Origin of the sequence: Streptomyces sp. CBMA123 (assembly GCF_014596465.1) — a bacterium.
Lineage (GTDB): Bacteria > Actinomycetota > Actinomycetes > Streptomycetales > Streptomycetaceae > Kitasatospora.
Genome location: NZ_MECK01000168.1, coordinates 1 through 56,968 on the forward strand (window position 1 = coordinate 1; position 56,968 = coordinate 56,968).

General features: G+C 72.4%; 48 protein-coding genes, 2 pseudogenes and 1 riboswitch (1 of these 51 cut by a window edge). Of the genes and pseudogenes, 32 read left to right on the forward strand and 18 right to left on the reverse strand.

Features of this window, described 5'->3' with window-relative positions; translation table 11 throughout:
- The 4 genes and pseudogenes from BG452_RS19855 to BG452_RS19870 all read left to right on the forward strand — a co-directional run.
- Nucleotides 1-507, forward strand: a pseudogene (locus tag BG452_RS19855) (hypothetical protein); the annotation flags it as partial.
- A 2-nt stretch (nt 508-509) separates the two neighbouring features.
- The gene (gene hpnH / locus BG452_RS19860) at nt 510-1,538 is read left to right on the forward strand and encodes an adenosyl-hopene transferase HpnH (protein WP_188305677.1); all 1,029 of its coding nucleotides are present in this window, start codon (nt 510-512) and stop codon (nt 1,536-1,538) included.
- Nucleotides 1,539-1,699: 161 nt separating this feature from the next.
- Nucleotides 1,700-3,610, forward strand: a complete 1,911-nt coding sequence (gene dxs, locus BG452_RS19865) for a 1-deoxy-D-xylulose-5-phosphate synthase (RefSeq protein WP_188305678.1) — start codon at nt 1,700-1,702, stop codon at nt 3,608-3,610.
- The gene (locus BG452_RS19870) at nt 3,600-5,000 is read left to right on the forward strand and encodes an aspartate aminotransferase family protein (RefSeq protein ID WP_188305679.1); all 1,401 of its coding nucleotides are present in this window, start codon (nt 3,600-3,602) and stop codon (nt 4,998-5,000) included. Before dxs ends, BG452_RS19870 begins: the two co-directional genes overlap by 11 nt.
- Nucleotides 5,001-5,058: 58 nt before the next feature.
- Here the strand turns inward: BG452_RS19870 and BG452_RS19875 are convergent, their stop codons facing one another.
- Nucleotides 5,059-5,334, reverse strand: a complete 276-nt coding sequence (locus BG452_RS19875) for a DUF6343 family protein (RefSeq protein ID WP_188305680.1) — start codon at nt 5,332-5,334, stop codon at nt 5,059-5,061.
- A 77-nt stretch (nt 5,335-5,411) separates the two neighbouring features.
- Between BG452_RS19875 and BG452_RS19880 the strand changes: the two genes are divergently transcribed.
- Nucleotides 5,412-5,630, forward strand: a complete 219-nt coding sequence (locus tag BG452_RS19880) for an I78 family peptidase inhibitor (protein WP_188305681.1) — start codon at nt 5,412-5,414, stop codon at nt 5,628-5,630.
- 76 nt (nt 5,631-5,706) lie between these two features.
- Here BG452_RS19880 and BG452_RS47725 read toward each other — a convergent pair whose 3' ends face one another.
- Together BG452_RS47725 and fabG are read right to left on the reverse strand one after the other, a co-directional pair.
- Nucleotides 5,707-6,570, reverse strand: a complete 864-nt coding sequence (locus BG452_RS47725; RefSeq protein ID WP_317621141.1) for a phosphatase PAP2 family protein — start codon at nt 6,568-6,570, stop codon at nt 5,707-5,709.
- Between the two features lie 231 nt (nt 6,571-6,801).
- On the reverse strand, nt 6,802-7,569 hold the full coding sequence (gene fabG / locus BG452_RS19890; protein ID WP_188305682.1) for a 3-oxoacyl-ACP reductase FabG: 768 nt from the start codon (nt 7,567-7,569) through the stop codon (nt 6,802-6,804).
- A gap of 403 nt (nt 7,570-7,972) precedes the next feature.
- On the opposite strand from fabG, the gene BG452_RS45800 reads away from it, so the two are divergent.
- A complete protein-coding gene (locus BG452_RS45800) occupies nt 7,973-8,839 on the forward strand; it encodes a MarR family transcriptional regulator (protein ID WP_317621142.1) in 867 nt (288 codons plus the stop codon).
- 214 nt (nt 8,840-9,053) lie between these two features.
- Here BG452_RS45800 and BG452_RS19905 read toward each other — a convergent pair whose 3' ends face one another.
- Nucleotides 9,054-9,917, reverse strand: coding sequence for an aldo/keto reductase (locus BG452_RS19905; RefSeq protein ID WP_188305683.1), 864 nt, complete (start codon nt 9,915-9,917; stop codon nt 9,054-9,056).
- 535 nt (nt 9,918-10,452) lie between these two features.
- Between BG452_RS19905 and BG452_RS19910 the strand changes: the two genes are divergently transcribed.
- The 12 genes from BG452_RS19910 (at nt 10,453) to BG452_RS19965 (ending at nt 22,562) form a co-directional block, all read left to right on the forward strand.
- Nucleotides 10,453-12,231 (forward strand): ABC transporter transmembrane domain-containing protein, encoded by a 1,779-nt coding sequence (locus BG452_RS19910; RefSeq protein ID WP_188305684.1) that lies wholly within the window; start codon nt 10,453-10,455, stop codon nt 12,229-12,231.
- Between the two features lie 43 nt (nt 12,232-12,274).
- Entirely contained in the window at nt 12,275-14,047 is a 1,773-nt protein-coding gene (locus BG452_RS19915) for an ABC transporter ATP-binding protein (protein ID WP_188305685.1), read from the forward strand.
- Nucleotides 14,048-14,198: 151 nt separating this feature from the next.
- Complete coding sequence (locus tag BG452_RS19920; RefSeq protein WP_188305686.1) at nt 14,199-14,444, forward strand: lipopolysaccharide assembly protein LapA domain-containing protein; 246 nt, start codon at nt 14,199-14,201, stop codon at nt 14,442-14,444.
- Between the two features lie 47 nt (nt 14,445-14,491).
- Complete coding sequence (locus BG452_RS19925; protein ID WP_188305718.1) at nt 14,492-15,220, forward strand: amino acid ABC transporter ATP-binding protein; 729 nt, start codon at nt 14,492-14,494, stop codon at nt 15,218-15,220.
- A gap of 19 nt (nt 15,221-15,239) precedes the next feature.
- Nucleotides 15,240-16,151, forward strand: a complete 912-nt coding sequence (locus tag BG452_RS19930) for a glutamate ABC transporter substrate-binding protein (protein WP_188305687.1) — start codon at nt 15,240-15,242, stop codon at nt 16,149-16,151.
- A 12-nt stretch (nt 16,152-16,163) separates the two neighbouring features.
- Nucleotides 16,164-16,808 (forward strand): amino acid ABC transporter permease, encoded by a 645-nt coding sequence (locus tag BG452_RS19935; RefSeq protein ID WP_188305688.1) that lies wholly within the window; start codon nt 16,164-16,166, stop codon nt 16,806-16,808.
- Entirely contained in the window at nt 16,805-17,674 is an 870-nt protein-coding gene (locus BG452_RS19940; protein WP_188305689.1) for an amino acid ABC transporter permease, read from the forward strand. The genes BG452_RS19935 and BG452_RS19940 overlap by 4 nt, the downstream gene beginning before the upstream one ends.
- Before the next feature lie 193 nt (nt 17,675-17,867).
- Entirely contained in the window at nt 17,868-18,773 is a 906-nt protein-coding gene (locus BG452_RS19945) for a LysR family transcriptional regulator (RefSeq protein ID WP_188305719.1), read from the forward strand.
- Between the two features lie 89 nt (nt 18,774-18,862).
- Complete coding sequence (locus BG452_RS19950; protein WP_188305690.1) at nt 18,863-19,444, forward strand: cysteine dioxygenase family protein; 582 nt, start codon at nt 18,863-18,865, stop codon at nt 19,442-19,444.
- A 14-nt stretch (nt 19,445-19,458) separates the two neighbouring features.
- Nucleotides 19,459-20,526, forward strand: coding sequence for a YeiH family protein (locus BG452_RS19955; RefSeq protein ID WP_188305720.1), 1,068 nt, complete (start codon nt 19,459-19,461; stop codon nt 20,524-20,526).
- 170 nt (nt 20,527-20,696) lie between these two features.
- Nucleotides 20,697-21,407, forward strand: a complete 711-nt coding sequence (locus BG452_RS19960) for a spermidine synthase (RefSeq protein ID WP_188305691.1) — start codon at nt 20,697-20,699, stop codon at nt 21,405-21,407.
- 66 nt (nt 21,408-21,473) lie between these two features.
- Nucleotides 21,474-22,562 carry a TetR/AcrR family transcriptional regulator C-terminal domain-containing protein gene (locus tag BG452_RS19965; RefSeq protein WP_317621143.1) on the forward strand — a complete coding sequence of 363 codons (1,089 nt, stop codon included), beginning with the start codon at nt 21,474-21,476 and terminating at the stop codon, nt 22,560-22,562.
- Nucleotides 22,563-22,671: 109 nt separating this feature from the next.
- Here BG452_RS19965 and BG452_RS19970 read toward each other — a convergent pair whose 3' ends face one another.
- The 3 genes from BG452_RS19970 to BG452_RS19980 all read right to left on the reverse strand — a co-directional run bounded on the left by BG452_RS19970 (nt 22,672) and on the right by BG452_RS19980 (nt 26,161).
- The gene (locus BG452_RS19970) at nt 22,672-24,492 is read right to left on the reverse strand and encodes a hypothetical protein (RefSeq protein ID WP_188305692.1); all 1,821 of its coding nucleotides are present in this window, start codon (nt 24,490-24,492) and stop codon (nt 22,672-22,674) included.
- A gap of 139 nt (nt 24,493-24,631) precedes the next feature.
- The gene (locus BG452_RS19975; RefSeq protein WP_223242472.1) at nt 24,632-25,552 is read right to left on the reverse strand and encodes a TetR/AcrR family transcriptional regulator; all 921 of its coding nucleotides are present in this window, start codon (nt 25,550-25,552) and stop codon (nt 24,632-24,634) included.
- Between the two features lie 90 nt (nt 25,553-25,642).
- Nucleotides 25,643-26,161 carry an NUDIX hydrolase gene (locus tag BG452_RS19980; protein WP_188305693.1) on the reverse strand — a complete coding sequence of 173 codons (519 nt, stop codon included), beginning with the start codon at nt 26,159-26,161 and terminating at the stop codon, nt 25,643-25,645.
- Nucleotides 26,162-26,246: 85 nt separating this feature from the next.
- Here BG452_RS19980 and BG452_RS19985 point away from each other — a divergent pair, with 85 nt between their 5' ends.
- Nucleotides 26,247-27,470, forward strand: coding sequence for a serine hydrolase domain-containing protein (locus tag BG452_RS19985; RefSeq protein ID WP_188305694.1), 1,224 nt, complete (start codon nt 26,247-26,249; stop codon nt 27,468-27,470).
- A 15-nt stretch (nt 27,471-27,485) separates the two neighbouring features.
- Here the strand turns inward: BG452_RS19985 and BG452_RS19990 are convergent, their stop codons facing one another.
- From BG452_RS19990 to BG452_RS20000, 3 genes are all read right to left on the reverse strand, one after another.
- Complete coding sequence (locus BG452_RS19990; protein WP_188305695.1) at nt 27,486-27,809, reverse strand: nuclear transport factor 2 family protein; 324 nt, start codon at nt 27,807-27,809, stop codon at nt 27,486-27,488.
- Nucleotides 27,810-28,023: 214 nt separating this feature from the next.
- Entirely contained in the window at nt 28,024-29,547 is a 1,524-nt protein-coding gene (locus BG452_RS19995; protein ID WP_188305696.1) for an aldehyde dehydrogenase family protein, read from the reverse strand.
- Nucleotides 29,548-29,997: 450 nt separating this feature from the next.
- Nucleotides 29,998-30,945, reverse strand: coding sequence for a terpene synthase family protein (locus BG452_RS20000; protein ID WP_188305697.1), 948 nt, complete (start codon nt 30,943-30,945; stop codon nt 29,998-30,000).
- A gap of 335 nt (nt 30,946-31,280) precedes the next feature.
- Here BG452_RS20000 and BG452_RS20005 point away from each other — a divergent pair, with 335 nt between their 5' ends.
- Nucleotides 31,281-34,280 carry an ATP-binding protein gene (locus BG452_RS20005; protein ID WP_188305698.1) on the forward strand — a complete coding sequence of 1,000 codons (3,000 nt, stop codon included), beginning with the start codon at nt 31,281-31,283 and terminating at the stop codon, nt 34,278-34,280.
- 285 nt (nt 34,281-34,565) lie between these two features.
- Nucleotides 34,566-35,642 (forward strand): aldose epimerase family protein, encoded by a 1,077-nt coding sequence (locus tag BG452_RS20010; RefSeq protein WP_188305699.1) that lies wholly within the window; start codon nt 34,566-34,568, stop codon nt 35,640-35,642.
- Between the two features lie 12 nt (nt 35,643-35,654).
- On the opposite strand, the gene BG452_RS20015 is transcribed toward BG452_RS20010, so the two are convergent.
- Nucleotides 35,655-36,197: a GNAT family N-acetyltransferase gene (locus tag BG452_RS20015; protein ID WP_188305700.1), complete on the reverse strand. Its 543-nt coding sequence runs from the start codon at nt 36,195-36,197 to the stop codon at nt 35,655-35,657.
- 310 nt (nt 36,198-36,507) lie between these two features.
- On the opposite strand from BG452_RS20015, the gene BG452_RS20020 reads away from it, so the two are divergent.
- The 5 genes from BG452_RS20020 to BG452_RS20040 all read left to right on the forward strand — a co-directional run bounded on the left by BG452_RS20020 (nt 36,508) and on the right by BG452_RS20040 (nt 42,691).
- Nucleotides 36,508-37,788, forward strand: coding sequence for an extracellular solute-binding protein (locus BG452_RS20020; RefSeq protein WP_188305701.1), 1,281 nt, complete (start codon nt 36,508-36,510; stop codon nt 37,786-37,788).
- A gap of 79 nt (nt 37,789-37,867) precedes the next feature.
- Complete coding sequence (locus BG452_RS20025; RefSeq protein WP_188305702.1) at nt 37,868-38,869, forward strand: carbohydrate ABC transporter permease; 1,002 nt, start codon at nt 37,868-37,870, stop codon at nt 38,867-38,869.
- Between the two features lie 70 nt (nt 38,870-38,939).
- Entirely contained in the window at nt 38,940-39,857 is a 918-nt protein-coding gene (locus BG452_RS20030) for a sugar ABC transporter permease (protein WP_188305703.1), read from the forward strand.
- Nucleotides 39,858-39,930: 73 nt separating this feature from the next.
- Complete coding sequence (locus tag BG452_RS20035; RefSeq protein WP_188305704.1) at nt 39,931-41,646, forward strand: glycoside hydrolase family 13 protein; 1,716 nt, start codon at nt 39,931-39,933, stop codon at nt 41,644-41,646.
- Nucleotides 41,647-41,671: 25 nt separating this feature from the next.
- Entirely contained in the window at nt 41,672-42,691 is a 1,020-nt protein-coding gene (locus tag BG452_RS20040) for a LacI family DNA-binding transcriptional regulator (RefSeq protein ID WP_188305705.1), read from the forward strand.
- Nucleotides 42,692-43,105: 414 nt separating this feature from the next.
- Here the strand turns inward: BG452_RS20040 and BG452_RS20045 are convergent, their stop codons facing one another.
- Both BG452_RS20045 and BG452_RS20050 read right to left on the reverse strand, forming a co-directional pair.
- The gene (locus tag BG452_RS20045; protein ID WP_188305706.1) at nt 43,106-44,431 is read right to left on the reverse strand and encodes a transglycosylase family protein; all 1,326 of its coding nucleotides are present in this window, start codon (nt 44,429-44,431) and stop codon (nt 43,106-43,108) included.
- A 7-nt stretch (nt 44,432-44,438) separates the two neighbouring features.
- Nucleotides 44,439-44,601: riboswitch (cyclic di-AMP (ydaO/yuaA leader) on the reverse strand.
- 494 nt (nt 44,602-45,095) lie between these two features.
- A complete protein-coding gene (locus BG452_RS20050; protein ID WP_223242473.1) occupies nt 45,096-46,043 on the reverse strand; it encodes a hypothetical protein in 948 nt (315 codons plus the stop codon).
- 555 nt (nt 46,044-46,598) lie between these two features.
- Between BG452_RS20050 and BG452_RS20055 the strand changes: the two genes are divergently transcribed.
- Nucleotides 46,599-46,862, forward strand: coding sequence for a DUF397 domain-containing protein (locus BG452_RS20055; RefSeq protein WP_188305707.1), 264 nt, complete (start codon nt 46,599-46,601; stop codon nt 46,860-46,862).
- Between the two features lie 434 nt (nt 46,863-47,296).
- On the opposite strand, the pseudogene BG452_RS20060 reads toward BG452_RS20055, so the two are convergent.
- Nucleotides 47,297-47,767, reverse strand: a pseudogene (locus BG452_RS20060) (ATP-binding protein); the annotation flags it as partial.
- Between the two features lie 418 nt (nt 47,768-48,185).
- Between BG452_RS20060 and BG452_RS20065 the strand changes: the two are divergent.
- Nucleotides 48,186-49,052, forward strand: coding sequence for a helix-turn-helix domain-containing protein (locus tag BG452_RS20065; protein ID WP_188305708.1), 867 nt, complete (start codon nt 48,186-48,188; stop codon nt 49,050-49,052).
- A gap of 93 nt (nt 49,053-49,145) precedes the next feature.
- Here the strand turns inward: BG452_RS20065 and BG452_RS20070 are convergent, their stop codons facing one another.
- Both BG452_RS20070 and BG452_RS20075 read right to left on the reverse strand, forming a co-directional pair.
- A complete protein-coding gene (locus BG452_RS20070) occupies nt 49,146-49,751 on the reverse strand; it encodes a TetR/AcrR family transcriptional regulator (protein WP_223242474.1) in 606 nt (201 codons plus the stop codon).
- 227 nt (nt 49,752-49,978) lie between these two features.
- Entirely contained in the window at nt 49,979-51,493 is a 1,515-nt protein-coding gene (locus BG452_RS20075) for an MFS transporter (protein ID WP_188305710.1), read from the reverse strand.
- Nucleotides 51,494-51,580: 87 nt separating this feature from the next.
- Between BG452_RS20075 and BG452_RS20080 the strand changes: the two genes are divergently transcribed.
- Nucleotides 51,581-52,027 (forward strand): MarR family winged helix-turn-helix transcriptional regulator, encoded by a 447-nt coding sequence (locus BG452_RS20080; protein ID WP_188305711.1) that lies wholly within the window; start codon nt 51,581-51,583, stop codon nt 52,025-52,027.
- A 40-nt stretch (nt 52,028-52,067) separates the two neighbouring features.
- Here BG452_RS20080 and BG452_RS20085 read toward each other — a convergent pair whose 3' ends face one another.
- Both BG452_RS20085 and BG452_RS20090 read right to left on the reverse strand, forming a co-directional pair.
- Entirely contained in the window at nt 52,068-53,015 is a 948-nt protein-coding gene (locus tag BG452_RS20085) for a M56 family metallopeptidase (RefSeq protein WP_188305712.1), read from the reverse strand.
- Nucleotides 53,016-53,234: 219 nt separating this feature from the next.
- Nucleotides 53,235-53,798 (reverse strand): DUF5134 domain-containing protein, encoded by a 564-nt coding sequence (locus BG452_RS20090; protein WP_188305713.1) that lies wholly within the window; start codon nt 53,796-53,798, stop codon nt 53,235-53,237.
- 847 nt (nt 53,799-54,645) lie between these two features.
- Here BG452_RS20090 and BG452_RS20095 point away from each other — a divergent pair.
- The 3 genes in view from BG452_RS20095 to BG452_RS20105 are tightly spaced (each overlapping or abutting the next) and all read left to right on the forward strand, a layout consistent with a single transcriptional unit that may run on beyond the window.
- Nucleotides 54,646-56,046 carry a DUF6421 family protein gene (locus tag BG452_RS20095; RefSeq protein ID WP_188305714.1) on the forward strand — a complete coding sequence of 467 codons (1,401 nt, stop codon included), beginning with the start codon at nt 54,646-54,648 and terminating at the stop codon, nt 56,044-56,046.
- A complete protein-coding gene (locus BG452_RS20100) occupies nt 56,043-56,801 on the forward strand; it encodes an SDR family NAD(P)-dependent oxidoreductase (protein ID WP_188305715.1) in 759 nt (252 codons plus the stop codon). The genes BG452_RS20095 and BG452_RS20100 overlap by 4 nt, the downstream gene beginning before the upstream one ends.
- Nucleotides 56,798-56,968, forward strand: the start of a protein-coding gene (locus BG452_RS20105) for a threonine aldolase family protein (RefSeq protein WP_188305723.1). The gene runs 906 nt beyond the window's last position; the window shows 171 of its 1,077 coding nt (coding positions 1-171); the start codon lies at nt 56,798-56,800; the stop codon falls past the right edge of the window. Before BG452_RS20100 ends, BG452_RS20105 begins: the two co-directional genes overlap by 4 nt.

A 56,968-nucleotide genomic window follows, 5' to 3' on the forward strand; every position in this document is an offset into this window, starting at 1 on the left:
GCGGTCGTGGTGGCCGGCTTCGGCGCCGCCGTCGGACCGGGTGTGGCCCCGGGCGACGTGGTGGCCGCGGACGGCGTGCGCGACGCCGAGGGCCACCTCTACCCGGTCGACTCCGGGCCGGACCTGGCCCGGGCGCTCAAGGAGCAGGGCCTGACCGCGCACACCGGGGTGCACCACACCGCCGACCACGTGGTGCGCGGCATCGAGCGGCGCGCCCTGCACCTGCAGGGGGCGCTCGCCGTCGACATGGAGGCCGCCGCCGTGCTGGCCGCGCTGCGGGAGGTGCGCCCGGTGCTGCCCGTCGCCGTGCTGCGGGTGGTGGTGGACACCCCCGAGCACGAGCTGCTGCGGCCGGGCACGCTGCCGGCCGGGGTGCGCGCCTGGCGGACCCTGCGGGCGACGGTGCCCGCCCTGGTCGACTGGTACCGACAGGAGCCCGGCCCCCGCCCCCGCTCCGCAGACCTGAACCACCCCACATCCTCGACGCTCCCCCAGGAGGCGAGCTAGCCATGGCCATGCCGTTGCGCCAGACCGTGCGGGTCGGCACTTACCTGATGCAGCAGAAGCTGTTCAAGCGACGGGACAAGTTCCCGCTGATCGTCGAGCTGGAACCGCTGTTCGCCTGCAACCTCGCCTGCGAGGGCTGCGGCAAGATCCAGCACCCGGCTGGCGTCCTCAAGCAGCGGATGCCCGTCGCCCAGGCGGTCGGCGCGGTCCTGGAGTCGGGTGCCCCGATGGTCTCGATCGCCGGTGGCGAGCCGCTGATGCACCCGCAGATCGACGAGATCGTCCGGCAGCTGGTGGAGCGCCGCAAGTACGTCTTCCTCTGCACCAACGCGCTGCTGATGCGCAAGAAGATGGACAAGTTCAAGCCCTCGCCGTACTTCACCTTCGCCGTGCACATCGACGGGCTGCGCGAGCGGCACGACGAGTCGGTGGCCAAGGAGGGCACCTTCGACGAGGCGGTGGCGGCGATCAAGGAGGCGAAGCGCCGCGGCTTCCGGGTCACCACCAACAGCACCTTCTTCAACACCGACACCCCGCAGACCGTCATCGACGTGATGGACTACCTCAACGACGAGCTGCAGGTCGACGAGATGATGATCTCCCCGGCCTATGCCTACGAGAAGGCCCCCGACCAGGAGCACTTCCTCGGCGTCGAGCAGACCCGCGAGCTCTTCCGCAAAGCCTTCGCCGGCGGCAACCGCAAGCGCTGGCGCCTCAACCACAGCCCGCTCTTCCTGGACTTCCTGGAGGGCAAGGCCGACTTCGAGTGCACCCCCTGGGGCATCCCCAACTACTCGCTGTTCGGCTGGCAGCGGCCCTGCTACCTGATGGCCGACGGCTACGTGCCGACCTACCGCGAGCTGGTCGAGAAGACCGACTGGAGCAAGTACGGGCGCGGCAAGGACCCGCGCTGCGAGAACTGCATGGCCCACTGCGGCTACGAGCCGACCGCCGTCCTCGCCACCATGGGCTCGCTCCAGCAGTCGCTGCGCGCCATCACCGAGACCGTCAGCTCCAAGCGCGTGCGCTGAGCCCGGGCCGGGCACCGCCCGCCCCGAAGCCGTCCTGCCCAGAGTTCCCGCCCTGGGTCCCCGCCCAGAGTTCCCGTCCGGTCCGGGCCGTCGTGCCCGGGCCGGCCCCGCCCCGCCGGGCGGAGGCACCACCGCACCGCTCCGAGTCGTGAGGTGTACCCATGGCACTGCTCTCCCGCGTCACGTCCCCGGCCGAGCTGCGCAAGCTCCCCGCCGCCGAACTGCCGCTGCTCGCCGACGAGATCCGCGACTTCCTGATCGACGCCGTCACCCGCACCGGCGGCCACCTCGGGCCCAACCTCGGCGTGGTGGAGCTCACCATCGCGCTGCACCGGGTCTTCGACTCGCCGTACGACCGGATCGTCTTCGACACCGGCCACCAGAGCTACGTCCACAAGCTGCTCACCGGCCGGCAGGACTTCTCCAAGCTGCGGATGAAGGGCGGCCTGTCCGGCTACCCCTCGCGGGCCGAGTCCGAGCACGACCTGGTCGAGAACTCGCACGCCTCCACCGCGCTCTCCTACGCCGACGGGCTCGCCAAGGCCGCCCAGCTGCTCGGTCAGCACGACCGGCACACCGTCGCGGTGATCGGCGACGGCGCGCTCACCGGCGGGCTCGCCTGGGAGGCGCTCAACAACATCGCCGAGGCCCGTGAGCGGCCGCTGGTCATCGTCGTCAACGACAACGAGCGCTCCTACGCCAAGACCATCGGCGGCCTCGCCAACCACCTGGCCACCCTGCGCACCACCCAGGGCTACGAGCGCTTCCTCGCACTCGGCAAGGAGGCGCTGCAGCGCACCCCGCTGGTCGGCCAGCCGATCTTCGACGCGCTGCACGGCGCCAAGAAGGGCTTCAAGGACGCCTTCGCGCCGCAGGGCATGTTCGAGGACCTAGGGCTCAAGTACCTCGGGCCGATCGACGGCCACGACCTGGGCGCGGTCGAGCAGGCGCTGCGCCAGGCCCGGAACTTCGGCGGCCCGGTCATCGTGCACTGCCTGACCGTCAAGGGGCGCGGCTACCGGCCCGCCGAGCAGGACGAGGCGGACCGCTTCCACGCCGTCAACCCGATCGACCCGTACACCTGCCTGCCGATCTCGCCCAGCGCCGGGGTCTCCTGGACCTCGGTGTTCGGCGAGGAACTGCTCGCGCTCGGCGGCGAGCGGACCGACCTGGTGGCGATCACCGCGGCGATGCTCCAGCCGGTCGGGCTGGCGCCCTTCGCCAAGGCGTACCCGGACCGGACCTTCGACGTCGGGATCGCCGAGCAGCACGCCGTCACCAGCGCGGCGGGCCTGGCCACCGGCGGGCTGCACCCCGTGGTGGCGGTGTACGCGACGTTCCTGAACCGGGCCTTCGACCAGGTCCTGATGGACGTCGCCCTGCACAGGCTGGGCGTCACCTTCGTGCTCGACCGGGCCGGGGTGACCGGCTCCGACGGCGCCTCGCACAACGGCATGTGGGACCTGTCGATCCTCCAGGTCGTCCCCGGGCTGCGGCTCGCCGCGCCGCGCGACGCCGAACAGCTGCGGGCCCAGCTGCGCGAGGCTGTCGAGGTCGAGGACGCGCCGACCGTGGTGCGCTTCCCCAAGGGCAACGTCGGGCCGGTGGTCAAGGCGGTCGAACGGATCGGCGGCACGGACGTGCTGCTGCGCACCGGACCGGCACCGGAGATCCTGCTGGTCGCCGTCGGCGCCACCGCCGCCGCCTGCCTGGACGCCGCCCGGCTGCTGCTCGCCGAGGGCTTCACCGCGACCGTGGTCGACCCGCGCTGGGTCAAGCCCGTCGATCCGGCGCTGGCCGAACTCGCCGCCGCCCACCGGCTGGTGGTCACCGTCGAGGACAACGGCCGTACCGGCGGCGTGGGTTCGGCTGTCGCCCAGGCGCTGCGCGACGCCGACGTGGACGTCCCGGTCCGGGTGCTCGGCCTGCCGCAGGAGTTCCTCGGCCACGCCGCCCGCGGCGAGATCCTGGAGGAGGCCGGCCTGACCGGCACCGGGGTCGCGGCCCAGACCGCCGTCTTCGCCAAGAGCCTGCTACCGACCCGAGGAGCGAACCCGCGCCATGCCAGCTGACCCCGACCGCCCCGCCTTCGACCTCGCCGCCCTCCTCGCCGAACGCGGCGGTGAGCGTTACGAGTTGCACAGCCGCTACCTCAACCCGCAGCTGCCGCGGATGCTCCACGCCATCGGCTTCGACAAGTACTACGAGCGCGCGGAGGGCCAGTACTTCTACGACGCCGAGGGCAACGAGTACCTCGACATGCTGGCCGGCTTCGGCATCTTCGCGCTCGGCCGGCACCACCCGGCGGTGCGCTCGGCGGTCCAGCAGGTGATGGACCTGGACCTCCCGGACCTGGTCCGCTTCGACTGCTCGCCGCTGCCCGGGCTGCTCGCCGAGCGGCTGCTGTCGTACGCGCCCGGGCTGGACCGGGTGTTCTTCGGCAACAGCGGCACCGAGGCGGTGGAGACCGCGCTGAAGTTCGCCCGCTACGCCACCGGCCGCAAGCGCGTCCTCTACGCCGACCACGCCTTCCACGGGCTGACCACCGGCTCGCTGTCGGTCAACGGGGAGAACGGCTTCCGCAAGGGCTTCGACCCGCTGCTGCCGGACACCGCCATCCCGCTGGGCGACATCGAAGCGCTGGCCAAGGAGTTGAAGCGCGGCGACGTCGCCGCGCTGATCGTCGAGCCGATCCAGGGCAAGGGCGTCCAGGCGCCGCCGCCCGGCTGGCTGCGGGCCGCCCAGGCGCTGCTGCACGAGCACAAGGCGCTGCTGATCTGCGACGAGGTGCAGACCGGGATCGGGCGCACCGGCGAGTTCTTCGCCTACCAGCACGAGGACGGCGTGCTGCCCGACCTGGTGTGCGCGGCCAAGGCGCTCTCCGGCGGGTACGTGCCGATCGGGGCGACGCTCGGCAAGAGCTGGATCTTTGAGAAGGTGTACTCCTCGATGGACCGGGTGCTGGTGCACTCGGCCAGCTTCGGGTCCAACGCCCAGGCGATGGCGGCCGGGCTGGCGACCCTGGAGGTGATGCGCGAGGAGAAGGTGGTGGAGAACGCCCGGCAGGTCGGCGACCGGTTCCGCGAGCGGCTGACGGCGTTGGTCGACCGGTACGAGCTGCTCGCCGAGGTGCGCGGCCGCGGGCTGATGATCGGCATCGAGTTCGGCCGGCCCAAGTCGCTGAAGCTACGCACCGGTTGGACGGCCCTGCAGGCGGCGCGCAAGGGGCTGTTCGCGCAGATGGTGGTCGTCCCGCTGCTGCAGCGGCACCGGATCCTGACCCAGGTGTCCGGGGACCACCTGGAGGTGATCAAGCTGATCCCGCCGCTGATCATCACCGATCGGGACGTGGACCGGTTCGTCGACGCGTTCACCGAGATCATGGACGAAGCGCACCGGGGGAACGGCCTGATGTGGGACTTCGGGCGGACGCTGGTGAAGCAGGCGGTCGGAAACCGGTAACGCCGTGTGGAGTGGGAAGTCGGACGGGCCGACTTCCCACTCCGTGGGAGACACCGCGTCAGAGCTCGGTCCGGCGGCGCCGGACGACCACCACGAGATCGACGACGGCGAACAGGGTGAGCAGCCCGAGGGCGATCGCGAAGCCGGTGAGGGTGCCCCGGCTGGGCGCGCCGTCGACCGGGGAGGAGGCCGCCCACAGCGCGAAGCCCGCCGTCCCTAGCGCGAACAGCGGGGTGAAGATCAGCGAGAGCAGGTAGCGGAGCTTGAGGTCGCTGCGGGCGGTGGCCGGCTCGGTGCCGCTGCGCCACCGTCGCCGAGGGGTCGTGGTGCGCATGCTCGTTCACCTCCGGGGCGCGCGGGTGAGGGCTACCATTCCAGCGTACGTCCGTGGGGGAGAGCCGGGGAGGCACGATGACGGGGTCGGACGCCGGGGACGCGGGCACGACGGGGGAGGACGCCGAGGGCTACGCGGGCCTGCGGATCGAGCGGGCCCGGGAACTCGCCCGGCGGCACGGCTGGGCCTCGGTCCGGGTGCTGGAGCCGGGGCAGCTGATGACCATGGAGTACCGGGAGGGGCGGCTGAACCTCACGGTGCGCAACGGCGTGGTCGAGCGCAGCTGGGAGGGGTAGGCGTCGGCCGTGCGGCGGGGCTCGGTGTGCTCGACGCGCTCCAGCGTGCTCAGCGCGTTCAGCGCGTTCATCGCGTTCACCGCGCGAACCGGCGGTGGAGCCGCTGTTCGGCGACGGCGACCAGGGGTTCCAGCAGCGGCAGCGAGAGCAGGACCAGCAGTCCGGCGGCCCAGCCGGCCAGCACGTCGGAGACCCAGTGGGTGCCCAGGTAGACCGTGGTCAGGCCGATCGAGCAGGCGGTGGCGGCGGCGATCACGGTGCCGGTGCGCCGCCAGCGGACCGCGAGGTAGGCGAGCACGCCCCAGGTGACCACGGCGTTGGCGGTGTGGCCTGAGGGGAAGATGGTGCCGCCGGAGAACAGCTCGGGCGAGCCGACGTACTGGGCGTAGTGCGGGCCGAGCCGGCCGGTGACGATCTTGACCGCGCCGACCGTGACGTTGAGCAGCAGCAGGGCGACGCCCATCACCAGCAGCGGGCGCAGTCGGCCGAGGCGGTGGGCGCGCCAGAGGAGCCAGGCGAAGGCGGCGATGGCGCTGGGGCCGCGCTGGCCGGCGACCACCCAGGTGTTGAGCAGCGGTTCCAGGCTGGGCCACCGGTCATAGGGGCGCAGCAGGCGGACCGACCAGTCGAGGTCGACCAGGTCGGTGTTGAGCAGGACGCCGGCCAGCACCAGGAGGTAGGCGGCGAAGGTGGCGGCGAACAGGGCGGCCCGGCGGCGGCTCATCGGGGGCCAGCCGGGTTCGCCGGGGGCGGGGACGGCCGGGCCGGGGCCGGTGGCTCGGCCGAGGTCGGTCGGGCCGGGCGTGGTCGGGCCGGGGCCGGTGGTCGGGCCGGGGACCCGGTCGGGAGCACGGTCGGGGCCCGGGAGTTCCCGACGGTCGGCGCTGCGGCGTTCCGGACCCTGGCGCGGAATGCGAGCGGCGGTACTTCTGGATTGCACGGGGTGACCATACCCATCTGGCCGAGGCTATTCCGGAGGGAATTGTCATTTTCCCGGGAAATCGACAATCGGGCCGTCGGCGGGTGGCTCGGGGAGTGATATCCAGTATTCCAGGATCGAATGCCAGTGTGGTCTTCGAATGATTCTTCAAAAGCCCCGGTAAAGAAAACGGAGTGGGAGGCCGGTTCGCCCGGCTTCCCACCCCGTGGTAACCCTGTGTAGGTTCCGTGCTCAGTCGAGGGGGCCGCCCGCGACGTAGATCACCTGGCCGGAGACGAAGCCGGCGCCCTCGCCGGCCAGGAAGGCGATGGTGTTGGCGACGTCCTCGGGTTCGCCGACCCGCTGGACCGGGATCTGGGAGGCCGCGGCCCGCTTGAAGTCCTCGAAGTCCATGCCGACCCGGGCCGCGGTGGCCGCTGTCATGTCCGTGGCGATGAAGCCGGGGGCGACGGCGTTGGCGGTGATGCCGAACTTGCCCAGCTCGATGGCCAAAGTCTTGGTGAAGCCCTGCAGGCCGGCCTTGGCGGCCGAGTAGTTGGCCTGGCCGCGGTTGCCCTGGGCGGACGAGGAGGACAGGTTGACGATGCGGCCGAAGCCGGCGTCGACCATGTGCTTCTGCACCGCGCGGGTCATCAGGAAGGCGCCGCGCAGGTGCACGTTCATGACCGTGTCCCAGTCGGACTCGGACATCTTGAAGAGCAGGTTGTCGCGGAGTACGCCCGCGTTGTTGACCAGCACGACCGGCGCGCCCAGCTCGGCGGCCACGCGGTCGACGGCGGCCTGGACCTGCTCGGCGTCCGAGACGTCGGCGCCGACGGCCAGGGCCCGCCCGCCGGCGGCGGTGATCCGGTCGACGGTGTCCTTGCCGGCGGCCTCGTCCAGGTCCAGGACGGCCACCGCGTAGCCGTCCGCGGCCAGCCGGACGGCGGTGGCGGCGCCCAGGCCGCGGGCGGCGCCGGTGACGACCGCGACCCGGGGGGCGGTGCTCTGCTCGGTCATGCGCGCTCTCGTCTCTCTCGGGGGTGCCTCCGGGGGAGTGCCCCCGGAGAGGGTGCCCATACCCTACCGGCGGGTAGGGGAGGCGACCAGGGTGGAGAGGCGCAGGTGACGGTCGGTAAGGACCGACCGGTCGGCTTTCTGCTGAGAACGGGTTACTGCAACAGTGTGGCAGCGCGTAAATATGCCAATGTTGCCGAACCTGCGTCTACTATCCGCCCCTGCCTGCCAGCAAGGGCCAGCCGTTTGTATAGTGTCCGCCAGCAGCCACCGGCTGCACGGCTGGAGCGCCCTCCCTCATAGCTGGACGCCCACTCGCCGTTACTGCCCCACCCGGGTGTCCCACACACACCGGGTGTGACATCGGGACGGATACATGGTGCTGGGGGAGATCCCGACAACCCGCGTGTCCGCGCGACTGCAGCAGTCGCCCGGACACCTCATTCGCGTTGCACAGCAGGTCCACACCCGGCTGTGGTCGGAGCACGTCGGAGCCGATCTCACGGCTCCGCAGTTCGCCGTCCTGCTGGTGCTCGCCCTCGAACCGGGCGCGGACCAGCGGACCGTCGGCGAGCGTGCCTCGCTCGACAAGGCCACGATGGCCGAGATGGTCGCGCGGCTGGTCCGCCGCGGCCTCGTGCTGCGAAGGCGCGACCCGGCCGACGGCCGGCGCAAACTGCTCGCCCTCTCGCAGAGCGGCGCCCAGGCGGTGCGCGAGGCCACCGGTGGTGTGGTCCGCGTCCAGCGGGTGCTGTTCGAGCCGCTCACGCCGGACGAGCAGGTCGAGATCGTCCGGGTGATGGCCAAGATAGCCAGGCTGGAACCCGCGGCCGTCGCCGTCTTCACCGATGCGCGGCCGATACTGGACGCCCAGCGGGCGATCGGCTACCTGATCAGGGTCGGCCAGCAGGTGCACACCAAGCTCTGGTCGGAGCACGTCGGTGCGGAGCTGACGGCTCCGCAGTACGCCGTGCTGGACGCGCTGGAGCAGGAGCCGGGCGCGGACCAGCGCACGGTCGGCGAGCTGGCCTCGCTGGACAAGGCCACGATGGCCGAGATGGTCAGCCGGCTGGTGCGCCGCGGTCTGGTGCAGCGTCGGCGCGACCCCTCGGACGGGCGGCGCAACCTGCTCTCGCTGTCACCGGCGGGCCAGGACCTGCTGCACCGCTCGGCCGCCGGGGTGGCCGAAGTCCAGCGGCTGCTGCTCGCGCCGCTGGCGGTGGAGGAGCACGAGGCGGCGCTCGCGCTCATCGCCAAGGCGGGCAGGCTCTAGCCCAAGCTTTGGTAACAACAGCCAAAACGATTCACCAAAGTTCCTGACGCTCACGGCCGTCGGCAACGGCCGACCGTTGGCGTCGGTGAATCCGGACACACCGAAGTGCCGCTCGTCCCTGCGGGGAATGAGCGGTACTTCGATATGACCGACAGTCAGGACTGTCGTTGTCGGGGGCGCCGGGCCTGATCGGCCGGCGCCCCCACGGCGGACGTCAGTTCCAGTCGAACCCCTGCGGGTCCGGGCCGATCCGCTTGCCGGTGGCGACACCGGCGATGGCCGCGATGTCCTCGGCGTCCAGCTCGAAACCGGTGACGTCGAGGTTCTCCCGGATGCGCGACGGGGTGACCGACTTCGGGATGGCGATCACGCCGCTCTGCAGGTGCCAGCGGAGCACCACCTGGGCGACCGTGCGGCCGTGCTTCTCGGCGATCTTCGCCAGCGCGGGCTCGGCGAGCAGGTCCCCGCCCTGGCCCAGCGGGCTCCACGCCTCGGTGGCGATGCCGTGCTCGGCGTGGAAGGCGCGCAGCTCCTCCTGCGGGAAGTACGGGTGGAGCTCGACCTGGTTCAGCACCGGGACGACCGAGGCCTCGTCCAGCAGGCGGGTCAGCTGCTCGGGGCCGAAGTTGGAGACGCCGATCGACCTGACCCGGCCGCCCTCCTTCAGCTGCTCCAGGGCCTTCCAGACGTTCAGGAAGGTGCCGTGCATCGGGCGCGGCCAGTGGATCAGGTACAGGTCGAGGTAGTCGAGGCCGAGCTTCTCCAGGGAGGCGTCGAACTCGCGCAGCACCGCGTCGCGGCCCTGCTCGCCGGACCAGTCGCGGGTGCCGGAGTTCCACAGCTTGGTGGTGACGTAGAGGTCCTCGCGGGCGAGGCCGCCCGCCAGTGCCTCGGTGATGGCCGCGCCGGTGCCGACCTCGTTCTCGTAGATCGCCGCGGTGTCGATCGAGCGGTAGCCCGCCTCGATCGCCGTGCGCACGGCGGGGGTGGCCTGGGCGTCCTCGACCTGCCACACGCCGAAGCCGAGCTGGGGGATCTTCGCGCCGTCGTTCAGGGTGACGCTGGGGATGTTGCTCACGGGGAAGGGGTGCCTTCCTGGTTGTCCGTTGGTTCCAGTGGGGGCAACTGGCACCCCGGCACCATTGTTCCCGCCGTTCGGGGGAATCTTTGGCGAAGCTTTACGACGGCGTGGCGTGCGCCGGGGCCGTACTGCGGGAGTGGCGCGGACGAGGCGGCGGAAAACCTGTTGCGCGGGTCACACCGGGCTTGGCAGGCTCGCGGGCATGACCTCCTGAGACCCGGGTCCTTCGTACCCATCCCCCGCCCGTCCGGCGCCCCCACCGGACGCGTCTACGTCGCCGCGCCAGTGCGCCGCACGTCCGCTGCCCGTTCCGGTGCGTGAGCGGGGCGGCCCTCCGTACGGGCTGCGCGCGTTCGTGCGCGGCCGGCTCCGGTGGTCGTGCGCCCCCGGGGCAGTCGTGCTCCTTCGCGCCGCCGTGTCCGCGCACCTCCCCGCCCCTGCGACTCCGCACTTTCCGCACCTCCTGCGTGTCCCGCACGTCCTGCGTGTCTTGCACCTCCAGTACCTCCCGCACCCTTCGCATCGGAGTGTCATGCCGCTCACCCCCCTGCCGCTGGCCGACCCCGGCAGTCCCGACCTCTCCTCACCCCTGGCCTTCCTGCGCTGGCTGCAGCGCGCCCAGCGGCGCGGTCAGATCCGCGCCACCTGTTGGGCGCTGGTCGAGATGGGCGCCCAGGCCGCGCTGCCGATACCGCTCGGGCACGGTGTGCAGGCCGTCCTCGACGGCGACGCCGGCGGAATCTGGCGGGCCGGCGCGCTCGCGCTGCTGCTGTCCGCCACCGCGTCGGTGGGCACCGTGCTGCTGCACCGGCAGGCGGTCTGGAACTGGATCCACGCCGCTTGCCACGTACGGCAGTTGGTGGCCGGGCAGGCCTCGCACCTCGGCGCCGGGCTGTCCCGGCGGATCGCCACCGGCGAGGTGGTCGCGGTCGGCAGCGGGGACGTCGAGCGGATCGGCTGGTACGTCGAACTGGTGGCCCGGGTCAGGGCCGCGGTGATCGTCTGGCTGGTCGTCAGCTCGGTGGTGCTGGTGGTCGAGCCGGTGCTCGGGATCGGGGTGCTGCTCGGTGTCCCGGTCCTGGCCGCCTCGGTCTGGCCGCTGATCGGGCCGTTCGAGCGGCGCTACGAGAAGCAGCGCGAACTCGGCGGCAAGGCCACCGAACTGGCCGCCGACACCGTCGCCGGGCTGCGGGTGCTGCGCGGGATCGGCGGTGAGGAACTCTTCCTGGAGCGGTACCGGGCGGCCTCCCAGAAGGTCCGCGCGGCGGCGGTGCGCTCGGCCCGGCTGTGGTCGCTGATGCAGGCCCAACAGGTGCTGCTGCCGGGCCTGTTCGTGGTCGGGGTGACGTGGTACGGCGCCCGGCTGGCCGCCTCCGGCGAGCTCGGCGTGGGCACCCTGATCGCGGTGTACGGCGCGACCGCCTTCCTGGCCGCGCCGCTGCGGATCCTGGGCGAGGCCGCGCACGCCTGGAGCGTCGCCCGGGTCTCCGCCGGACGGGCCGTGCGGGTGCTCTCGCTCAGCCGGACCAGTGGCGCGGCCGAGGGCACGCTGACCCGGCCGGGCAGGTCCGACCTGCACGACCCGGCCACCGGGCTGACCGCCCGGGCCGGCGAGCTGACCGCGGTGGTCTGCGGGGACCCGGACTTCGCCGGGGCGCTCGCCGAGCGGCTCGGCGGCCACGTCCCCTCGGCCGAGGGCGAGCCGGAGCTGCCCTCCGTCCGGCTCGGCGGCACCGCGCTGGACACCGTGCCGCTGGTCGAGGCCAGGGCGGTGGTGCTGGTCCACGACAAGGAGCCGGTGCTGCTCTCCGGCACGCTGGCCGAGTTGCTGGACATCCCGTCCTCCGGCCGGGTCCCGGTGGCCGAGGCGCTCGCCGCGGCCCGCTCCGAGGACGTGCTGGAGGCGCTGGTGGACGGCTCGCCGGAGTGCGCGGGCGACCCGATGCTCGCCCGGATCACCGAACGCGGGCGCTCACTCTCCGGCGGGCAGCGCCAGCGGCTCGCCCTGGCCCGCGCGCTGCGGGCCGATCCGCCCGTCCTGGTACTGGACGAGCCCACCAGCGCGGTGGACGCCCACACCGAGTCCCGGATCGCCACCGGCCTGCGGGAGATCCGGGCGGGGCGCACCACCGTGGTGTTCGCGACCAGTCCGCTGCTGCTGGACCAGGCGGACCGGGTGGTGCTGCTGCGCGGGGGTCGGGCGGTCGCGGCCGGTCGGCACGGTGACCTGATGCGCACCGAACCCGCCTACCGGGCCGTGGTCACCCGGGACGAGGAGGCCGCGCAGATGGAGGGGGCCGCGCAGGTATGAGCACCGTCGTCAACCGTCCGACCCCGTACGTGAGGAGCACGTCATGAAGCCCCCCGTCCATCAGGAGCAGGGGCCGGCCACCACCCTGCCGGTCGGCTCCCCGGCCGCCGTGCGGCGGTACCTGGGGGTGCTGGCGCGGCGGCACCGGAGCGGGTTCGCCGCCGTGGTCTCGCTGCACTCGATGGCCACCCTGGCCGGGCTGGTCGGGCCGTGGGTGCTCGGCAGCCTGGTCGAGTCGCTGGCCACCGGCACCGCCGAGGCCACCATCGCGGTGGCGGTCGGCTGGTACCTGCTGGCGCTGGCGGTGCAGTCCGCCTTCACCGGCTGGTCCCGGATGCGGGGCTCGGTGCTCGGCGAGCGTGTGCTGGCCGACCTGCGCGAGGACTTCCTGGTCCGCTCGGTCGCGCTGCCGACCGGGGTGCTGGAGCGGGCCGGCACCGGGGACCTGGTCTCCCGGGGGACCACCGACATCGACCGGCTGGACAAGTCGGTGCGCGAGGCGGTGCCCGAACTCGCCGTGGCGGTCGTGTCGTTGCTGCTGGTGCTGGGCGCCCTGCTGGTCACCTCGCCGCTGCTCGCGCTGACCTCACTGGTCGGGCTGCCGCTGCTGCTGGTCAGCTCCCGCTGGTACTTCCGGCGCGCGCCGCAGTCCTACCGCAACGAGGCGGCCGGGTACGCGGCGGTCAGCAACGTGCTGGCCGAGACGGTGGACGCCGGGCGGACGGTCGAGGCGCTGCGCCTGGGCGAGCAGAGGGTCCGGCTGACGGACCGCAAGCTGGGCGAGTGGCTGGCCTGGGAGCGCTACACCCTGTGGCTGCGCTCGGTCTGGTTCCCGACCATCGACGCGGTCTACACCTCGGCGGTGCTGGCCACCCTGGTGGTCGGTGGGCTGTTCACCCTCAAGGGCTGGCTCACCGTCGGCCAGTTGACCACCGGCGTGCTGTACGCCCAGATGCTGACCGGCCCGGTGGACCTGATCCTGCGCTGGTACGACGAGCTGCAGATCGGACAGGCCTCGCTGGCCCGGCTGGTCGGGGTGCACGAGGTGCCGGAGCACGAGGGCGACGAGTCGGCCCGCCCGGACGGCCGCCGGGTCGAGGCCCGGGACGTCCGCTTCGGCTACCGCGAGGGCGCGGACGTCCTGCACGGGATCAGCCTGGACGTCGCGCCGGGCAGCCGGGTCGCGCTGGTCGGCCCGTCCGGGGCGGGAAAGTCCACGCTCGGGCGGCTGCTGGCCGGGATCTACGCGCCCGGGCGCGGCAGCGTCACCCTCGGCGGGGCGGCGCTGTCCCGGATGCCGGCCGAGCGGGTGCGGTCCGAGGTCGCCCTGGTCAACCAGGAGCACCACGTGTTCGTCGGCACCTTGCGGGACAACCTGCGCCTGGCCGCACCCGAGGCGGACGACGCCGAACTGCGGGCCGCGTTGGACGCGGTGGACGCCGGGGCCTGGGTGGACGCCCTCCCGGAGGGGCTGGACACCGAGGTCGGCTCCGGCGGCACCTCGCTGACCCCGCCGCAGGCCCAGCAACTCGCCCTGGCCCGACTGGTGCTGGCCGACCCGCACACCCTGGTGCTCGACGAGGCCACCTCGCTGCTGGACCCGAGGGCCGCCCGGCACCTGGAGCGCTCGCTGGCCCGGGTGTTGGAGGGCCGGACGGTCATCGCCATCGCCCACCGGCTGCACACCGCGCACGACGCGGACGTGATCGCGGTGGTCGAGGGCGGGCGGATCAGCGAGTACGGCAGCCACCCGGAGCTGGTCGCGGCCGGCGGCCCGTACGCGTCGCTGTGGCGCTCCTGGCGGGACGAACGCTAGCGGGCGCGATGGGCCCCGCCGTCCGGCCGGCGGGGCAGTGTAGCGGGGGTTCGAAACCCGTGCGGGGCCGGATTGCCCCGTGCGGGTTACTCCCTTGCCCGTAAGGGCGCGTAGCCGGGCAAATCGTCACCCCGGCCAGCAGACTGCTCCGGTGACCAAGACTTCAGACGGCTCGTCCCGGGCCCAGCGCAGCGAGATCGGCGGGATCCCCACGCGGTACATCGGGATCGGTGTCATCGTGATCCTCGCGGTGTGGTTCCTGTTCGCCAACCTCGACAAGGTCAAGATCCAGTTCTGGGTGTTCACCGTGACCGCGCCGCTCTGGATCGCGCTGCTGGCGACGCTGGTCGCCGGCGGTGTGCTGGGCTGGCTGCTGAAGGGACGGCGCGGCCGGTGAGCACCGCCCCCGAACCGGCCCCGGCCGGGTCCTCGGCCTTCACCCCGTTGATCGAGCTGCGCGGGGTCAACAAGCACTTCGGCGATTTGCACGTGCTGCAGGACATCGAGCTGACGGTCGGTCGCGGCGAGGTCGTCGTGGTGATCGGTCCGTCCGGCTCCGGCAAGTCCACGCTCTGCCGGGCGATCAACCGGCTGGAGCCGATCGAGCGCGGCACCATCCTGATCGACGGCCAACCGCTGCCCGAGGAGGGCAAGGGGCTGGCCAGGCTGCGCGCCGAGGTCGGCATGGTGTTCCAGTCCTTCAACCTGTTCGCGCACAAGACCGTGCTGCAGAACGTCTCGCTCGCCCAGACCAAGGTCCGGGGCCGCCCCAAGGCCGAGGCCGACGCCAAGTCCCACGCGCTGCTGGAGCGGGTCGGCCTGGCCGCGCAGGCCGCCAAGTATCCGGCCCAGCTCTCCGGCGGCCAGCAGCAGCGGGTCGCGATCGCCCGCGCGCTGGCGATGGAGCCCAAGGCGCTGCTGTTCGACGAGCCGACCTCGGCCCTCGACCCCGAGATGATCAATGAGGTGCTGGACGTCATGCGCCAGCTCGCGAGCGAGGGCATGACGATGGTCGTGGTCACCCACGAGATGGGCTTCGCCCGGGCCTCCGCGAACCGGGTGGTGTTCATGGCCGACGGCCGGATCGTCGAGGACCGCGCCCCGGAGGCCTTCTTCGGCGCCCCCGAGAGCGAGCGCGCCCGGGACTTCCTGTCCAAGATCCTGAAGCACTGAGGGCGGCGCCGTGAACCCCATGACGACGCTCGCCGCGCGGGCGCGCGGACTCCTGGCCGCCGCCCTGCTGCTCGCCGTGCTGGCGACCGGCTGCGGCAAGGCCGGCACCCCGCCGCCCAAGGGCCCCCAGCCCAGCGCGCTGCCCAGCTACCAGGTGCAGGACGCCTCCGGGATCACCGGCTCGCCGACCCTGGACGCCGCCCGCAGCCGGGGCCACCTGGTGGTCGGTGCCAAGGAGGACCAGCCCTACCTGGGCCAGAAGAACCCGGCCACCGGCGTGTACTCCGGTTTCGACATCGAGATCGCCAAGATGGTCGGCGCCTCGCTCGGCTTCCCGCCGGAGAAGATCCAGTTCAAGACCATCGCCTCGGCCAACCGGGAGACCGCGCTGCAGAACGGCCAGGTGGACTACTACGTCGGCACCTACACCATCAACGACAACCGCAAGAAGCTGGTCGGCTTCGCCGGGCCGTACTTCGTCGCCGGGCAGTCGCTGCTGGTGCGCAAGAACGACAACAGCATCCACGGCCCGCAGGACCTGAACGGCAAGAAGGTCTGCTCGGCGGCCGGCTCGACGCCGTACCAGCGCATCCAGTCGCAGTACCCCAAGGCGCACCTGATCGGTTACGACACCTACTCGGCCTGCGTGGACAACCTGATCACCGGCCAGGTGGACGCCGTCACCACCGACAACGCGATCCTGCTGGGCTACGCGGCCAAGGTGCCGGACGAGCTCAAGGTGGTGGGCCCGCTGTTCTCGACCGAGCCGTACGGGATCGGCGTGCCCAAGAACGACACCGTGCTGCGCGGGGCGCTGAACGACGCGCTGGCGCACCACGAGCAGAACGGTGACTGGAAGAAGGCCTTCGACGCGACCCTCGGCCTGTCCGGGGAGCCCGCGCCCACCCCGCCGCCGATCGACCGGTACTGAGAGGGCCGCGCCGTGAAAACGCTGACCGACAACTGGTCGACCTACTGGGAAGGCTTCCTCGGCACGATCTCGCTGTTCGCGGTGAGCGCCGTGCTGTCGCTGGTGCTGGGCGTACTGATCGCGGGCTTCCGGGTCTCGCCCGTCCGGCCGCTGCGGGTGTTCGGGACGGTGTGGGTGACGCTGCTGCGCAACACGCCGCTGACCCTGCTGTTCTTCATCGTGGTGCTGGGGCTGCCCCGGTTCAACATCACGCTGCCCTTCTACACCTTCGCCGTGCTCGCCCTCGGCTGCTACACCTCGGCCTTCGTCTGCGAGGCGATGCGCTCCGGCATCAACACCGTGCCGACCGGGCAGGGCGAGGCGGCCCGCAGCCTGGGCATGAGCTTCGGGCAGACGATGGGCCTGGTGGTGCTGCCGCAGGCGTACCGCTCGGTGGTGGCGCCGATCGGCAGTGTGATGATCGCGTTGGCGAAGAACACGGCGATCGCCGGCTCCTTCAGCGTCACCGAGCTCCTGGGCACCTACCGGACCATCAACGAGCTGGGCTACAGCATCATCTGGACCTTCGTCTGGATCGCCGTCGGCTACCTGATCATCACCCTGACCATCAGCGCCGTCTTCAACCTGCTGGAACGACGAGTGGCGGTGTCCCGATGACGGTCGAATCCTCGGCGCTGTACGACATCCCCGGCCCGAAGGCGCTGGCCCGGCACCGGCTGTACGGCGGGATCGCGCTGCTGCTGATCGCGGCGCTGATCGGCTGGGTCGTCTACATGCTGTTCCACACCCACCAGTTCACCTACGCCAAGTGGGAGCCCTTCGAGTACCGGGGCGTGCAGGACCTGCTGCTGCGCGGGCTGGGCAACACCCTGCGAGCCTTCGGCTGGACGGTGCTGTTCGCGCTGCCGTTCGGCGCGGTGTTCGCGGCCGGGCGGCTGTCCGACCACCGGGCGGTGCGCTGGGTCTCCACGCTGGTGGTGGAGTTCTTCCGGGCCATGCCGGTGCTGGTGATGATCTTCTTCATCTTCGTCGCGCTCAAGGCGCAGCCGCTGTGGGCGCTGGTGGCCGGGCTGGTGCTCTACAACGGCTCGGTGCTGGCGGAGGTGTTCCGGGCCGGCGTGCTCGCGGTGCCCAAGGGGCAGCGGGAGGCGGCGTACGCGCTGGGCATGCGCAAGACCCAGGTGATGGCGTACGTGCTGGTGCCGCAGGCCAACCGGGCGATGCTGCCGGCCATCATCAGCCAGCTGGTGGTCGCGCTCAAGGACACCTCGCTCGGGTTCCTGATCACCTTCGAGGAGTTCCTGCACGCGGGCAAGCTGATCGCCACCAACCTGGACTACGACCTGCCGTTCATCCCGGTGGTGATGGTGATCGCGCCGATCTACATCGGGATGTGTCTGCTGCTGTCCTGGCTCGCCCGCTGGGTCGAGCGGCGCAGCCGGCGCAGCCCGAGCGTGCGGGGCGGGGCGCCGGTGGCCAAGGCGGGGGTGGCCATGGGGTTGCCGCCGTCGGCGCAGGCGTGAGCGGGTGGGGAGGGCTTCCGCGGGTGGGGGAGGGCTTCCGCGTCGAGGCGGGGGCTGGGCGGGCCTGCGGGGAGGGGAGCATGGTTCGGGACTGAACCATAGGTGCGGATGAGGTCGAACCCGGGACCTCCAAATTCCTCTTATGATTGCGAGGGCAGGCGGCAGACGACCGGGCGGAGGGGCCATGGAGCCGGTGTTCGACTCGCGGCACATCAGGACGTTCCACGAGGTCGTCCGGGCCGGTTCCTACTCGGCGGCGGCCCGGGAACTCGGCTACACCCAGCCCGCCATCACCCAGCAGATGAAGGCCCTCGAACGCACCGTCGGCGTCCCGCTGTTCACCCGCGCCGGGCGCGGACTGCGGCTCACCGAGGCGGGCGAGGCGCTCTCCCGGCACGCCGGGCTGATCCTCGGCAGCCTCTCCGCCGCCCAGCAGCAGCTCGCCGCGCTCGCCCGGCTGCGCGCCGGGCGGGTGCGGGTCTGCGCCTTCCCCAGCGCCAACGCCACCCTGATACCCGAGGCGATGGCCCGGCTGCTCGCCGAGCACCCCGGCGTCCGGGTCGAGCTGCTGGAGGCCGAGCCGCCGGACTCCGTCCAGCGGCTGTTGCGCGGGGAGTGCGACATCGCGCTGGCCTTCCGCTACCCCGGCCAGGCGACCGAGGTGCCGGACGGGCTGGACGAGATCCCGCTGATGGAGGACCTGCTCACCGTGCTGCTGCCGGTCGGGCACTCGCTCGGCCGCCGGCACGCCGTCCGGCTGGCCGACCTCGACGGCGAGCGCTGGATCGCCGGCTGCCCGCGCTGCCGGGCCAACCTGCTGCACGTCTGCGCGGAGGAGGGCTTCGCGCCGGACATCGTGTTCTCCACCGACGACAACCTCGCGGTGCAGAGCCTGGTCGCCGCCGGGGTCGGGATCGCGCTGATGCCCGCGCTGGTGCTCTCCTTCATGTGCCACCGCAAGGTCACCGGGCGGGCCGTCGAGCCGCACCTGCGGCGGCAGGTGAGCGCGTACGTGCTGCGCGAGCACCGGCGGATCCCGGCCACCGGGCTGGTGCTGGACCACCTGCGGCAGGCGGCGGCCAGTCGGGTCGGGTGCTGAGCCGGGGCTCGGACCCATAAGCACGTATGGGGGTAATGCTTAGAAAACCTCCTTGGACGTGATAGGTCCATGGGTCGCAACCTGCTCGTATGACACCCTCAGCCACGGTCGGCAGCGACCGGCTCACCGAGCGGATGACCGCACTGGTCAGTGAGATCCGCGCCGTTGTGGACCGCGGACTGCCTCCCGAACTCACCGCCTACCTGGTCGGCGAACGCCTCGCCCCGCACCTGCACGCCGCCGCCGACGGACCCGACGCGCTGCTCACCCCCGCCCAGCGCGAGGGCGACCCGCAGCGCTACCGCCAGCACGTCCTGCACGCCGAGGCCGACGGCAGCTTCTCCGTCGTCGCCCTGGTCTGGCTGCCCGGCCAGTGCACCCCGATCCACGACCACGTCTCCTGGTGCGTGGCGGGTGTCCACCAGGGCCAGGAGAGCGAGACCCGCTACCGACTGGTCTCCGACGGGCGCAGCTCCCGACTGGTCGAGACCGAGCACGTGGCAGGCCCGGCCGGGACGGTCGCGGCCTTCGCCCCGCCCGGCGACATCCACCTGGTGCGCAACGCGTGCACCAGCACCGCCATCTCCATCCACGTGTACGGCGCGGACGTCTCGCGGCTCGGCACCAGCATCCGACGGGTCTACCAGCTGCCCGCCGACCAGGAGCGGTGAGCGGCGGCGTGTCACTGACCCTCCGGGAGCGGGCCACCCGCACCCGCTCACTCCCCCCGCTCGGCGGGGACGCCCCCGGCCTGCTGCTCGCGGCGGTCGGGGTGGCCGCCGCGCTCGCCGTCCACGCGGCCGTTCCCGCCGTGCCCAAGCTCACCGCCGCCGTCGTGCTCGGCATGGCGGCGGCCCACCTGCCCGGGCTGCGCCCGGTGGTCCGCGGGGTCGCCAGGCCCGGGCTGTCGACGGCCGGGAAGCGGCTGATGCGGCTCGGGATCGTGCTGCTCGGGCTCAAGCTCAGCCTGGACGACGTGCTCGGCCTCGGCTGGGCCACCGTCGCCATGGTGCTCACGGTGGTCGCCGCCACCTTCGCCGGCACGATGTGGCTCGGCCGGAAGCTCGGACTGCCCGGGGACCAGCCGCTGCTGGTCGCCACCGGCTATTCGATCTGCGGGGCCTCGGCGATCGGCGCGGTCAGCCAGGCGGCCGGCAGCGAGGAGGAGGACGTCGCCTCCTCGGTCGCGCTGGTCACCCTGTGCGGGACGCTGGCGATCGCCGTACTGCCGCTGCTGCAACACCCGCTGGGGCTCGGCGAGATCGAGTTCGGGCGCTGGGTCGGGGCGAGCGTGCACGACGTCGGGCAGGTGGTCGCCACCGCCCAGACCGGCGGGCCCGGCGCGCTGCGCGAGGCCGTGCTGGTCAAGCTGATGCGGGTGGTGCTGCTGGCGCCGCTGGTCGCGGGCGTGGCGGTGGTGGCGCGGCGCAACCTGCGCAATGCGCGCGAGGACGGTGTCGAGGGTGCGGACGACGCGGGCAAGGCCGGCCGCCGGCCGCCGATCGTGCCGCTGTTCGTCGCCGGGTTCCTGGCGATGATCGTGCTGCGGACCACCGGAGTGCTGCCCGACCAGGCGCTCACCCTGGCCGGGGACGCCCAGGAGCTGCTGCTGGCCGCGGCCCTGTTCGGGCTCGGCAGCGCGGTGCACCTGCCGACCATGGCGCGGACCGGCGGGCGGATCGCGCTGCTCGGGCTCGGCTCGTGGGTGGTCGTCGCGGGCGTGTCGTACGCGGGGGTGCTGATCACGACCTGACGGGGGCAAGCCGGGCCCACGCAGCGGGCCCACGCACCCGGGCCGGGCCCGCTGCGTGGGCCCGGCTTGTGCGTGGGCCCGGCCTCGGCGGACTCGGTTATTGTCGGGCGGGTGATCGCCCCCCACGGGGTCGAGCCGGCTGCCGAGTCCGTCGAGGAGTAGGAGTACGCATGACCACCGCACTGCCCGAACGGGACGGCCACGAGGCCGTCGTCACGCTCGACCGGCGGGAGGGCCCGTTCGGCGAGGTGGTACTGCGGCGGCGCGGACGGCACCACGAGATCATCGCCAACGGCTGCTTCCTGATGGACACCGCCGACGGGCGCTCCGAGCGGCTGCTCGTCCAGGCGGCGCTGGACGAGTTGGACCGCACCGGCGACGGCGTGGCCGCGCCGTCGGTGCTGATCGGCGGGCTCGGGGTCGGCTTCTCGCTCGCGTACGCGGTGGCCGAGCCGCGCTGGGGGCGGATCGCCGTCGTCGAGCGGGAGAGCGCGATCATCGACTGGCACCGCTCCGGCCCGCTGGGCGCCTACTCGGCCGGTGCGCTGGACGACGGGCGGGTCGCGGTGCTCCACACCGACCTGCTGGAGTACCTGGCGGCGGCCGACGGCGAGCGCTATCACGCGCTGTGCCTGGACATCGACAACGGGCCGGACTGGACCGTCACCGACTCCAACGCCGGGCTCTACGGGGCCGATGGGCTCGCGGTGCTGTGGCACCGGCTGCAGCCGGGCGGGGTGCTGGCGGTGTGGAGCGCCCAGCCGTCGCCGGACTTCGAGGAGGCGCTGCGGGTCGCGGGGTTCTCGGACGTCGCCACCCATGAGATCCCGGTCAGCCGGGGGGTGCCGGACGTGGTGCACCTGGCGCGGCGCGGCGGCTGAACGGGGCTGCTGTTCACGCTCGTTGGAGGCTGGGCCGGCTGCTAGCGTGTGCGCTGCGGTGCACTAGTGCGGTGGTCGGTCGAGCGGGCGGTGGTGGGTGTGGTGGACGGCGGGACGCCTTCGGAGCGGATCGCGGGTGAGCTTCGACGCCGGATCGCGGCGGGGGAGTTGAAGCCGGGCGCCCGGGTGCCGTCGACCCGGCGGATCATGCAGGAGTGGGGCGTGGCGATGGCCACCGCGACCAAGGTGCTCAACCGGCTCCGGGAGGAGGGGTTGGTGCGGGCCGTGCCGGGGGTGGGGACGGTGGTGGCGGCTCCGGCTTCGGCTGGGGCCCCTGCTGGGGCCGCTGTTCCTGTTTCGGCGGCTGCTCCGGCTCCGGCTCCGGTCAAGGCTCCGGCTTCGGCTCCGGTTCGGGATGCGGGGCGGGCGGCGGCCGCGACCGGTGTGCGGCGGGGGAAGGGCGGGGAGCGGGACCTCGGCCGGGAGCGGATCGTCGCGGCGGCGGTGCGGGTGGCCGACACGGAGGGGCTGACGGCGCTGTCGATGCGCCGGGTCGCCACCGAGCTGGGCGTCGCGACCATGTCGCTCTACCGTCATGTGCCCGGCAAGGACGAGCTGGTGCGGCTGATGATGGACAAGGTCTTCGGCGAGCAGCCGATCCCCGGGGGGCCGGTGTCGGACTGGCGGACGGGGCTGGCGGAGGTCTCACGGCTGCAGTGGCGGATCTACCGGGCCCACCCGTGGCTGGCGTCCACGATGTCGTTCACCCGTCCGGTGCTGGCGCCCGACGCGGCGCTGCACACCGAGCGGGCGATGGCGGCGCTGGTGGGGACGGGGCTGAGCGGGGAGGAGATGGCCCAGGCCTCGGTCAGTCTGGCGGCCTTCACCTGTGGGCTGGCCGTCCACTTCGAGCGGGAGGCGCAGGCCGAGCAGGACAGCGGGTTGTCCGCGGACGAGTGGATGGACCGGCTGGCCGACGAGGACCGTGACCGGTTGATGGCGGACCCGGAGCGGTTTCCGATGTTCGACGCGCTGGCCCGGGGGCCGGAGATCGACATGAGCCTGGAGGCGCTGTTCGCGTTCGGGCTGGAGCGGATGCTGGACGGGGTGGGGGCGCTGATCGAGGCGCGGGGGCGGGCGGGGAGGGATGGCTGACAGCTGACAGCAGACGGCTGACAACTCACAGATGTCAGCGAACGAAATCTGAAATCTGTGAGTTGTCAGCCGCTATCTGTCAGGTGTCGCCTGTCCGCTGCTTCCCGTGTCAGCCGAACGGCCGGTGCTCCGGCTCCGCGTCGGCCTCGGCCGCCGCCTCCGGTTCGTCCGTGGTCGTGGGGGTGCCGGAGATGCCGAAGGGGTCGAAGTCCGGCGGCGGGATCATCACCGGCGTGCCCCTGCGGTGCGCCGGTTCCTCCTCGCCCACCACGGGGGCGGCCACCGGGGCGGCCTGGGCCGGGATCAGCGGCGGGGTGGAGGGCTGGGGCGGGACAGCGGGGCCCTGAGCGGCGACGGTGGTGCCGAAGGGGTCGGCCTTCCGGTCGGCGGCGATCGTCGTCCCGAACGGGTCCGGAGCCGCCGTACCACCGGTGGGCTGGGCGGCGGGTTCGTCCGTGGTGGTGGGGGTGCCGGAGATGCCGAAGGGGTCGAAGTCCGGCGGCGGGATCATCACCGGCGTGCCCCTGCGGTGCGCCGGCTCCTCCTCTCCCACCACGGGGGCGGCCACCGGAGCGGCCTCCTCCGCGACGGGCGCGAAGGGGTTGAAGTCGGCGGGCGGGATCCGCACCGGAGTGCCGCGCAGGTGCACCGGCTTCTCCTCCGGCTCGGCGGCCGGCTCCGCGACCGGCTCCTTCGCGACCGGCGCCTCCGCCACTGGGGCGGCCGTCGGCGCGGGCGCCCCCGGCGCCGTGGCGGGCTCGCCGTCCCAGCCGAACTGGATGCTCTTCAGCAGCTCCGCGAACGCCTCCGTGTACAGCTCCCAGTCCTCCGGCCGGGCCGTGGACAGCTGGGCGCACAGCACCGTCCCGCTGTCCGGCAGCGGTACGAAGGCCTGGACGGCCGAGGTGACGACCCAGCGGCGCTGTCCGTCGGCCGCCAGCGCCCCGGGCACCGGGACGGTCCGTCCCTCGACCAGGACGGCGGCCGGCCCGGCCGGCAGCAGTACCGTCCAGACCTCGGCGTGCCGTCGTACGGTGGCCAGTTCGGTGGCGAGCGCGGTGATCGGCAGCGGGTGCCGGGCGAGCGAGATGACCAGGGTGGCCTCGGAGGCGCGCCCGTCGCGCTCCAGCGCGCACACGCCCGCGTAGCGGACGCCCGCGTCCTGGAGCAGGTCGGTCAGGGTCGCGGAGATCACCGCGAAGTCGCGGCGCGGCTCCCGGCCGGTGGCGCTGAACAGCTCGTCGGCGACCTCGGCCAGGTGGCCGGTCAGCTCGGCGGCGGCGGCCACGGTGGCCCGGTCGGCGCCGTCGCCGTCCGTGGTCGGGTCGTCGTCGTGCGGGAGTGCGGGCACGGTACGGGCGGAGGCCCCGGCCGGTCCGCCGGGGGAGGTGAGCGCGTGGAAGCCCGGAGGGACCACCAGCCGGACCTCGGCGCCCGCGCCGGTCGCCAGTTCGAACGGCCGCCGGGTCTGCTGCCCGGCCGCCAGCGCGGCCAGTGCCGGGGCGAACGGCGGGCGCAGCTTGGCGTCGGCGAACTCGCCGGTGACGGGCAGCTGGAACAGCGCGGCCGAGGTGGTGCCCCGGTCGGCGATGGCGCCGCGCACCGCGCCGCCGCCGTAGCGGTTGTGCAGCGCGGAGGTGACCCGGTCGGCGACGCGTGCGCCGGTGCCGGGCCGGGCCGTTCCGGCGGTGATCACCGTGCCGAGCCGGTCGAGGGCCTGGTGCACCGGCCCGTTGGGCGCCATCGGCAGGCCGAAGAGCGCCTCGGCGGCGGGGTGTTCAGCCGGTTTCAGGCTGCTCAGCGCGGCCGCCGGGTGGCGCGAGGTGTGCTCGTCGAAGAGGGCGTCGGTGAGCGTGCCGAGAGTGGCGCAGACCTGCTCGGCTGCTGCGAAGGGGTTGGCCTCCGCACTGAACTGGACGTCCTGGGTCAACTGGTGAGCCCCCCGCTCTGCTCCGTCTGCCGTCGGTGGTTCGGGTGGGACCGGGCCCGCCCGGGCGGCGGTCCGTCAGGTCCCTGCCCATTCCTATCAGAGCCCACCGTCGTCACCGAACCGCAGGATCACCCGATGATCACTCCGAGGGGGCCTCGGCGGGACCCTCCGTGGCCTGCGCGGACGGTTCGTCCACGGGCCGGGAGGGCGGCGTCCCGGTGGTCTGAGTCCCGGTGGTCCGGGTCTCGGCGGACGGCGCTCCCGCCGCCAGTGCGGTGACCGCCTCGAGGATGCCGGGGACGGCGAACAGCCCGGCGAGGTCCCGGACCAGGCGCCCGGACGGCCCGTCGGGCCGCTCGTCGGCGAAGAACGAGGCCAGCTCGGCGGCCAGCGCGGGCTCCCGGGCGGCGGTGAGGGTGAGTGAGGCGACGAACTCCTGCACCAGGTGCAGCTGCAGCTCCTCCAGCGGTACGGACCGCTCGGCCAGCCACTCCAGCGAGGTGATCTCGGCGTTGGCGATCCAGGCCCGGACGGTCAGCCGCAGCCCGGGGCTCGGCGCGGGGACCGCCAGATGGGCGAGGATCTGGTCGTGCGCGGCCCGGCGCACCTCGTCGATCACCGCCGAGGTGCCCGCGCTGGCCGCCACCGAGCCGCCCCGCAGCAGCGCGGCGAAGCCCGGCCCGTGGCTCTGCACGAAGTCCAGGTAGCGGCCCATCACCCGGTGCAGCCGCTCCGACAGCGGCCCCTCCATCGGCTCCTCGAACCGCGCGGCGAGCTCCCGCCCGGCGCGCCGCAGCGAGGCCTCGTACAGCGCCTGCTTGCCCGGGAAGTAGTGGTAGACCAGCGGCCGGGAGGCGCCGGCGGCGGCGGCGATGTCGTCGATCGACACCTCCTCCGGCGGGCGCCGGCTGAACAGTTCCAGCGCCACGGCGATCAGCTGCTCCCGCCGCTCGTCCACGCTCAGCCGCCGGCGCGGGCGCCCGGCCGCCGCTCCCCGGTCGGGTGCGGCGGCGGTCCGTGCTGCGCGGTCGGCCGTCGGCGACGGCGTACGGGAGGCCATGCTCGTCAGCCTATCCGGCGGCCGTCCGCGGGCCCATGCGGCCTGTCCTGCCCGTTCCCGCCCGCCCGCCGGTTCCCGCCCTGCCCGTGCCTACGCGGCGTGGAGTTCCAGGTAGCGGCGGTAGGCCTCCAGGCCGTCGGGGACGAAGGTGTCGCGGGCGAGGCGTTCGGACAGCTCGGCCGGGGTGAGCCAGGCGTGCCAGGCCACCTCGGACTCCTGCGGGGAGACCGGGCCGTCCCACTCCGCCTCGTACATGTCGCACCACCAGGAGAGCTTGCCGCCGTCGGGCTCCCGGTACAGGAACTTGAAGATCGGGCGCGGGGCGATGCCCCGCACGCCGAGCTCCTCCTCGGCCTCGCGGACGGCCGCCTCGGCGTAGCTCTCGCCGGAGCCGACCACGCCGCCGACCCACATGTCGTAGGCGCCGGGGGCGAACAGCTTGGTGTCGGTGCGGCGGTGGACGAAGATCCGGCCGGCCGGGTCGCGGACCAGGGTGAAGACGCAGCGGTGGGTCAGCCCCTGCCGGTACACCTCCCCGCGCAGCGCGGTCCCGATCACCCGGTCGTTGTCGTCGACGATGTCCAGCAGCTCTTCGGCAGGGTTGGTCATGGACGACAGGTTAGGGTTTCGGGGCCCGCTTCGAACGCGGGATCGATCAACTGGGCGGCGACGAACGACCTGAGGACGGCACGCGGTGGTGGAGATCTGGGGCGAGACGGCCGAGGGGTTCGAGCCCGTACGGGAGGCCTTCGCGCGGAACTTCGCCGAGTACGGCGAGCTGGGCGCGGCCTTCACGCTGTACCTGCGCGGCCGCAAGGTGGTCGACCTGTGGGGCGGCGACGCCCGGCCGGAGGTCGGTGGGCGGCCCGCGCCCGCGGTGCCCTGGACGGCGGACACCGCCCAGGTGCTGCGCTCGGTCACCAAGGGCCTGAGCGCGGCCACCGCGCTGCTGCTGGCCGAGCGCGGCCTGCTCGACCTGGACGCGCCGGTGTCCTCGTACTGGCCGGAGTTCAAGGCGGCCGGCAAGGGCGCGGTGCCGGTGCGCTGGCTGCTGTCGCACCAGGCCGGGGTGCCGGCGCTGGACGTGCCGCTGCGCCTGGAGTCCGTGCTGACCTGGGAGCGCGCCGTCGCCGCGGTGGCCGCGCAGGAACCCGCCTGGGAGCCGGGGACGGCGCACGGCTACCACCCGTACACCTTCGGCTGGCTGGTCGGTGAGGTGGTGCGCCGGGTGAGCGGTCGGACGATCGGACAGTACTTCGCCGAGGAGATCGCCCGGCCGTTCGGGCTGGACCTGTGGATCGGACTGCCGGCCGACGCCGCGCCCAGGGTCGGCAAGCTGGTCGACCTGCCCGCCCCGGAGGCGGCCCGGACCGGCCCGAGCGGGCTGCGGCTGCGGCCCAAGCAGTCCGTCCGGGACGCCTACCAGGACCCGACCTCGCTGACCGCCCGGGCCTTCGCCTCGGTGCTGCCCGGGGTGGACATGAACGACCCGGTGGTGCAGGCCGCCGAGATCCCCGGTGCGAACGGCATCGGCACGGCCCGTTCGGTGGCCCGGTTCTACGCGGCGCTGATCGGCGAGGCCGACCGCCCGGACGGATCCGGCGCGCTGCTGCCGCCGCTGTTCGGCCCGGAGCTGCTGGCCCGCGCGGTCGGGCCGGTGGTGAACGGCCCGGACCGGGTGCTGATCGTCAACTCCACCTTCGGCCTGGGATTCTGGCGGCACGGCCCCACCGCGCCGATGGCCTCCCCGGCGAGCTTCGGCCACCCGGGCCGTGGCGGTTCGCTGGGCTTCGCCGACCCGGAGCTCGGGCTCGGCTTCGGGTACGTCACCAACGGCATGCAGCCGGGCGTCACCGGGGACGTGCGGTCGCGCAACCTGATCCGCGCGGTGCGGGAGTGCCTCGGGCTCGGCCGCTAGCCCGGGACTCCGGCCTCAGGCCTGGCCGGTCTCGAAGCGGCTGATCTTCCCGCCGTCGACGGTGAAGCGCCAGGCGGTGCGCATCGCGCCCCAGGTGTCGTTGGTGAACTCGGCGACCAGCGCGTGGCCGCCGTCCGACTCGGTCTGGACGGCCATGCGGCCGCGCGAGGAGAAGATCTCGCGCTCGGTCCAGTCGGCGAGGTCGCGGTCGGAGCCGTCGTCGGACATGGTCGCGCCCGGGGTGAGGGCGGAGGTGAAGGCGTCGCGGTCGCCGGCGTTGATGGCGATCACGAAGGCGCGTACGGCGGGGTCGGTGAGCTTGGCGGGGGCGATGGTCATGCCGGACTCCCTGGGAGGGGTTGGGGAACGGGGAGTCCTGTCTACGGCGTTCGCGCGGGCCGTCCGGGCATGTCGGCGGCGCGTCGGAGAAATCGAGGGATTCATGTGCTTAGATCCCGAAACAGGTGATTTGCCCGGTAGACCCGCCACGGGGAGTGGCGGTGGAGCGGGAGGCCGGGTCAGGCCTCCCGCTCCACTCATGTCCGGGGCCGGCCTAGAAGAAGCCGACCGCGTCGGGGGAGTAGCTGACCAGCAGGTTCTTGGTCTGCTGGTAGTGCTCCAACAGTGCCTTGTGGTTCTCTCGCCCGATGCCGGAGTTCTTGTAGCCGCCGAAGGCCGCGTGGGCTGGGTAGGCGTGGTAGCAGTTCGTCCAGACCCGGCCGGCCTGGATGGCGCGCCCGGCCCGGTGGGCGGTGTTGATGTTGCGGGTCCACACGCCGGCGCCGAGCCCGTACTGGGTGTCGTTGGCGAGCGCGACCGCCTGGTCGAAGCCGTCGAAGCGGGTGACCGAGACGACCGGCCCGAAGATCTCCTCCTGGAAGACCCGCATGCTGTTGACGCCCTCGAAGACCGTCGGCGTCACGTAGTACCCGCCGGCCAGCGAGCCGCCGAGGTCCGCCCGTTCGCCGCCGACCAGCACCTTGGCGCCCTCGGCCTGGCCGATCTCGAAGTAGGACAGGATCTTCTTCAGCTGCTCGGCACTGGCCTGCGCGCCGACCTGCGTCTCGGTGTCCAGCGGGTTGCCCTGGCGCATCGCGCGCACCCGGGCCAGGCCGTCGCCGAGCAGCCGCTCGTAGACCGGGGTCTCGATCAGCGCGCGGCTGGGGCAGGTGCAGACCTCGCCCTGGTTGAGGGCGAACATCGCGAAGCCCTCGACGGCCTTGTCGTAGAAGGCGTCGTCGGCGGTGGCGACGTCCGCGAAGAACAGGTTGGGGCTCTTGCCGCCGAGCTCCAGGGTCGCCGGGATCAGGTTGTCGGCGGCGGCGCGGGCGATCAGCCGGCCGGTGCTGGTCTCGCCGGTGAAGGCGAGCTTGCGGACCCGGGTGCTGGCGGCCAGCGGGGCGCCGGCCTCCTCGCCGAAGCCGGTGACGATGTTGAGCACGCCCGGCGGGACCAGGTCGGCGGTCAGCTCGGCCAGCAGCAGCACCGAGGCCGGGGTCTGCTCGGCGGGCTTGAGGACCACCGCGTTGCCGGCCGCGAGCGCCGGGGCGAGCTTCCAGACCGCCATCAGGATCGGGAAGTTCCACGGGATGATCTGGCCGACCACGCCCAGCGGCTCGTGGAAGTGGTACGCCACGGTGTCCTCGTCCAGCTGGGAGAGGCTGCCCTCCTGGGCCCGCAGCGCGCCCGCGAAGTAGCGCAGGTGGTCGACGGCGAGCGGGAGGTCGGCGGCCAGTGTCTCGCGGACCGGCTTGCCGTTCTCCCAGCTCTCGGCGACGGCCAGTTGCTCCAGGTTGGCCTCCATCCGGTCGGCGATCCGCAGCAGCACCTGCGCCCGCTCGGCGGCGGAGGTGCGGCCCCAGCCCGGGGCGGCGGCGTGGGCCGCGTCCAGGGCGGCCTCGATGTCCTCGGCGGTGCCGCGGGCGACCTCGGTGAAGACCTCGCCGGTGACCGGGGTCGGGTCGCCGAAGTACTCGCCGCGCGCCGGGGGCTGCCAACCGCCGCCGATCCAGTGGTCGTACCGGGAGCGGAAGGCGACGATGCTGCCGGGCGCGCCGGGGGGCTGGTAGACCGTCATGTTCTGTGTCTCCTCGCGACGTCGGGCGCCTCCGGCGCCGATCGGGCCGGGGCGGCACGCCGGACCGCCGCCCGCTCGGGGACGCTCCGGCGGGAGGGTGCGGACACGCAGTCGGGCCGGCGCCCCGCCGGGGCGCCGCCGACGAGCACGATAACCGCCGGGCGCGTGGTGCGGCTACGGTCCGTGCGACCGGCTCGTACGGACGGTGTGCGTTCCGGACGTCCCGACCCGGGGTGTGCGGGAGGGCGCGTTGGACGGCGTGCGGACCCGGGCGTGCATCAGGGCGTGCATCGGGGCGCGGGGGTGCGCGCGTCGGATCGCGCCGGATCGTTTCGGGCCGGGGCGGCGCGCGGGGGATCGCGCCGCGCCGCCTCGGAGGGCGTCGGACGTCGGCGAACGGCAGCTGACGGCGGGCAGCTGACGGTGGGCGGCGGGCGGCCCGGGGTCGGGTCAGACCGCGTGGTACCGGCCGGTGCGGGCCTCCCAGCTCAGGTAGCCGGCCAGCCAGGTGAGCAGCCCGTCGGCGTACCGCTGGGCGATCGTGCGTTCGATCCTGGACAGGCCCAACTCCCGGTAGACGTCCGGGAGTCGTTCGTGCAGCTCGGCGCAGCGCCCGACCATCAGCTGGGCCTCCGCCATCACCGCGGAGCAGGCCTCTTCGGCGGAGCAGTGCCGCTCGCGCTGGACGATCATGACCAGGTTGTTGACATCGCCGCGCGGGGCCTCCAGCGGGAAGGAGCGCACGTCGTTGCTCAGTGACGGTATGTCGGCGGCCAGCTGTCGGAGTTGACGCAGCACCGGGTGGTGCAGGACGGAGGCGGGGACCTCGAACTGGCCGAGCCGTTCGACCATGTCGAAGATGGTCTCCATCGCCGCGGTGCCCCGTCTGAGCTCCAGGTAGCCGTCCCGGTCCGGCGGTCGGGCGGAGATCCGGCCGGCCGCCTCGGCCGGGTGACTGGCGAAGTAGTACTCCCAGTTGTAGGCGGCGCGGGCCTGCCAGCGGGCGGGCATGCCGCGCACGCTGCGGCTCCAGAGGTCGGCGAAGGCGGTCTCGACCGGGGAGCGCTGGTCGGGGCGGGCGCCGTGCAGGACGGCGATCAGCCGTTCGCAGATCGGGGCGACCTCGGTGGGGCGGCGGCCGAGCGGGCCGTCGAACTGGTCGTCGAAGAGGAAGTAGAAGCCCATCAGGTCGGCCGCCAGGGCGAGTTCGTCCGGTCCGGCGTCCGGGTAGCCGAGCGCGGCGAGGTCCACCACCTCCCAGTGTGCGTAGCCGGGGTGATCGGCGTCGGGGAGCAGCGGGTGGCGGATCAGCCAGTCGCGGTGCAGTGCGGTGGCGTACCGGCCGTGCGGACTGCGGCGGTGCGGGAACGGAATCTGAAGTGAGGTGTCGTCAGACATCGGACTCCCGGTGCAGCGGTGGGTGGGGGCGCTTGTGGTTCGATCACTGGGTGTGGGGGAGTTGACGCGGCGGGGCGCACAGGGTGAGGGTGGTTGCGGAAGATCATCCGCGCCTCGCGGGCCGTAGGGTATCTGATGCAATGATCGGACGTTAGGGATATAGGGCAATTGCCCTTGGCAAGCCGTCCGAACCCTCGCCGTCCGCCCCAGCCTGGGCGAATGCCGCACAGTCAGCCGAACACGGCGCTAACCTCGGCACCACGAACAGTGATGGACCGGCTCCCCGCGCGCGATGGCGGAGCCGTGCCGCGAGCGGGTGAGGCGGAGGCACGTCGGTGACCGATCAGGGCAACGAACTTCGGACGGGAACCGGTTCCGAGCGGAACGAGGACGATCCCGCGCCCCGGGTCAGGCTGCGCGACCGCGACACCGAACTGCGCTCCGTGGAGGCCGCCGTCGACCGGCTCTGCCGCGAGTTCGCCGCCGGCGGCACCGAGATCGGCGAACTGCTCACCTTCTCCGGCCGCCCCGGCATCGGCAAGACCAGCCTGCTGCACGAGGTCCGGCGGATCGCCAGCCTGCGCGACGGCGCCACCGTGCTGTTCGCCCGCGGCGGCGAACGGCAGTTCAAGGAGCCCTACCACGTGCTGCGCCAGCTCCTCCAGCCCGTCCTGACCCGGCTGGAGGCGGACGAGTTCGGCCAGGTCATGGGCACCTGGGAGGAGGTCGTCGGACCGGCCATGGGCCTCAAGCAGCCCAAGGCCGGCGCCCGCCGCCTCGACCCCCAGGGCGTGCGCGACGGCCTCGACTACGTCCTCACCCAGCTCGCCCCGCGCCGCGCGCCGATGGTGATGATCGTCGACGACCTGCACTGGGCGGACGCCGAATCCCTGTCCTGGCTCGCCAAGTTCGCCGTCCGGTCCGGCGAGCTGCCCGTCCTGCTGGTCTTCGCCTTCCGCGAGGACGAGAACGACTGGCCCACCGAGACCCAGGACCTGCGCCGGGGCGTCCTCACCCTCGCCAGCCGCAAGCACGAGCTCAGCCGGCTCACCCTGAACTCCGTTACCGACATGATCCGCGCCGAACTCGGCGACCGGGCCGAGGACGCCTTCTGCTACGAGTTCTGGAACGTCGTCAACGGCAACCCGTTCGAGGCCGTCGCCCTGCTCGACCAGGTCCGCGACCAGGAACTCGAACCGGTCGAGGAGAACTCCCGGCAACTGCGCGAACTCGCCGTCGACGCCCCCGGAATGACCCTCAAGAGCTGGCTGGACCGGCTCGGCCCCGCCACCCTGCGGTTCGCCTGGGCCTGCGCCATGCTGGGCACCGACATCCGGATCGACCTCGTCGCCCGGATCTCCACCCAGAGCTCCGAGGGCGCCCGGGAGTCCATCAAGCAGCTGCGCAAGCAGCGCGTGCTCACCCAATCGCCCAATGGGAACCTCGAGTTCGTCCACCCGCTGATCGCCAGCTCCATCTACAACACCATGCCGGAGGCCACCCGGCTCGGCATGCACGGCATCGCCGCCGTCGAGATCGAGAACGCCGGGCTCGGCCTGCTCGCCGCCTCCCGCCACCTGGTCGAGACCCACTCCGGCGAGGGCGACGACCGGATCGTCAAGAAGCTGCGCCGCGCCGCCGTCGAACACCAGCTGATCGGCGCCCCCGAGGCCGCCCAGCGCTGCCTCCACCGCGCGCTCAACGAGCCGCCCGCCGACGAGATCAAGGCCGAGGTGATGTACGAACTCGGCTGCTCCGCACTGCTCACCGACCCCGTCGCCACCGTCAACCAGCTCAGGCTCGCCCTCGACCCCGACGAGGGGCCGCTGCGCCCCGAACTGCGGGTGGACGCCACCTTCCGGCTCTCCGAGGTGCTCGCCCACAGCGGTGAACTGGGCCAGGCCGCCCTGGTCTGCCAGGAGGAGGCCGAGCAGACCCTCGACCCGGTCCGGCGCCAGCGGCTCCAGGCCGCCTCGTTCATGTGGCACGCCTTCCGCAAGTCCGAGGAGGACGGCCCCGGCCGCTCCGCCCGGCTCGCCGAGCTGTACCGGAACCTGACCGGCCGGGAGGCCGCCGACCGGGCCGTGCTCATCATGCGCGCCTGGGACCTCACCCTGCGCGGCGAGCCCTCCACCGACGCGCTCGCGCTCGCCGACGAAGTCCTGGAGGGCGGCCGGCTGCCCAAGGGCCTCGGCTGGACCGACACCACCTGGGGCTTCGAACTGCCCTCGATGCTCTGCCTCACGTACATCTACAACGACCGCATCGCCCAGGCCGAGCGGCTGGCCGCGGACGCCATCATCCAGTTCGAGCTGGCCGGCTGGAGCGGCGCCCACCGGGGCTTCGCCTACTTCCTGATGGGGCTGGCCCGGTTCCGCCGCGGACTGCTCGCCGAGGCCGAGGACTTCCTGGGCCGGGCCTACCGCATCTCCGAGCGGATCGGCGCCAAGCTGCCGCTGGCCTGGGACGCCGTGGGCGTGCTGGTGGACACCCTGATCGCCCGCGGCCGGATCGAACAGGCCTGGGAACTGGCCAACGAGTTCGGCTTCCACCCGCCGTACCACCCGACGGCCATGGTGCTGCCGGACGCCGCCTCGCTGTACGGCAAGCTGCTGGTCGCCAAGAACCGCTACGCAGGTGCGGCCGCCGCGCTCACCGAGGCCGGGGCCCAGCTGGAGGTCCGCGGCTGGCACAACACCGTCTGGGCGCCCTGGGCCGGGCACCTGGCCGTCGCGATCGCCGCCGACGAACCCGAACGCGCCCGCCACTACGCCCACAAGGCCGTCCAGGACGCCCGCACCTTCGGCACCGCCTCGGCGATCGGCAGCGCGCTGCGGCTGCAGGCGCGGATCGAGGACGGCCAGCAGGCGGTGGAGGTGCTGGAGCAGGCCGTGGAGCACCTCGGGCAGTCCCCGGCCGGGTACGAGCACGCCGTCGCGCTGGTCGACCTCGGCGCCGCGCTGCGCCGGGTCGGGCGGCTGGAGGACGCCCAGGAGCACCTGTACCAGGGCATCGAGCTGGCCCAGCACTGCTCGGCGGAGAAGCTGGTCGACCGGGCCCGGCGGGAGCTGGCCAACTACGGCCTGCGGCCCAACCGGCTGGGGCTGCACGGCTTCGGGGAGACGCTGGAGGCGCTCAGCGCGCCGGAGCGGGAGGTCGCCGATCTGGCGGTCAAGGGCGTGCCGCCGCAGCGGATCGCGGAGGAGCTCGGGGTGCACCTGAGCCTGGTCAACCGGCGGCTGGCGGCGGTCTACCGCAAGGCGGGCACCGGGCCGGACGGGCTGGCCTCGGCACTGGGGCTGCGGCTGGAGCAGGGCGAGGGGCCGGGCGCGTAGTGGCGCGCGCGAGCCGGTGCCGGGAGCGGCGGCGCGCCGTGCCGTTGTTCGGGCGGTGGCAGGCGGTGGCAGGCGGTGGCTCCCGGTGGCAAGCGGTGACATGCCGGTGGCAGGCGGGTGGCTCGCGGTGGCGTTCAGGCGGCGCGCGGAGGCGCGGGAGCGCCCCCGCCGGGGCCGCCCTCGCTAGGCTGACGGACACCACGGGGGGCCGCCACGACGCCCCCTGGACGGAACGGGACACCGGGCGGACGCGGCGGCGCCGCTGCCGCCAGTGAGGAGCAGGCCATGGCGAGCGAGGCCACCAGTGTGCGCCGCGAACCCCTCGACCCCTCGGGCGCGGGCGCGGCGATCCAGCGCTGGACGCTGACCGCCGGCCCGTACGAGGCGAGCGTGCTCACCCTCGGCGCCACCCTGCACACCCTCAGCGCCCCGGACCGCGCCGGGCGCACCGCCCAACTGCTGCTGTCCACCGACGAGCTGGCGCAGATCCTGGGCCCGGCCCGGCACTACGGCACGGTGGTGGGCCGGTACGCCAACCGGATCGACGGCTCCAGCGTCACCATCGACGGCGCGGAGCACCGGCTCGCCCCGACCGGCGGCGGGCTCACCATCCACGGCGGGCCGGACGGCTTCGCCCAGCGGATGTGGCGGGCCGAGCCGGTCGAGGGCGGGGTGCTGCTGCGGCTGCACAGCCCGGACGGCGACCAGGGCTTCCCGGGGGCGCTGGACGTCACCGTCTCCTACACGCTGTCCCACACCCCGGGCACAGGCGGCGAGCTGGTGATCGACTACCGCGCCGTCACCGGCAAGCCGACCGTCGTCAACCTGACCAACCACGCGTACTTCAACCTCTCGGGTGAAGGCAGCGGCGACGTCCTGGGCCACCTGCTCACCCTGGACGCCGACGAGTACACCCCGGCCGACGAGCGGCAGGTCCCGTACGGCCGGACCGAGCCGGTGGCCGGCACGCCCTTCGACTTCACGGTGGCCACCCCGATCGGCAAGTCGCTGCACGACGAGCACCCGCAGCTGGCCGGCCCGGGCGGCTACGACCACAACTGGGTGCTGCGCGCCCGCCCGGCGGACGGCGGCCCGGCGCGGGCGGCGCTGCTGGAGGACCCGGTCAGCGGCCGCACCCTGGAGGTGCTGACCACCGAGCCGGGCGTCCAGGTCTACACGGCGAACAAGTTCCAGGGCGCGGTCACCGGTGCGAGCGGGGTGCCGTACGGGCCGTTCGCCGGGATCGCGCTGGAGACCCAGCACTTCCCGGACTCCCCGCACCACCCGGCCTTCCCGAGCACCGTGCTGCGGCCGGGGGAGGAGTTCCGCTCGACCACGGTGCTGCGGCTGGGCGTCAACTAGTCAGGCCGGTAGTCAGCCGGGCGACGCAGCCGGCCGGCCGTCGTTGGCAGCCGGCCGGCGCAGGTCCCGGCGCATGCAGAGCCGGGGCCAGCGGTCGAGGCCGTGCTCGGCCTCCCGGCGGCGGATCCCGCGCAGGCCGGGGGTGAGTTCGGCGTCGGTCAGCGGGCGGAAGCCGCAGCGGGCGTAGTAGGGGGCGTTCCAGGGGACGTCGGCGAAGGTGGTCAGGGTGAGCGCGGGGGCGTCGGTGCCCGCGGCGAGGTGCTCGATCAGGGCCCGGCCGATGCCCCGGCGGGCGTGGTCGGGGTGGACCGAGACCTGTTCGACGTGCAGCGCGCCGTCCACCGGTTCGGCCAGCAGGTAGCCGGCGACGGTGCCGTCGGGGGCCTCGGCGACCAGAGCGGTGCCGTGCTCCAGGTAGCGGGCCAGTTCCGCCGGGGCGGGGGGTTCGTCCTCGGCGATCTCGGGCATCCCGATCTCCGCGAAGGGGGCTCCGGCCGCCCGTTCCAGTTCGCTCAGCAGGGGCAGTTCGTCCTCGGTGACGGCTCTGATGCGCATGCGTACCAGTCTGCTGCAGGCGTCTTCCGGCCACTCAGGGTGGTTCCCCGGCCACCTCGGAGTGGGGTGAATCGGACGAAGGCGGACATTGCGCCGCGCTGTCAACTACCGTGCGGCCACGTCCAGGACACGCGGGCGTAACGATCGCGGTTTCTTGCAGAAACTTGCTGCAAGACCTTTCCGTCGCTCTTGCGCCGCTGTTAACTTCCTTCCCGAGCCCGACGGCAGCAACGGTGCGGTCGGCACGAGGCAGCCATTATGCGCCTGTCTCGGAACATCTCGGGCACCCCCACCCTTCCTAGGAGTTCTCATGCGGCGTGGCATCGCGGCCTCTGCCCTCGTTGTGGCCCTCGCGGTCTCGATGGCTGCCTGTGGCAGCAGTGGCGGCTCCGGTTCGGACGGCAAGGCCGACGGCCCGGTCACCCTCACCTACTGGGACACGTCGAACGCCACCAACGAGGCTCCTAACTACCAGGAACTGGTCAAGAAGTTCGAGGCGGCCAACCCGACCATCAAGGTCGACTTCGTCAACGTGCCGTTCGACCAGGCGCAGAACAAGCTGCAGACCGCCATGGGGGCCAAGGGCGCGCCCGACGTCTTCCGCTCCGAGGTCGGCTGGACCGCCGCCTTCGCCAAGGCCGGCTTCCTGGAGCCGCTGGACGGCACCCCGGCCGCCGCCGACACCTCCGCCTTCCAGCCCAGCCTGATCCAGCAGGCCAAGTACGAGGGCAAGCTGTACGGCGTCCCGCTGGTCACCGACACCCTGGGCCTGCTCTACAACAAGGACCTGTTCGCCAAGGCCGGCATCACCGACGCCCCCAAGACCTGGGACGAGCTGAAGACCGACGCCGCCGCCGTCAAGGACAAGGCGGGCGTGGACGGCTTCTGGATGAAGGCCGCCGACGGCTACTACGCGATGCCGTTCCTGTTCGGCGAGGGCACCGACGCGGTCGACGCCGCCGGCAAGAAGATCACCATCACCTCGCCCGAGGCCGTCAAGGGCATCGAGACCTACAAGTCGATGTTCACCTCGCCCGGCACGGCCAAGGCGGACGTCACCACCGACGCCTACGCCCACATGATGGACGCCTTCAACAGCGGCAAGGTCGCGGCGATCATCCAGGGCCCCTGGGAGATCACCAACATCTACAAGGGCTCCGCGTTCGCCGACAAGAAGAACCTCGGCATCGCCTCCGTCCCGGCCGGTTCCAGCGGCAAGGCCGGTGCCCCCACCGGCGGCCACAACATCGCCGTCTACGCCGGTGCCGACAAGGCCCACAAGGCCGCCGCCGAGAAGTTCGCCGCCTTCATGACCTCGGCCGAGAGCCAGGCCTTCATCGCGCAGAAGAACTCCACTCTGCCGACCCGCTCGGACGCCTACACCGCCGACGTCAAGGCCGACCCGGGCATCGCCGGCTTCCAGGCCATCCTCGCCAGCGCCAAGCCGCGCCCCGAACTACCCGAGTACAGCTCGCTGTTCGACTCGCTCGGCACCAACCTGGGCAAGACCGTCCAGGGCACCAGCACCCAGGACTCGCTGAACACCGTGGCCACCGACTACGCCAAGCTCCTGCCGGGCTTCGCGAAGTAGTCCCCACCGCCCGGCCCGCCGACCCCGGCGGGCCGGGCCGTCGGCTCCCCCGAGACTTCCCCCCGAGAAGGTGCAAACGATGTCAGTCGCCGTGCAGGGCGCCACCGGCAAGGGCAGCCGGGAGCGCGATCAGCGTCCGGGTCCGCTGGAACGCCTCAAGCGCTCCTACGCCAGGCACTGGTACGCCTACGCGATGATCGCCCCGGTCGTGCTGGTGCTCGGCGCACTGGTGTTCTACCCGCTGGTCCAGGGCATCTGGCTGACCCTCACCGACGCCAACAGCCTCAACGTCGCCCGCAAGATCGGCGTCAACGAGATCCCGGCCAGCTACCAGTACATCGGCTTCCACAACTACGCCGACATCCTCTGGGGCCCCGGCTCGTACGACCGGTTCTGGTCCCACTTCGTGTGGACCATCGCCTGGACGGTCATCTGCGTCTGCCTGCACTACACCCTCGGCCTCGGCCTCGCCGTCCTGCTCAACAAGAAGCTCCGCGGGCGCGCCGCCTACCGGATGCTGCTCATCCTCCCGTGGGCCGTCCCCACCTTCGTCACCGTCTTCTCCTGGCGGCTGATGCTCTCCGACGGCGGGGTCGTCAACACCCTGCTCTCCACCCTGCACCTGCCCGAGCCCGCCTGGCTCACCGACCCGTGGGCGCAGAAGGCGGCCGCGATCCTGGTCAACACCTGGGCCGGCGTGCCGTTCATGATGATCTCGCTGCTCGGCGGCCTGCAGTCGATCCCGGCCGAGCTGTACGAGGCCGCCGAGATGGACGGCGCCACCCGCTGGCAGCAGTTCCGGCACATCACCCTGCCCGGGCTGCGCAGCGTCTCCTCCACCGTCGTGCTGCTCGGCGTGATCTGGACCTTCAACCAGTTCAACGTGATCTTCCTGCTGTTCGGCAAGGGCGCCCCGGACGCCCAGCTGCTGGTCACCTGGGCCTACCGCCTGGGCTTCGGCCAACTCCCCCGGGACTACGCCGGGTCCGCCGCGTACGGCGTGATCCTGCTGTCCATCCTGATCGTCTTCACCGCCTTCTACCGGCGCTGGCTCGCCCGCAACGAGCAGGCCAACGGCTGAGGCCCCGGACCCAGTCGACCCCGGACCCCGTCGACCTCCACAGGTCGACCCACGAAGGCAGGTAACCCCGATGAGCACCACCACCGAACGTCCCGCCGAACGCCCCGCTCCCACGGCGACCGCGGCCCGGCCCGCGCGGCCCGTCAAGTTCCGCCCGCGCGGCGAGAGCAGCCCGCTGTCCAAGGCGCTGTCCCACGGCGTCCTGATCGTGGCCAGCCTGATCGCGCTGTTCCCGATCGGGTGGATCCTCTTCGTCTCGCTCGGGCCGGACAAGAACGACTACCTCCACCCCGGCGAGATCTTCGGCAAGCTCACGCTGTCCAACTACCAGCACGTGCTGGGCGACACCGACTTCTTCACCTGGTTCGGCAACTCCCTGCTGGTGGCCGGCGTGACCACCGTGTTCGGCGTGCTGCTCGCCGCCACCGCCGGCTACGCCGTCTCCCGGATGAAGTTCCCCGGGCACAAGCCGCTGATGTGGTCGCTGCTGGTCACCCAGATGTTCCCGATCGCGGTGCTGATCGTGCCGATGTACACGATGCTCTCCGCGCTCGACCTGCTGGACAGCTACGCCGGCCTGATCCTGGTCTACTCCACCACCACCGTGCCGTACTGCGCCTGGCTGATGAAGGGCTACTTCGACACCATCCCGGTGGAGATCGACGAGGCCGGCCGGGTCGACGGGCTCAGCCCGTTCGGCACCTTCTGGCGGCTGGTGCTGCCGCTCGCCCGGCCGGGCCTGGCGGTGGCCGCGTTCTACTCCTTCCTGACCTACTGGGCCGAGGTGCCGTTCGCCTCCACCTTCATGCTCAGCTCCGACAAGTACACGCTGGCTGTCGGCCTGCAGAGCTTCGTCAGCGAGCACGACGCCCAGTGGAACCTGATGGCCGCCACCGCCGTGCTGATCGCCATCCCGTCCGCGGCCTTCTTCTACCTGGTGCAGCGCCACCTGGTCACCGGACTGACCGCCGGCGCCTCCAAGTCCTGACGCCCCCGCACGTCTCAGCGCTTCCCGACGACCAAGCGCTCCCCGCTCCTCTAGTCCCCAAGGGATACCGTCCATGACCCAGAACCTGGCCGACACCTCCCGGCCCGCCGCCGACACCGCGCACGAGGCGGCCTCCCCGGCTCCCGTGACCGGCGGCGCGTCCAGAGACTGGTGGCGGGACGCGGTCATCTACCAGGTGTACCCGCGCAGTTTCGCCGACTCCAACGGGGACGGCATGGGCGACCTGCCCGGCATCCGCAGCCGCCTGCCGTACCTGCGGGACCTCGGCGTGGACGCCGTCTGGCTCTCCCCGTTCTACGCCTCGCCGCAGGCCGACGCCGGCTACGACGTCGCCGACTACCGCGCGGTGGACCCGATGTTCGGCACCCTGCTGGACGCCGACGCGCTGATCCGCGACGCCCACCAGCTGGGGCTGCGGATCATCGTCGACCTCGTCCCCAACCACTCCTCGGACCAGCACGAGTGGTTCCAGCGCGCCCTGCGCGAGGGCCCCGGCTCCCCGCTGCGCGACCGCTACCACTTCCGCCCCGGCAAGGGCGAGGACGGCGAACTGCCGCCCAACGACTGGGAGTCCATCTTCGGCGGCCCGGCCTGGACCCGCAGCGAGAACCCGGACGGCACCCCCGGCGACTGGTACCTGCACCTGTTCGCCCCCGAGCAGCCCGACTTCAACTGGGAGAACCAGGCCGTCGCCGACGAGTTCCGCTCGATCCTGCGCTTCTGGCTGGACATGGGCGTGGACGGCTTCCGCATCGACGTCGCCCACGGTCTGGTCAAGGCCCCCGGCCTGCCCGACCTCGGCGGCGCCGACCAGCTCAAGCTGCTCGGCAACGACGTCATGCCGTTCTTCGACCAGGACGGCGTGCACGAGATCTACCGCAGCTGGCGCCGGATCCTCGACGAGTACCCGGGCCAGCGGATCGGCGTCGCCGAGGCCTGGACCCCGACCGTCCAGCGCACCGCCAACTACGTCCGCCCCGACGAACTGCACCAGGCCTTCAACTTCCAGTACCTGGGCACCGATTGGGACGCCGCCGCGCTGCGCGAGGTGATCGACCTCTCGCTCGACTCGATGCGTCCGGTCGACGCGCCCACCACCTGGGTGCTGTCCAACCACGACGTCACCCGGCACGCCACCCGGTTCGCCAACGAGCCCGGCCTCGGCACCCAGATCCGCACCCCCGGCGACCGCGCGCTCGGCCTGCGACGGGCCCGCGCCGCCACCCTGCTGATGCTCGCGCTGCCCGGCTCCGCGTACGTCTACCAGGGCGAGGAACTCGGCCTGCCGGACGTCACCGACCTGCCCGACGAGGTCCGCCAGGACCCGTCCTTCTTCCGCCAGGCCGGCCAGGACGGCTACCGCGACGGCTGCCGGGTCCCGATCCCGTGGTCCGGCGCCGAGGCCCCGTACGGCTTCGGACCGGTCGCGGGCGGGCCGTCCTGGCTGCCGCAGCCGGCCGAGTGGGCCGAACTGAGCGTCGAGGCGCAGACCGGCGACCCGACCTCCACCCTGGAGCTCTACCGCAGCGCGCTCGCCGTCCGACGGGCCCAGCCCGACCTCGGCGCCGGCACCGAGGTCGAGTGGCTGGACGGCCCCGAGGGCACCCTCGCCTTCCGGCGCGGCTCCTTCGTCTGCACGGTGAACACCACCGGCGCACCGGTGCGCATCCCCGCACCGGGCCGGCTGCTGCTGGCCTCGGCCGAACTCGTGGTGGACGGCGGCGAGACGGTGCTCGCTCCGGACGCCACCGGCTGGTGGGCGGTCTGACGTGGTTGCAATAGGCTCTGGGACCGTGACTACGGCGCGACTCTCAGACATCGCGGCGCAGGCGGGGGTCAGCGAAGCCACCGTCTCCCGCGTGCTCAACGGCAAGGCGAACGTCTCCGCCGCCACCAGGCAGACCGTCCTGGCGGCGCTCGACGTGCTCGGCTACGAGCGGCCGACCCGGCTGCGCCAGCGCAGCGCCGGGCTGATCGGGCTGATCACACCGGAGTTGAGCAACCCGATCTTCCCCGCGCTGGCGCAGGTGATCGAGCAGGTGCTCAGCCGGCACGGGTACACGCCGGTGCTGTGCACCCAGACCCCGGGCGGCTCCACCGAGGACGAACTGGTCGAGATGCTGGTGGACCGGGGAGTGGCGGGCATCGTCTTCGTCTCCGGACTGCACGCCGACTCCACGGCCGACCACGACCGCTACGCCCGACTGTCCGGGCGCGGGGTGCCGTTCGTGCTGATCAACGGCTACAGCGAGAAGATCGACGCGCCGTTCATCTCGCCGGACGACCGCTCCGCGATGTGGATGGCCGTCCAGCACCTGGCCGAACTCGGGCACGAGCGGATCGGCCTGGCGGTCGGGCAGCGGCGGTACGTGCCGGTGCTGCGCAAGATCGAGGGCTTCACGGCCGCGATGCGCGAGCTGCTCGGGCACAGCCAGGAGCAGGCCGAGGGCCTCGTCCACCACACGCTGTTCAGCGTGGAGGGCGGCCACGCGGCGGCCGGCGCGCTGCTCGACAAGGGCTGCACGGCGATCGTCTGCGGGAGCGACATGATGGCGCTCGGGGCGATCCGGGCGGTGCGCCAGCGCGGGCTGTCGGTGCCGCAGGACGTGTCGGTGGTCGGTTTCGACGACTCGCCGCTGATCGCCTTCACCGAACCGCCGTTGACCACGATCCGGCAGCCGGTCGAGGCGATGGCGACGGCCGCGGTGGACGCCCTGCTGGAGGAGGTCGGCGGGAACGCCGCCCAGCGCGGGGAGTTCATGTTCCAGCCGGAGCTGGTGATGCGGGGCTCGACGGGGGCCCGCGGGCGCTGAGGCCGATGGGCCGGCTTCGTGCGCCGAGGCCGGTGGGCGGTGCCAACTGACGGGCCCCGGAGGGCGGTTGCTCTCCGGGGCCCGTCGGCGTGCCGGTGCGGCCGTCTCGACCGGTCGGCCCGTCCGCTCAGCCCTCCTGGACGGCCGGGCGGTCGGCGCCGACCCGCTGCCCGTCGGCCGTACCGGAGAGCAGCATCGCGTCGATCGCGAGGTTCGCGTCGAGCGTGACGGCGACCTGGGCCATGGTGCCTCCTCCTCGGGTGCAGAGCAGCAGCATGCCCCGCGGGCCGGAGTCTGACCATGCGGACGTCGACCTCGCGGATACGCCGAAGCCCCGGGGGAGCGACCAGACTCTCCCGGGGCGGTCGGCTAACGACCGTCAGCCGTCAGGGGTGCGCGGTGAGCGCGGTGTCCTCAGACCCGGCCGGCGAAGTCCGGGGCCCAGTTGGCGATGGTCTGGAGGCGGACGCCCGAGCTCGGGTTGGCGGCCTCGACGTACTGGCCGCCGCCGATGTAGATGGCGACGTGGTAGACGCCGGAGTCCTGGCCGTTGTTCGACCAGAACAGCAGGTCGCCCGGCTGCAGGCTGTCCAGCGAGACGTGGGTGCTGGCGGCGGCCTGGTCGGCGGCGACGCGCGGGATGTTGATGCCCGCGGCGCGCAGCGCGGCCTGGGTCAGGCCGGAGCAGTCCCAGCCGCCGTTGCCGGTGCCGCCGTAGACGTACGCCTGGCCGACCTTCGACTGGGCGAAGGAGACCGCGGCGGCCATGCTGCCGGTGGCGGCCTGGGCCGGGGCCGGGGTCTGCGCCTGGGCGGCCGGCTTCGCGGCGGGCTTGGACGCCGGCTTCGAGGCGGTGGACTTGTCCTGGGCCATCGGCTTGGCGTTCACGGCACCGCCGTTCGAGGCCTGGCCGGACTTCTGCGAGCGGTCGAACCAGGTGAAGTCCGAGCCGGACTTGGTGGCGGTGGAGGACTGGTCGGCCTGGGCCGCGCCGCCGTCACCGAAGGTCAGCTGCTCGCCCGGGTAGATGGTGTCCGGGCCCTCGGTCAGGGTGCCGCGGTTGAGCTCGTAGAGCCGCTGCCAGCCGCCCTGGACGTTGTGCTTGTCGGCGATCGAGGACAGCCAGTCGCCGTCGACGACGGTGTAGCCGCCGCCCTGGGCCTGCGCCTGACGCTGCTGCGCCCAGCCGCCGTTGGCGGAGGCGGCCGAGTCGGTGGCGGCGGAGGACGCGGCGGCGGAGTCACCGGAGGCCTGCGCCTGGTCCTGGGCGGGCGCCGCCGGCTTGGCGGGCTTCGCGGCCTGGGCCGGCTTGGTGGCGGCCTTGGCGGTGGTGGAGCCGGCCGAGGTGTCGACGGTCGCCGGGGCGCCGCCCTTGGTCAGACCGGCCTGGACGGAGCAGACCGGCCAGGCGCCGGGGCCCTGCGAGGCGAGGACCTTCTCGGCGATGGCGATCTGCTGGTCCTTGGTGGCCTGGTTGGCCTGCGGTGCGTACGCGGTACCGCCGAAGGCGGCCCAGGTGCTGGAGGTGAACTGCAGGCCGCCGTAGAAGCCGTTGCCGGTGTTGATGCTCCAGTTGCCGGTGCTCTCGCACTGGGCGACCTTGTCCCAGGTGGCGACTGAGGCGGCGTTGGCGGTGCCGGTGGTGAGGCAGGGGACGGTGAGGCCGACGCCGGCGACGCCGAGGGCGGCGATCACGCGACGGGTGCGGCTGGACAGGCGGTTGCCGTTGGAAGGCAGCATGAAGACGCGGTCCTCTCCCACGCCTGCGAGGTGAGCTGTCGGATTCGGGCTGGAGTTGCCCGGCCGCGCTGTGGGCGCGGCTTCACCCCTAGCCCTGGACCGTTCCGGAAAACGGTTCAAGGCGACTTACCTGTGGTTCCCCCGCTCCTGCCGTGATGCGTTTTCGCGCTGCCAGGACATCCGACGGCAGGACTCGGCGTCGCGGATGAACTGGGTCCGTGTGGTCACGAACGGGGAGCACGTTAAGCAGACTTAAGTTAAAACCGCAAATACCTGTGATGCGCATCACGGTTTAGCGAGAAACGCCAAATGGTTCGTAATTCATGATCGCAAATGATCGTTTTCTCGCAATTTCACGATGGATTCCCATAACTGGCTCCGCCTCAGGAATGAAGTGACGGAGCGTTGAAGCGCCATGGGCCGCGCTCGCGAGCCGGGGGAGCTCCAGTGAATCGAGCGCGGGACAACGTGCCGACTATTCATCGACAAATGACACCAGAACGGACATTGCGTCGCATTGACCGCTTAACTCTCCTGCGGGGCAATCCGAACACGTCGAAAGGGCCCGGAACGCAGGTGTTCCGGGCCCTTCGGTGGTGCGGGTGCCACGACGCTCGGTCGCGGGCGCTCCGGCGGGCATCCGCCGGAGCTCAGGAGGTGTCCGTCAGCCCTCCACGGGCCCTTCGCCGGCCGCGTGGGCGCGGCGGGAGCCTTCCCCGGCTCCGGCGGTGGCGGCGGCCTCCTCGGCCTCGGCCAGCTCCTCCGCCGTCGGCGTCGGCAGTGCGGCCAGGTAGGTGGAGGCGATCAGCTGGCCGACCGTCGGGTACGCACCCAGCGGTGCCGCCGACGGGCAGCCGGTCTCCTCGGCGGCCGTGGCGAGCAGCTCGGAGTCCGCCTCCGGGCCGATCACGAGCGGGGCCAGCGCGGGGCGCTGGGAGCCGGTCTCCTTCAGGTGGTTGACGGCGGCGGCGACCGAGCCGGGCACGTCGAGCGCCGCGGAGACGACCGGGACGGCCAGTCGGGCGGCCAGCAGCACACCGGTGATCCCGGCCGCGGCGGCCGCGTCCTCGCCGCCGACGGTGGTCAGGACCACGCCGTCCGCGGCGGTCGCGATGGCGAACAGCCGGGCCCGGTCGGCCCGGGCCAGCCCGGCCTCGGACAGCCGTACGTGGACGGCCTCGGCGAGCAGCGGGTGCGGGCCCAGCGCGGAGGTGACGGTCGCTCCGTACTCCGCGGCGAGGGCGTGAAGCCCGGTCAGGAAGTCGTGCGGGCCGGGCACCAGGGGCACCACGACGGGCATCGGCAGTCCGGCCTCGGCGGCCGCCGCCAGTAGGTCCGCGACGGTGTACTCCTCCGTGCCCCCGGCCGCGGTGCCATCGGTCGGCAGGTAGCCGACCGCGGCCTGGACGCCGGTGTGCTCACTGCGGACGATCGAGAGCAGTTCCTCGACGACCGAGCGGGACTCGGGCCCCGGGGTCGCGGGTACGGCGAGCACCAGGGCCGGCGAGCCGGTGCGGATCTCGGGGCGCTCGGGGCGGCGGTGGCGCCCCCGCGCACGGGAGCCTGGAGTGCGGACGGGCAGTGGCGCGCCCGGGATGGCTGCGGTGCTCATGCCGGAGATCGTAGGACATCTGCCCGTCAGGCCTGCAGTCGGCTGCCGTACGGGTTTCGGGTGGTCGTGGTGCGGAGGCCGTGTTCCTGCCGCGCCGGTCCGGGTGTATTGCCTACAATCCGGACATTCCTCACCCAATCCCCGTTCGGACTCACACGGTTGCCCTGACGTGTGCCGTGGGGCGTCCCGTTGCACGAGAGGTGCGTGAGATGTCTCACAGCCGGAGGGTGGACTGACGGAGGGTCACGGCAGCGCGACTCCCGGCATTCGAAGATCAACATTCAGCGGGGAACCGCTCACGGCCGGTTATGGAAGAACCGTCGATTCCATCGGCTATGTCCGTTTACGTACCGTCAGGGGAAGGGTCCGTGAAGAGTTCGCGGCGACCGGTAAAAGGCCTCGTGCACCTGCAATGTCCCGTGCTGATGCACGTGCACTGGGGCTATCATCGCGTCAAGTGAGGCGTTGTGCCGGACCGGTACGGGGCCGGTCCGTTCGGCGGGTGCCGGGGGCGCCGCGCTGGACGACAACTCCGGAGCTCTTCGGGAGACTTCTATGCACGACTCGCAGGACACGCACGGCTCGAACCACACCTACAACGGGATGGCCGCCGCTGACCTCAAGGGGGTGGTCTGGCAGAAGAGCCGGCACAGCAACTCGCAGGGGAACTGCGTCGAGTTCGCGGCCCTGCCGGGCGGCGACGTGGCGATGCGCAACTCGCGCTTCCCGGACGGTCCGGCGCTCATCTACACCCGGGCCGAGATCGAGGCGCTGCTCCTGGGCGCCAAGGACGGGGAGTTCGACCACCTGGCGGTCTGACCGGCCGCCGGGCCACCATCGGGGGGCCGTCGTGGGTGCTGACACCACGACGGCCTTTGTCTTTGTCCGGTGGCCCTGCCCGGGTTCGGGCGGTCCCGTGACGGACCGTGCGGACCGTGCGGGCTGTGGTGCGGGCCGCGCGGGCCCGGGGCGTCTGAGGCGGGGCGCCGGTACCGCTGCCGGCGCGGGTGCCGAAGCCGTGGGCTGGTCCGGGGCGGACCCCGGCCGATCCGGCGCGGGGCCTGGCTGAAGGGCCCGGGGCCTGGTCCTCCCGGGTCGTCCCTCGGCCGGCCGTGCGCCGTGCGGCGCTAGGCCGAGCGCCGGTGCCGTCCACCGACGTCGACCCGTCCCTCGAGCGCGCGACCGTCGAGTCCGCTGCCGTCGAGCCTGCCGCCGCCCAGCCCGCTGCCGTCGAGTCCGCCGCGAGCCGGTTCGGCCTCGAACATGGCCCAGACCACCTTGCCGCTGCCCAGCGGGTGCCAGCCCCAGGAACGGCTGAACGACTCCACCAGGTGCAGTCCGCGGCCGGATTCGGCGACGAAGTCCGCCTCCCGGGCCACCGGGCCGATGCTGCTGGGATCGCTCACCGCGCAGACCACTTGGGGTGCGCGGTGCACCAGGCTTATTCGGATCGGCAGCCGCCCGTCCGGGGTCGGCTGTGTGGGAAAGTCGTACTCGCCCAGGGCGCCGCCCGACGGGTCGGGCCGTGCGCCGATCGCATGCCGGAGCGCGTTGGTCACGAGTTCCGAGGCCACCAGCGCGACATCGTCGAACAGCTCCATCAGGCCCCAGCGCTGGAGAGCGGTCCGGGCGAAGTCGCGCGCGGTTCTCACGGCTTCGAAGCGAGGAGCGAGCGTGCAGGTGACCACGTGGGGGTCAACTGCCAAAGCCGTACCGGTGCTCATGAAGAGCTCCTCCCATAAGGGGGCGGACACGGCTGGACCCGCCGGGGTCATGCCGGTCACCTCCGACTCGCTCGGCCGCTCGGGCGCCCCTTCGACCAGGCGCGCGCGCACTCGAACGCCCGATGGCGCGGGGGACGCCGCCGGGTCGGTGCACGGAGTCGCGCGTGGGGTCGACGCGGAGCCCGCGGGATTGCCAGGGATGTGCAGGTGCACGTGCACCATGGTGGTGTGCGCTCACTGCAGATGCAAGAGTCGATTCACGTGCAGTCGCACTATTGGCATATGCAAGCGCCGGATGCACGTGCATCCTGGTGTGCGGAGTGTGGAACTGATAGGAACATCCGTCAGTATCGGCACCGTGAGCGCTCAACTGATGGCAGACTGTGCGCTGTTTGCCCTAGGTGGAGGTTTCGACCGCATGACCACAGTTCAGCCGGGCGGCGGCTCGATGGTCCGCCGGATCCTCCTCGGCTCGCAGCTGCGACGCCTGCGTGAGGCGCGCGGCATCACCCGTGAGGACGCGGGCTACGCGATCCGTGCGTCCGAGTCCAAGATCAGTCGCATGGAGCTCGGCCGGGTCAGTTTCAAGGAGCGGGACGTCGCCGACCTGCTCAGTCTCTACGGCGTCGACGACGGCCTGGAGCGGGAGGCCCTGCTCGGGCTGGTCCGCGAGGCCAACAAGTCCGGCTGGTGGCACAGCTTCAACGACGTGCTGCCGGGGTGGTTCCAGACCTATGTCGGACTGGAGGAGGCCGCCCAGCTGATCCGCACCTACGAGGTGCAGTTCATCCCCGGACTGCTGCAGTCCGAGGAGTACGCACGGGCGGTTTTCGGCCAGAGTCGGCCGGTCATCAGCGAGGAGGAGGTCGAGCGGCGGGTCAGTCTCCGCCTGCGCCGCCAGAAGCTGCTGACCGAGGGGGCCAGCCCGCGGCTGTGGGCGGTGATCGACGAGGCGGCGCTGCGCCGGCCGGTCGGCGGGCCCAAGGTGATGCGCGGTCAGGTGCAGTACCTGATCGACGTCGCCGAGCAGGCCAACGTGGTCATCCAGGTCATGCCGTTCCGCTTCGGTGCGCACGCGGGTGAGTCCGGGGCGTTCTCGATCCTGCGCTTCCCGGAGCAGGACCTCGCGGACGTCGTCTACCTGGAGCAGCTCACCAGTGCGCTGTACCTGGACAAGCGGGACGACGTCGACGCGTACGTCCAGGTCATGGAGCGGCTCTGCGTGGACAGTCTCACGCCGGAGCGCACGATAGACCTGCTGTCCTCGATCCTGAAGGAGCGCTGAGCAACTCCCGGGCGGAGCCGGGGAGATCGTCCCCTCGGCCCCGTTCGGGAGCCGCTCCGCCGGTCGTCGAGCCGCTCGGCCGCCGTCCCGCCGTCAGCCGCGGGCCGGCGGCCGTTCGCGTTCCGGCGGCAGCGGCTGGGGCGGACGGCCCAACTCCCAGGCCAGGTCGTAGCGGCGGAACAGGTCGGCCCGGATCGGCGCCAGCGGGATCTCGGCGCCCGGCAGCAGGACCCCGATGCAGCCGCCCATCAACGCGCTGCGCAGTACCGCGTGTTCGGCGACCGGGTCCGGCGCGCCCCAGTCCTCGAGCAGGTTCTTCAGGAGCGCGCCGAGCTGCTGCTGCTCCGGATCCTGGACGAAGGCGCCGGTGTCGGGGTCGAGGATCAGCGCGAGGTGCGAGCGCATCACCCGGGGGTGGTCCATGGCCAGGCTGAGGACGGCGTCGATCGCGCGGGCCAGCCGGGCCTCGGGGGAGGCGTCCGGTGGCAGTTCGGCCAGCGCGCCGGACAGCGCCTGGTGCATCATCCGGTGCGTCGCGGACTGCATCAGCAGTCGTTTGCCGTCGAAGTAGTACGAGAGCAGGCCACGGGCGAGTCCGGCCCGTTCGGCGATGTCGGTCAGTGTGGTGCCCGCGTAGCCGCGCTGGTCAACCAGCTCGACGGTGGCTCGCATGATGCGCCGGCGGGAGCGCTGCCGCATCTCCTCATTGACCGAATCCCCGCGAGGTGCCATCGTGTCTGCTCCGAACGTTCGTTGACTCTGGGCCAATATACTTGCGGAGCCGGTCACCGCACCGTGGAACCGTGCCCGACGGGCACGCCCGGGCGGCCGGTACAAAGACGGCCGGCTCCACCAACACGGGGGTTTGGTGGAGCCGGCACCAGTGCCCGGCGGCCGGGGGTCGGCCGTGGGCGGGGGCCAGTGGGTCAGCGCTCGGTCAGGACTCCGGTCCGGGCCACGGACGGCCCGGCAGGCGGATAATCATAATCCGGCACCGACACGGGAGTTGCCTTTCGGCGCCGGTCCACCACGGCGCCCGCCGCGGCCACGACCAGTCCGACCACCGCGACCGCGGTCACCAGGAGCAGCGCCGGCCGGTAGCCGTCCAGCTGGGCCTGGGCACTGTCGCCGCCCGCGCTCCCGGCCGTGATCATCGCGGTCGCCCCGGCCAGCACCACGGCGGTGCCGACCTGGATCGCCGTGTTCACCAGACCCGAGGCCAGCCCCTGCTCCTCGTCGGCCACCCCGTCGGTGGCGGCGATGTTCACCGAGGGGAAGGCCAGCGCGAAGCCCACGCCGAGCAGCAGCATCGAGGGCAGCACCAGCACCAGGTACGAGCTGTGCTCGTCCAGGCGCAGGAACAGGGCGAAGGCGCCGGCCAGGGCCAGCAGGCCGATCGGCAGCAGCCGGCCGGTGCCGAAGCGGTCCACGATCGGGCCCATGAACGGCGCCGACAGGGCGATGAAGGCGCCGGCCGGCAGCAGCCCCAGGGCCATCTGCAGGGCCGACCAGCCGAGCAGGTGCTGCAGGTAGAGCGTGACGACGAACTGGAAGCCGCCGTACGCGCCGGTCATCGCGAAGGCGACCACGTTGGCCCGGGCCACCGAGCCGTTGCGGAAGATGCCGAGCCGGACCAACGGGTGGGCGGCGCGGCTCTCGATCAGCAGGAATGCGGCGGCCAGCGCGGCGACCACGAGCAGCGAGCCGAGGGTGCGCAGGCTCAGCCAGCCGGCGCCCTGGGCCTCGGTGACGGTGAACACCAGCAGCAGCACGGTCGCGGTGCCGGTGATCGCGCCGAGCACGTCATAGCCGCCCTTGGCGGGCTCCTCGACCGGGCGGGGGAGCAGGCGGACGGCGAAGAGCAGGGCGAGCAGCGCGACCGGGACGGGCATCAGGAAGGTCCAGCGCCAGCCGACCGAGGTGAGCAGCCCGCTCAGCACCAGGCCGAGCGAGAAGCCGCTGGCGCCGCAGGTGGTGTAGATCGACAGTGCCCGGTTGCGGGCGGGGCCCTCGGCGAAGGTCGTGGTGATGATCGACAGACCGGCGGGGGCGGTGAAGGCGGCGCTGACGCCCTTGAGGAAGCGGGCGGCGATCAGCAGGCCGCCGTCGTCGACCAGGCCGCCGATCAGCGAGGCGGCGGCGAAGACGCCGAGCGCGACCAGGAAGACCCGGCGGCGGCCGAGCAGGTCGGCGGCGCGCCCGCCGAGCAGCAGCAGTCCGCCGTAGCCGAGCACGTAGCCGGAGACCACCCACTGCAGGGTGGAGGTCGTGAGGTGCAGTTCGGAGCCGATGGAGGGGAGGGCGACGCCCACCATCGAGACGTCCAGGGCGTCCAGGAACATGGCGGCGCAGAGCACGATCAGGGTGCCCCAGAGGCGGGGTGTCCAATTCAGCCCGCTGGTTGACGGAGCGTCGGGTGACGTGACGGTCGCGGTGGTCATGGGGAGGACAGTACATGCACGTGCATTCAATGCAAATGAATAAGATGTGAACGCATAAATTTACGATGCACGTGCTAGTCTGACGGCGTGGCTGAACTCGACTCCCTCGAAGCCTCGGCGGAGGCCGGTCTCATCGCGGAATGGCGCGAGCTGCTGGCCCGCCACGCCGCTGCCGTCTGTGCGCTCGACCGCGAACTCGGCGAGAAGCACGGGCTGGGCATGAGCGAGTTCGAGGTGCTGGAACGCCTGGTGGAGGGGTGTGAGGCCGAGGGTCGGGCCGCCCTGCGGGCGAGCGAACTGGCCTCCATCGTCCACCTGAGCCAGAGTGCGCTGTCCCGGCTGATCGCCCGCCTGGAGAAGGGTGGACTGGTGACCCGGGAGATGTGCCCGAGTGACCGGCGGGGCATCATGATCACCCTCACCCCGGCCGGCCGGGAGCGCTACGACCAGGCCCGGCTGCTGCACCGCGAGGTGCTCGGGCACACGCTGGGCGGTCGGTTCGCGCCGCTCTGCGGAGAGACCGACCCCGGCTGACGCTGCGTCAACTTTCTTGTGTGGTATGCCTCGCGGGCGCTCAGAGCAACGAGTGGATTCCCGGGGCGACGGCCAGCAGGACGGCTGCGGCGGGCGCGGCCAGGGCGACGGCGGTCAGCTGCAGCCGGTGCGGGACGGACAGTCGGGGGCGCCCCGCGAGCAGCCGGTCCACCCGCTTCGGGGACTGTGCCAGGCCGGGCGGACAGGAGCCGAACACCCCACGGTCCAGGTTGAGTTCGGCCAGTGCGAGGGCGGTGGTGTGCCGGCCGTGCCGGCGTGCGGCCCGGTCGTCGGCGGCCAGCTCGACCAGCTCCGCCACCTGGTCCCGGAAGGCCCGGAACACCCCAATGCCGGGAAAGCCGGAGGCGAGGGCCTGGGCGAACTGCTGCAGCCAGTGGTGCCGGGCCCGGACGTGCCCGCGCTCATGGCTCAGCACGGCCGCCAACTCCCGGTCGGTGAGCTGCTGGAGGGCGCCGGTGGTGACCACCAGGCGGGAGTCCGGGCCGGGCAGCGACCAGGCCTCGGGGCGGACGTTCTCCAGCACCACCAGCCGCTCCCGGCGGCTCCGGGCGGTCTCGATCGCCTCGGGCAACTCCGGCGCGCGAGTCGCCAGTTGGGCATGCCGACGGTTGCGCAGAGCCTTGGCCGTCCGGACCTCCCGGGTGAGCGCCAGCACCGTCTGCAACGCGCCCGCTGCCAGGACGGCGGCGCACAGCCGGCCCCAGCCCTCGGCGTCCTGCAGGCCGTACGCGGCCTCTACACCGTGCGGGGCGCCGGCGAACACCCATTCGCGCAGTGCGGGCTCGGCGGCGGAGGCGGCGAGCACCAGGCCCAGGGCGCAGCACAGCAGGACGGACACCACGATGCACTGCCACACCAGCAGCGCCAGCACCGGTTCGCGCTCCACCCAGCGGGCCCTGGCCAGCAGCCGGGGCACCACGGTGGAGAGCAGCAGGCCGAGCAGCAGCAGGCCGATCAGGGCAGTCATCGCATGGGCTCCCCGAGTACGCACGGAACGCGACAACGCGCTCCCCGCCAACCTATGCGCTGTCGACGCCCGGTGGCACGGCTTTCGAGCGGCCAGTGACCAACGCCACGCGCGGGTGAGGGCCTTGGCGCGGGGCCTGTCGGGGCTCGTACCCGAGCGGGGCTCGTACCCAGGCGGGGCACGAGCGTGGGCGGGGCACGTGCTCGGGCGGGGCGTTGGTCACATGGTCAGGAGCATGGCGAACATGCCGATCCCCATGGTCAGTCGGCAGGCCCGTGGCAGTCCGGTGGTGCCCAGGGCGAGGGTGCCGGCGGGGGTGCGCAGCAGCCGGGCGCCGGCCCAGAGGGAGTAGCCGCCGAAGTACAGCAGCAGGGCGCCGGTCAGCAGTGGTGCGCCGAGCGCGGCGTGGTGGTGCCCGCCGGGGGAGGCGGTCATCACGAGGGCCATGTACGTCATGGTGAGCGCGCCGACGGCGTGGTGCAGCCGGTGGGCACGGCCGGCCGGGGCGTACAGGGCGGCGAGCAGGAAGACGGTGGCGGGGAGGCCGAACAGGCAGGCCCAGACGGCGGCCGGGACGGTGGCGCCGGTGACGACCATCGCCGCCATGCCGAGCCCCATCAGTGCCTCGGCGGCGTCGGACTCCCGGGCGAGCGATGGGTGGGCGCCGCGTGCGCCCGGGGCCGTGGTGGCGCAGGGGGAGTGCCGCAGGCGGGTCAGGCAGTAGGCGCCGGCGGTGGCGGTGAGGAGGGCGAGGAGCCAGCTGACCAGGGTGGGTCCGTGCAACGGCGGCCTCCCAGGGGTGGCGGGCGGCGGGACCGCGGGCAGCGAACAACTGACAGCTGACGGATGACAGCTGACAGATTTCGAAAGCTGTCAGCTGTCATCTGTTATCCGTCAGCTGTCCTCTGTCATCCGTTGCTCGTCATGCCTCCGCCGCGGCGACGATCGTGCCGTCCACGATCACCGCTACGCCCCCGGCGCCACCAGGCGCGCACAGGGGCGCACAGTGGTGACCGCGGTTGTGCGATCCACCCCAGCGGGCCCACGCCCCCCGACCGCCGGAATGGTCAGCACGGTGAACACCAGCCCCGCCACCAGGTACGGGCGGTCCGGGGAAGGATGCGGCGTTCCGGGGCCGGGCCGGGCGGGCCGCTTCCCGGCAGGTCACTTCCCCCGGTGGCGGCGCCGGAACACACGCGGCATGGTCGGCGTACGGACCCGCGTCCGCGGCGCCCCGGGCCGGATCAGCGGCAGCCGCCGGTCGCGGCCGGTCCGACCGCCGTGGCCGGGTTGACGACGACGGCGGCGGCAACAGCCGTGCGTGCGGCCGCGGCAGCGACAACAGGCCTGCTGACGGGAGTGCACCCGGCACGGGCTGTCGTGGCGCTCGGCCCGTGATCACCTCCGGGAACGACGCGGGGAGGTTCGCATCAGTACGGCTCGCCTGTCCGGACATCCAGGACACCGTCCACATCTCGGACACGTGCCGGAGGCCGTACGCTCCGGCGCAGGTTTTGGGGCCGGAGCGGCGATGCACGAGAGTTTTGTCGGTCCAAGCCCCCTTGAACGGGAGAACCTTTCGTACATATGGTGTCCTCGTTGAAATAACTCCTGCCGAAGTGAGTCCACGATGCAGAATCTTTCGCCAAGGCTCGCTGCGGCGGCCGACGCCCCGGTCTCGACCCTCGCCACCCACCCGGCGTGGCTGCGCCTGAAGGAGACCGTCGAGGCGCTGCGCCCGCTGCAGTCCAAGGACGGTTCGATCGACCTGTCCGCGGTCCAGCGGCACACCGTCGACCCGCTGGTCGCCACCGTCCGGGCCGCCGTAGCGGAGCTCGCCCCGATCTTCCCGCACGACGCCGCCTACCTGGCCGCCGTCGACGTCGACCTCGCCAAGTGGGCCGACACCGGGTACCGGGAGCCCGACTTCCTGGACTCGCTGCTCGCCTTCAACCCCGCCGCCCAGCGCGAGGACGGTCTGGAGCACCTGGTCGTCTTCCCGATGTACACCCAGAACGGCAACCCGGACCGCAACCTGGAAGCCGTCCTGCTGCGCGTGGTGTGGCCCGAGTGGCTGGACGAGCTGGAGCGCACCCGCTTCGACAACCCGATGTTCGTGCCGATCACCTTCACGGACTTCACGGCCGGGTACGACACCAACTCCGCCGTCCTCTTCCCCGAGACGGTCTCCGTGCGCGAGGCGCCGGAACGTTTCACCTGGGGCGGCATCTTCTGCGACCGCGAGGCCGCCCGCTTCCGCGCCGTCTCGACCAGCGCCGTCCAGCAGCTCGGCCTGGAGATCCCGGCCGACGCCGAGGGCCTGCTCCAGGACCAGCAGCGCGCGCAGGAGACCTTCGTCCTGTGGGACCTCGTCCACGACCGCACCCACAGCCACGGCGACCTGCCGTTCGACCCCTTCATGATCAAGCAGCGCAGCCCGTTCTGGATGTACGGCCTGGAGGAGCTCCGCTGCGACCTCACCACCTTCAAGGAGGCGGTGAAGCTGGAGGGCGAGGGCAACCCGCACGCCCGCGACGTCCAGTACGCGATCCTCTTCGACCGGATGTTCCGCTTCCCGGTCAGCGGTGACCGCGTCCGCAACTACGACGGCCTCGGCGGCCAGCTGCTCTTCGCGTACCTGCACAAGCACGACGCGCTGCGCTGGCGCGACAACCGCCTCACCATCGACTGGGACCTCGCCCCGAAGGTCACCAACGCGCTCTGCGGCGACATCGAGACCCTCTACCGCGACGGCATCGACCGGCCCAAGCCGGCCCACTGGATCGCCGCGTACGAGCTGGTCTCCCGTTACCTCACCCCGCACCCGGCCTCCACCTGGGCGAAGGGTCCCGAGGCCCTCCCGCTCGACATCGCCGACGGCAGGGCCCTGAACAAGGCGCTGTGCGACGCCGTGCTCCCGGACGAGTTCCCGCTGAGCATGTTCTACGAGGCCCTGTCCAAGAAGCTCCGCGGCGTCATCGCCGCCACCGCCGGCATCACCGGCGCCGGTATCCAGGGAGTCGCCGCGTGACCACCAACCCCTCCACCAAGCTGGCCGGCAAGGTCATCGCCGTCGCCGGAGCCAGCGGCCCGGCCGGCCAGGCCGTGATGCGCCGCCTCGCGGCCGAGGGCGCCACCGTGATCGGTGCCGACATCGACCCCCAGCGCCTGGAGTCCGCCCTGGACGCCACCCGCGTCGCGGTGCGCGGGGCGAAGGTGAGCGGCCAGGTGATCGACCTGCTCGACCCGCAGGAGGTCCACGACTGGGCCGACCACCTGGAGGCCGAGCACGGCCACGTCGACGGCCTGTTCCACCTGGTCGGCGGCTGGCGCGGCAGCAAGACCTTCTTCGACAGCCGCCTGGACGACTGGGACTTCCTGCACGACACCGTCGTGCGCACCCTCCAGCACACCTCGCTGGCCTTCCAGCCCGCGCTGGTCCGCAGCCCGGCCGGCCGCTACGCGATGGTCTCCGCCGCCGCGGCGCACAAGCCGACCGCCGGCGGCGCCGCCTACGCGGCCGCCAAGGCCGCCACCGAGGCCTGGACCCTCGCCATGGCCGACTCCTTCAAGAAGGAGACCACCTCCCCGGACGGCGAGCCCACCGCGGCGGCTGCGATCCTGGTCATCAAGGCGCTGGTCAGCCCCGAGATGCGGGCCGAGAAGCCGGAGGCGAAGTTCGCCGGCTTCACCGACACCGCCGACCTCGCCGGACACCTGGCGGACCTCTGGGACCGCCCCGCAGCAGAACTGAACGGACAGCACCTGTGGCTGACAGCCCGATGACCGACCTCACCCGTACGGACGCGGTACGGCGGCACGACCCCGCCGTCCGCGGCTTCGCCAGCGACAACTACGCCGGCGTGCACCCCGAGGTCCTCGCCGCGATCGCCCTCGCCAACGGCGGCCACCAGGTCGCCTACGGCGAGGACGACTACACGGCGCACCTCCAG

What these genes read in the sequence shown, in the direction of transcription:
- BG452_RS20025 (WP_188305702.1), top strand. Translation starts at nt 37,868, where the DNA reads ATGTCAGTCGCCGTGCAGGGCGCCACCGGCAAGGGCAGCCGGGAGCGC.
- BG452_RS20050 (WP_223242473.1), bottom strand. Translation starts at nt 46,043, where the DNA reads ATGAGCACCGCAGCCATCCCGGGCGCGCCACTGCCCGTCCGCACTCCA.
- BG452_RS20015 (WP_188305700.1), bottom strand. Translation starts at nt 36,197, where the DNA reads ATGCGCATCAGAGCCGTCACCGAGGACGAACTGCCCCTGCTGAGCGAA.
- BG452_RS19915 (WP_188305685.1), top strand. Translation starts at nt 12,275, where the DNA reads ATGAAGCCCCCCGTCCATCAGGAGCAGGGGCCGGCCACCACCCTGCCG.
- BG452_RS19980 (WP_188305693.1), bottom strand. Translation starts at nt 26,161, where the DNA reads ATGACCAACCCTGCCGAAGAGCTGCTGGACATCGTCGACGACAACGAC.
- BG452_RS19975 (WP_223242472.1), bottom strand. Translation starts at nt 25,552, where the DNA reads ATGGCCTCCCGTACGCCGTCGCCGACGGCCGACCGCGCAGCACGGACC.
- BG452_RS20070 (WP_223242474.1), bottom strand. Translation starts at nt 49,751, where the DNA reads ATGCGGCAGCGCTCCCGCCGGCGCATCATGCGAGCCACCGTCGAGCTG.
- BG452_RS19940 (WP_188305689.1), top strand. Translation starts at nt 16,805, where the DNA reads ATGACGGTCGAATCCTCGGCGCTGTACGACATCCCCGGCCCGAAGGCG.
- BG452_RS19990 (WP_188305695.1), bottom strand. Translation starts at nt 27,809, where the DNA reads ATGACCATCGCCCCCGCCAAGCTCACCGACCCCGCCGTACGCGCCTTC.
- BG452_RS20065 (WP_188305708.1), top strand. Translation starts at nt 48,186, where the DNA reads ATGACCACAGTTCAGCCGGGCGGCGGCTCGATGGTCCGCCGGATCCTC.
- BG452_RS19930 (WP_188305687.1), top strand. Translation starts at nt 15,240, where the DNA reads ATGACGACGCTCGCCGCGCGGGCGCGCGGACTCCTGGCCGCCGCCCTG.
- BG452_RS19875 (WP_188305680.1), bottom strand. Translation starts at nt 5,334, where the DNA reads ATGCGCACCACGACCCCTCGGCGACGGTGGCGCAGCGGCACCGAGCCG.
- BG452_RS20085 (WP_188305712.1), bottom strand. Translation starts at nt 53,015, where the DNA reads ATGACTGCCCTGATCGGCCTGCTGCTGCTCGGCCTGCTGCTCTCCACC.
- BG452_RS20095 (WP_188305714.1), top strand. Translation starts at nt 54,646, where the DNA reads ATGCAGAATCTTTCGCCAAGGCTCGCTGCGGCGGCCGACGCCCCGGTC.
- BG452_RS19950 (WP_188305690.1), top strand. Translation starts at nt 18,863, where the DNA reads ATGACACCCTCAGCCACGGTCGGCAGCGACCGGCTCACCGAGCGGATG.
- BG452_RS19910 (WP_188305684.1), top strand. Translation starts at nt 10,453, where the DNA reads ATGCCGCTCACCCCCCTGCCGCTGGCCGACCCCGGCAGTCCCGACCTC.
- BG452_RS19995 (WP_188305696.1), bottom strand. Translation starts at nt 29,547, where the DNA reads ATGACGGTCTACCAGCCCCCCGGCGCGCCCGGCAGCATCGTCGCCTTC.
- BG452_RS19870 (WP_188305679.1), top strand. Translation starts at nt 3,600, where the DNA reads ATGCCAGCTGACCCCGACCGCCCCGCCTTCGACCTCGCCGCCCTCCTC.
- BG452_RS19880 (WP_188305681.1), top strand. Translation starts at nt 5,412, where the DNA reads ATGACGGGGTCGGACGCCGGGGACGCGGGCACGACGGGGGAGGACGCC.
- BG452_RS20010 (WP_188305699.1), top strand. Translation starts at nt 34,566, where the DNA reads ATGGCGAGCGAGGCCACCAGTGTGCGCCGCGAACCCCTCGACCCCTCG.
- BG452_RS20045 (WP_188305706.1), bottom strand. Translation starts at nt 44,431, where the DNA reads ATGCTGCCTTCCAACGGCAACCGCCTGTCCAGCCGCACCCGTCGCGTG.
- BG452_RS20030 (WP_188305703.1), top strand. Translation starts at nt 38,940, where the DNA reads ATGAGCACCACCACCGAACGTCCCGCCGAACGCCCCGCTCCCACGGCG.
- BG452_RS20020 (WP_188305701.1), top strand. Translation starts at nt 36,508, where the DNA reads ATGCGGCGTGGCATCGCGGCCTCTGCCCTCGTTGTGGCCCTCGCGGTC.
- BG452_RS20075 (WP_188305710.1), bottom strand. Translation starts at nt 51,493, where the DNA reads ATGACCACCGCGACCGTCACGTCACCCGACGCTCCGTCAACCAGCGGG.
- BG452_RS20055 (WP_188305707.1), top strand. Translation starts at nt 46,599, where the DNA reads ATGCACGACTCGCAGGACACGCACGGCTCGAACCACACCTACAACGGG.
- BG452_RS20035 (WP_188305704.1), top strand. Translation starts at nt 39,931, where the DNA reads ATGACCCAGAACCTGGCCGACACCTCCCGGCCCGCCGCCGACACCGCG.
- hpnH (WP_188305677.1), top strand. Translation starts at nt 510, where the DNA reads ATGGCCATGCCGTTGCGCCAGACCGTGCGGGTCGGCACTTACCTGATG.
- fabG (WP_188305682.1), bottom strand. Translation starts at nt 7,569, where the DNA reads ATGACCGAGCAGAGCACCGCCCCCCGGGTCGCGGTCGTCACCGGCGCC.
- dxs (WP_188305678.1), top strand. Translation starts at nt 1,700, where the DNA reads ATGGCACTGCTCTCCCGCGTCACGTCCCCGGCCGAGCTGCGCAAGCTC.
- BG452_RS20000 (WP_188305697.1), bottom strand. Translation starts at nt 30,945, where the DNA reads ATGTCTGACGACACCTCACTTCAGATTCCGTTCCCGCACCGCCGCAGT.
- BG452_RS19960 (WP_188305691.1), top strand. Translation starts at nt 20,697, where the DNA reads ATGACCACCGCACTGCCCGAACGGGACGGCCACGAGGCCGTCGTCACG.